The sequence below is a fragment of the Mesorhizobium monacense genome (assembly GCF_056781675.1).
Genome location: NZ_CM165567.1, coordinates 6192135 through 6248967 on the forward strand (window position 1 = coordinate 6192135; position 56833 = coordinate 6248967).

The window sequence follows — 56833 nt, forward strand, 5'->3', positions numbered from 1 at the left end:
TAGTTGCGCAGCATGAATGGATCGGCCAGCGCCTTGCCCTCAGGCGCATCCGCCGGTTTGCCAGCCAGGACGGCAAGTGCCGCGGCCGCATCGTTGCGCGCGCCCTCCCCGCGTTTGTCCGGAGAGAAATACAGGTGCCGGTAGCTGGCATGCGGGGGCAGCGCGAAGCGGTCAGAATGCTTCGAATACCAATCTGCCAATTGGGCGTCTGTAGGCTCTTCCAGGGCTGCCAGATCGGCCGCCAGGAAATCCATCTTCTGCGCAAGGCGCCGCTTGATGATCTGGTCATCCTGATCGAGGCCCAGGGCGACCGCTTCCCGGAATAGGATCTCCTCCGTAACCTTCTGTTCCACGAGGCTGCGCATTTCAACCAGGCTTGGCTTCGGCCGCCCTTGCGCAAGCCACGTCAGCGCCAGCTGGCGGATATCGTCGGCGGTCAATTCTATGCGCTGCGGGTCGGCTGCCTGTTCCGGTTCAGCAAAAAAGAAGCGGTAGCCTCCGAAGAGGAGAACCCCGACGACGAAAAAATGCAGCAGCGGCTCGCTAAGGATCTGCCGCAATCCATGTCTTGGCATGATGCTACCCGTCGTTCCCGTTGGAAGTGCTTTGTGCACCGACCTGTTGGTTGACTGCGTGGCCCATCGGAGTCATTCGGCAGGCAACAATGCCGCCTGGCCGGCGGTCAGGGGACTGCTCTTGAGATAGCTGAGGATCGCAAATTGCCCGGCAGGGTCTTTCACGGCTTTCGACCTGATGATGTCGACATAGTCCGCGGTTGCATCCCACGCTTCCCAATTTGCGAGCTCCATTGCCACGAAGCCGGCCATCGGCTTTCGCGCGTTGATGAAGGAGCGATAGGCTTCGATCACCTGTTCGCGCGGCACTGCGGCGTCCGCTTCGCCCTGTACGCTCAGCGCAAGCAGAGCCGCATCGATCTCCGGCAGCGTGCGCTGGCGATCTGCGAAAAACGTCGCGTGAAGCCAATCGAGGCGCGATGGCCCGCGCAATTCCAGATTTCTGCCGTAGGTCTCATCGACCGGAACGAGCAGCGAGCGCCACCTGCGGACTCTCATCGGTGTTCGGCCAAACTACCGCTTGCGGCCGGCAACCGGACCTTTGCTTGCAAATCGTTCGAAGAATTGCGCTTCTGGCGAGGACCCTCGTATTCAGGCGGTCCGCAGGCACCCGCACAAATGGATGCCCGCGCCTGACGCCGCCTAGAGCTGTGGCGGCCCGACCTTGACCGTCAGCTTGTCGAGCGTGCCGGTGAAGCGGAACGGCACCTGGTAGTCCTTGTCGTCAATGGGCGAACGAGTGTCGATGCCAACGTCGAAGGATTCGTCGATCGTCGCAATGAACGGCATGGTGTGCGGGATCGCCTGCTTGGCGACCTCGGCCCCATCGACGCTTAGGATGCCAGTGCCGCCCTTGGCGAAGCCGGGTCCGTCATAAGCGAAGTCGAAGACGATCGTGTGTTTGCCCGGCGTCAATGCATCCGTGCCTTCCCAGCGGAACCGCTCCAACGACAGCAGATTGTAGGTGAATACCGGCTTGCCCTTCAGCAGATAGAGGCCGTAACCGCCGAACCGGCCGCCGAGCGTGTTGATCACGCCTTCGCCGCCGCCCTCCGGGACCTCAATCTCGGCGGTGATCGTGTAAGATCGGGTCAGCAGGCTAGGCGCAGCAGATGGCGGCAGGCCTGACAATTCGCCGGTGTAGGTGAACGTGTCCCGGCCCGCGGTGGCGCTCGGCTGTTGGCCGAAGCGCGTGGCAACCCTATTGTCGAGCGGGAACACCTGATACTTCGCGGCCTCCACCAGGAAGAGATCCTGCAACTCCTTCAGCTTGGCTGGCTCCTTGGTGGCGAGATCGTCGAACTGCGAGAAGTCTTTGGTGAGATCGTAAAGCTCCCAATTATAGCCGTCGAGCACGTTGGGCAGCTTGCCGAGCCCGAGCAGCCACGGCCCGGCCGCCGGCGTTGTGGAGGCGATCCAGCCGTCATGATAGATCGCGCGGTTGCCGAACATCTCGAAATACTGGGTAGTGCGCGTCGACGGGACATTCGCGCTGCCCTTGGCCCATGTGTAGGCCATGCTGGTACCTTCGATCGGCTTCTGGGCTATGCCATTCACCGTCTGCGGCGCCTCAATGCCGGTGGCCTCCAGGATCGTCGGCACGATGTCGATGACGTGGTGGAACTGGCTGCGTACGCCGCCCACGTCGGTGATGTGGCCAGGCCAGGACATCGCTATTCCCTGACGGATGCCGCCGAAGTGCGAGGCGATCTGCTTGGTCCACTTGAATGGCGTATCGAAGGCCCATGACCAGGCGACCGACATATGCGGGGTGGTGACGTCCGAGCCCCAGACGTCGTAGTATTTCAGCTGGTCGGCGACGGGCATATTGATGCCCTGGATCGCTGCCAGGTCGAAAGCGGTGCCGATGGTCGAGCCCTCGGCGCTGGTGCCGTTGTCGCCCTCAATGTAGATGACCAGCGTATTGTCGAGCTTACCCTGATTGCGGACCTCATCGATGACCCGGCCTATCTCGTGGTCCGAGTAGGCCACGTAGGCAGCGAAAACCTCGGCCTGCCGCGCGAACATCTTCTTTTCATCCGCCGACAGCGTATCCCATTCCGGCAAGTCGTCAGGCCAGGGGGTGAGTTGGGTGTCCTGCGGTATCACTCCGAGGCGTTTCTGGTTGGCGAAGATCTCGTCGCGCATCGCATTCCAGCCCATGTCGAACTTGCCTTCGAACTTCTTGATCCACTCCTCCGTCGGATGGTGCGGCGCATGCGTGGCGCCCGGGGCGTAGTAGAGGAAGAAGGGCTTCTCCGGCGCCGCAGCATCGATCTGCCGAAGGTAGTTGATGGCGTCGTCGGCCATGTCAGTGATCAGGTTGTAGCCGGGCTTGTCGTTCCACGGAAAGATCTGTGTATGGTCCCGGAACAGCCACGGCGTCCACTGGTCGCTCTCGCCACCCATGAAGCCGTAGAAATAGTCAAAGCCCATCCCCGAGGGCCACTGATCGAACGGGCCAGAGGTCGCATAGTCGTAGGTGGGGGTATTGTGGTTCTTGCCGAACCACGAGGTGGCGTAGCCGTGGTTCTTCAGGATGTTTCCAATCGTGGCGTTGTCCGGACCGATGATCGAATCGTATCCCGGGAAGCCGGTGGCTTGCTCGGCAATCACCCCGAAGCCAGACGAATGGTGGTTACGCCCGGTTATCAGCGCCGCGCGTGTCGGCGAGCAGAGCGCGGTCGAGTTGAACTGGGTGTAACGAATGCCAGCCGCCGCGATCGAGTCGAGCGCAGGCGTCGGGATGACGCCGCCAAAGGTGCCAGAGACGCCGTAGCCTGCATCGTCGGTGATGATGAGGAGCACGTTCGGCGCACCCTTCGGCGGCACCGTCTTCGGGGGCCACCAAGCCTTCGAATCCTTGGCGTCGAGGTTGATGGTGCCGCCGAATTGCGGCGGCGCGGCCGGCAGCGACTGGCCGTCGATCGTCGAAGTGGCGCTGGGCGAACCCAGCTCACCAGTGACCTCCTGCGCCTGGACCGCGGTAATGCAGAATCCGGTTGAGATCAGAAATGAGGATAGCAGCAGTATGCGAGATTTCATGACGAGCCTCTTACGCTTCCGATGATGGTAGTTGGCACGGCCTGACCGATCCGCCGCGGTTGCGAGTGCGAAGGCGGCCAGCACAAAACTCAGTTCTGTTGTCATGTCGTTTCTTCCCATCGGCGAACGTCGTCGCCTCTGGGTAGGAGGTCAAGGGTTGCGCTCCATATGATCCTCACCAATCAGCCGTTGTGGGGCACCGACCAGAAGGCGTAGTCGGCACCAATTTGGCTACCGTTACGGCATCGCGCAAAAGGGCGGGAGGTAAATAACTGTAAACTACGCGGAAGTGTCGCCCGTTGCCGGGTTCAGTCCTGAACGTCCAAGCCAGCTTTTCTCAGCGAGGCCAGAAAGACTTCGGCGTCTTCGGGTTGTGCAAAACGTTCAAACGCCTCGCGCCGAAGATTCTGCGTCAACCGGCTTGAGCCTTCAGAAGGTCCGCGACTTTCATTCCTCCATCATAGCTTTAGGCCCAGATAACCGAGCCATCGGCGTTGCTTGTGAGCTTGAGCCTGAGCCGAAAGTCGTCGGGGGTGAGGTTGACACTTCCGGCAAGAACAAACCGCGGGCGCCGGGCTGAGGAGTTGGACGCCGCCGGGCTGGACTCCACGACCACGATATCCCTGAACCTTGAAAGCTGGCCTACAACCTCCTGCGTGAGCCCAATCACAAGCGCCGACGATGCTTCCGTTCCAGACAGATCTTCTAAGTTAGAGACTAACAGGCGGGGGGTGTCCGGTTTGGCTGGGCGGACGTTCTTTTTCTCTGACTCCAATGCCAGTATACCGAAAGTCAGAATGCCTAAAGCCATAACAACCGCGGAAAGCACCACCATTGGCCGGCGCAGCCTCCGCCAACGAGAGAGCTTGGCGGGTTCGGCGGTTGCGTTCACCTGTGTAGCCACCGCTTGCCCAGATTCGGTGTCCGGCCTTTGCAAGAATGTCGGGACATAACCGCCCTTTGGAATCGTGATCAGGATTGGATCGGATCTTCCCGCCGTGAAGTAGTAGCGTTCAAGAGAGCGACGCAGATGGCCGGCTTCGACACGGACGATCGGATCTGCTTGATGATCGAAGGATATGCCCCTGCCGATGGCGATCGAGTAGGCTTTTATCCTTTCGCTGCGCCCGGAGAGCGTTTCTTCGACCACATAATCAAGAAAGCGGTGCTCGCGATCGGTCGCCTCGAAGTCGGAGCTGCTGAGGATACGAGCGAGCTGAGCGCGACAAGCGTCGACGGGGAGAACTGCGCCCCCGTTTACGGGTGAGATCGCGTGCGTCACGGGCCCTCGCATGTCTGCGACTGCCCAAGTTCGTTTTGGAGCGGCGGCTTAACTAATAGTGTAGACGGGCAGCCGACGCTTCGCAATGCAAGTTGCGATGGCTTGATGGCGCTCCGTTCATGCGCGCCGTGTAGCAACGGCCCGGACCGGAAGAAGGAAGTGTCGATTTCGGGATCGTCCCTACGGTCCAGGCAACTATGTAAACCCATGTAAGTTACACCATGGCTTCTGGCGGCACCTGCATCCCGAACCTATTCTGTTTCATGGCAGCGAAGCGGACCCAGACTATCCAACAGCAGGCATTTTCGGCGGCAACACGCCGGTTTCCGCACGCCGAGTTAGCGATCCGCAGACTGATGAGCCGAAGCGAGGCGTTCTGTGACATGTGCGAGGAACTCGTGGATGCCGAGCAGGCACTGGCCGACGTTCCGAACACCACTGCCGAGCTACAGGAAGCCAGGAGGGCCGAGTGGCAAGAGCTGGTGGACAGATTGGTCGCCGACGTTGGAACTGCTTTGCGGCAGAGCAATTCGTCGAAAGATCAAGACGGCCGATCTTTTAGCTAGCGCGAAGGCGAACCGTAGTACGACAAGCCAAGCCCCGTTGACCGATAGCGCATCGACAAGGAGAACTTCCGAGATGACCCGGCTCAGACTTTCCGCTCTCGCAGCAGCGGGCCTTCTTTTGGCGGCAACGGCCCTTCCGGCTATGTCCGGAGATCCCCCCGGCATCCTGGAGGCCAAGGCCATTGCCGAGGAGGGATTCATCTTCGGCCTGCCCATCGTGATGAACTACGGCATCATGTACGAATACGCGGTCGACCGAAACTCCGGCCAGTTCAAGGCCCCTTTCAACGAGCTCAAGAACGAGTCCAACGTGTTCACGTACAAGGACACAGCGGTAGTAACACCGAACAGCGACACACCCTATTCGTTGATGTGGATGGACCTGCGGGCGGAACCGATGGTTCTCTCGGTCCCTGCGGTTGATCCGAAGCGGTACTACTCCATCCAGCTCTGTGACGGAAACACTTACAACTTCGGCTATATCGGTACCCGCGCCACGGGAAGCGAGGCAGGCGACTACATGATTGTCGCGCCGACCTGGAATGGCGCGACGCCTGCCGGGATCAAGAGAGTGTTTCGGTCGGGCACCGATCTCTCGCTGGCGATATATCGCACCCAGCTCTTCAACCCTGACGACCTCGAAGGAGTCAAGAAAGTCCAGGCCGGCTACAAGGTGCAGACGCTTTCGGCCTTCCTGAAGCAGCCGGCGCCGGCGGCCGCGCCAGCCATCGAGTTTCCGAAGATCGACAAGGAGCTCGTGAAGACGAACTTCCTCGAGTATCTCGATTTCGCCCTGCAGTTCGCCCCGCCGGTTTCAAACGAGGCAAACATCCGGGCCAAACTCGCCCGCATCGGCGTCGGACCTGGCAAGACCTTCAACTTCAAGGACCTCTCCATCGAGCACAAGCTCGAGATCGCTCTCGGCATGAAGGAGGGACAGCGGAAGGTCGATGAGGCTGCGGCGCATGTCGGCAAAGATATAAACGGCTGGAAGGTCAGCTCCCTGCCGGGCGACAGCGCCCACTACAATGGCGACTGGCTGGCGCGAGCCACGGCGGCGCAGGTGGGAATCTATGGCAATGACGCGGTCGAGGCGATGTATCCGCTGACGCGGACCGACGGCGATGGCAACACCCTCGACGGAAGCAAGCACGACTACACTTTGACTTTCCCCAAGGGCCAACTCCCGCCGGCGAACGCCTTCTGGTCGCTGACGATGTATGACGGCAAGACGCAGCTGCTGATCAAGAACCCCATCGACCGGTATCTTATCAACTCGCCGATGCTACCGCGGATGGAGACAAATCCGGATGGCTCGCTGACGCTCTACATTCAGAAGGAGTCGCCCGGCCCGGCCAAGGATGCCAATTGGCTGCCGGCGCCGGACGGACCTATCTACATGGTGATGCGACTGTACTGGCCGAAGACTGAAACGCCGTCGATCCTGCCGGCAGGCGAAGGCACGTGGAGGCCGGCCCCGATTGCGATGGTAAATTGATAGCATTGAGCGAAGGGGCCGCACGTCAAGGTCGACTGTTCGGGGCAGATCGACCCGTCCGCGATGCACAACCATCAAACCGCGAAAAGGATCATCAACAAGAGGACACACAGGCTTGGAATTTTTGGGGCGATGATCCTCCTGGTCACCCTAGCCATGACCGGGATCAGTCGAGCGCAAACGATCAGCTTTGCAGACGCCGTCACGGTTCTTGTCATCCGTTCCAGCTTTTTCGCGTTGGCCGGAGGCTTGAACGAAAACAGCTTGGCGTCGACCAAACGCGGACTCCGCTTCCGCTCTGGCGGGCTAAATGGGCGAACGTCCTTTCAGCATACCAACGAGAGCCGTCCCGTCCGTGTAATACGGATCACCACCGCCGTTGCGGCCGTCTTTGGTGGCACCGATGCCGGGGATCTCGTAGCTGGAGGAAAGCTGTCCGGCTGCCATCAGGTCGCTGATGACCAGATCGCGTTCCGCGTCGACATCGGGGCCTATGTGGTGGGTGATTTGGCCGGTGTCATGGCTAAGTCCGACGCCGCGATCGAAACTGGCCGAACCCAGCCAAAGCGGACGGCTATCGCTGCCCAATTTCTTGGTCAGCCAGAAACGGACATGATTGCGCTGGTCCGCGCTGTCTCCGACCGGTTTTTCGAAAGCCAGGTCTTGCTTCCTCCCCTCAAAAAGCAAAGCGCTGACAGGCGCATCCAGATCGGGTCGGTGGAGCACGACGCTGAGACCGATATCGATGGAAGAACGGAGCGTGATGGGGTCGGCAGGGTCCCAGTCGGCTGCCACGAATGCGCGAATGACCTCTTCTTTTGTTCCGACGAGCCCGATGTTGATCGGATCGCCCGGTATATCCTGCTCCGTATGCGTGAGCATGCTGCCAAAGTCCGACACGCGTGAGGCATCTCGAAACACCCAGATTTCCGGCACGACGAAATAGGCGATGAGCAAATAGACGATCGCCAGACCAAGTCCGACGGTGGTGGCAGTCCGTATTTTGGTTCGACGCCGCATGGGCAATTCCATCCTCTATTCGCTGCCGGGCTGCGGTGGCACGGCAGCACTTCGCCAATTCCCACGCTGCCGATCACGGAGAGGGCGGCGCTGCCGCCCATGACCCGCTGACCTGTAGTCATGGTTCGGGGTCAGCCCCTTCAGAAGGCCCGCCATCCCTCATTTCCCTGGCTCTCACTCTGTCGAGTTTGCCGAATTCGGTCATGATGTTTACCAGCACGCTCCCCGTCCAACCGAAGGTGAACAAGCCCGACATTGCGATGATTGGTCCGACCAGACGCCATCGATCAGGCAAACTAATGCTGCCCTCGCCGAGCGTCGTATAGCTCTCCAAGACGTAGTAGTAGCTGTCACGCATTGAAGGGATTAATCCGGCCAAAGATACAGGGATGGCCCAGAGGAGCGTTTCGGCGAAATGCAAGGCTGCCAGAGACGCTATCGTGATGGCGAGCAACAGGTTGAGGCGCCAATATGCCGTGGTGTCATTCACATGAACCCACGATTCGCTGAAGCGCTGATTGATTGTCCGAATTCCCGCGCCGTGCACGAAAATAATGACAATCATTATCAACGTGCCGAAAACAATTTCCAAAACCGGCTTCGGAGCTGACCCGTCGTCCATCGAGTTGTCTTTCTAGCCTAATGAATGCGAGTTCGATTGCATTAAGGAAGCACTCTCGTGAGGATTTGGCCGGTAGTCACAGTGCGGCCAACGCAATCGGGAGTGCGAGCCGGCTGCATCAGGCTCTGCCTCCTGTCTGCGATTGGAGTTTGGTTGCGTATCGGTCATCGAAGCGCCAGCCCCGCTTCAGTGAAAAGGCCTTGTTAGGGTCCGTCAGCTTGGATATTGCGGCGGAGATACTGCCGACTTGCTATCCGTCGACCTCACAGACTAAGCGCAGGTGTCGGGAGCCGGAACGTAACTTACGTGGGGTAAGGTGTAAGTGACCCTGGCGAATTGTGCGGCCGTCAGCCGCATCAAGCCCGGACACTGCAGCGGCGCAGCGGGTAGTGCCGGGGATTCGACCGAGGGAGAATAAGACGCGAAAAGTCAGTCCGCGATGGCGAAGCCGGCTTTCCTCAGCGAGCCGAGGACGAACTCGACGTCTTGCGAACGGGCCAACCCGTCCGAAACCACCTGGCGCATGTTCTTCATCAAATCCGGTTGATTTTTGTCCAGCCAGGCACGCTCGCGATCAGCCTCGATTTTGTATCCTCCTTCGCCGAAAACGGCAGCGGCAATTACATGGTAGATCGCATTCGACGGAGCCGGCGATTTCTTGATCCACATAGCTGCCAATGGATAGTCGCCGCTGAAATAGGCGCAAAGGGCCAGATCCGACTCGTAGTAGGCTGAAGAACCTGGATTGCGTTGGCGCGCATCCGCAATCAACGGGCATCCATCATGCCAATTTCCGGAGACCGCCAGGCGCTCTCCATATTCGCCCATGAACTCGGTGTCGTTCGGGTTGATGGTCAAAGTCTGCTTGCCCACTTTCAAAGCCGCATCGATCTCCTTGTGGAAGTAGAGCGCAAGCATTTCTCCCTGGCGTCCCCGGATGTTGACAGGGTCAATTTCCGTAGCGCGCCTTGCCGCGACCAAGGCGCGCTCGAGCGCTGCTGCCGACGAGGCGGGGTCGGCAGGAAACTTGAATCGATAGTCATCCGTGTAGACCAGCGAAAGAAGACCCCAGGCGGTGGCGTAGGTGGGGAAGCGGGCCACGGCTTTCTCAAGGCAAGCGCGTACCGAAGAACGGGTTTCTGGATCGACGTCGACCCGGTATGCATAGAAAGAAAGCGTGCAAGAGTAGGCGGCCCAATCATCGGGCGGATTGTCGACGTGGAGATTGGCGTCTGCCTGGAAAATGACACCATAGGTCTGGGCCAGGCTGGTCGCCACCTTGCTGGCAATATCGGCCTGGGCCTTTACGAGATCAGCGACCTTCAGTCCGCCATCATAGCTGTTCGCCCACAGAACCGAGGCGTCGGCCTTGCTGATCAACCTGACTCGGAGCTGGAAGGCATCGGCCGCCAGGTTGATGCTTCCGGCCAGGACAAATCGCGGCGGAGAGATCGACGGATCTTCCCCCTTTGCGGCCGACTCCATGACCACAATGTCCTTGAACTTGGAAAGGTGGCTGACAACTTCCTGCTTCAATCCGCTCGCGATCGCTGCTGCAGCGCGGGTGCCGGTTAGATTCTCAAAAGGCTCGACAAGCACGCGGGGTGTTTCCGGCGCGCCTGGCCTGGCAGAGGGCCACCACCACGCCAGTACAGATGCCCCGGCGGCGAGAAAGGCCACAAGGATGGCCGGAAGCAACAGCCGCGATGCCGTCCGGCGAACCGGAGCTTCCGCGACAGTTGGAGAAACAACCGGCGCTGTCGGCTGCGCCAGCGGCGGTTGCGATCGCTCCGAGAACGTTGGAACGTAACCGCCCTTTGGGATCGTGATGAGAATTGGGTCGGAGTGTCCGGCCGTCAAATAGTAACGCTCGAGCGCGCGCCGAAGGTGACCAGCCTCAATGCGGACGATCGGATCCGTCTGCGGGTCGAACAACTCACTGCGGCCGAACACTTCGACTGCGATCGAATAGGCCTTGATGCGATCGCCATGTCCCGACAATGCTTCCTCAACTACATGGCTGAGGAAGCGGTGCTCGCGACCGGTGGCCTCGAAGTCTGTACTATTGAGGATCAGGGTAAGCTGGGCGCGACAATCCTCTGGGGTGAGCGTATGCTCCCTCCCTCCGGCTGGTTCCGCCCGGATCACCTTGGTTCCCTCACCTGACGTTCTGGGGTGACTACTCCCAGTTATATTTCTTTTTTCGCCGGTTACCCGTCGCTGCGTAATTTATATGCGCGAGCCAATTCTTGCAATCCTCCTAGTAGTCTGAACGGATAACATTGGGATGACGGCGACGACTTGTGCAATGCAGCGGCGGATGACGACGGATCAATAGTTAGGCGGCCTCACGGGCAGCGCAGTTTGAATTCGCGATTTTATAGGCTTGGTGCCGACCGAGCTCGCTATGGATGTTCAGAAATTACCCTGTCGCCCACGTAACTTACTTTCCGCAGCCGCCTCCATGCGATAGGCTACGGTGGTTTCGGGAAAATACGAATTTGCGCCATGAGGATGGACGACGAACCGGCTGATAGACAAAGAGCGGTCTCGGCGGCGGTGCGTCGGTTCCCGCAATTTGAATTGGCGATCCATCGGCTGATGGACCGAAGTGAGGGCTTTCAGGATATGTGCGAGGAACTTGCTGAAGCGGAGCTCGCACTCTCAAGGATTGAAAAGGTTCCGCCGGCAGTGCGCGAGTCTAGACGAGCAGAATGGCAGGAACCGGTGGACCGGTTGGTTGGGTAAGTCGGAGCCGTGCTGGACACGGACGCTCCCTGGAAATCGCGTTTCAATCCCTGGCCGCCACGGTAAGCGACAGAGAGTGGCAGAACTGAACGGAGGCTAACTTGGAATTTCTGTCTGACAATCGGCGCTTACAAATTATGGCGACCCTGCTCCCGGCTCTGCTCGTCGGCACAGCCGCCTGGGCCGAGGACAGCACCCAGGATCTCGCCAAGAAGCTGTCCAACCCGATCGCCTCGCTGATCAGCGTGCCGTTCCAGTTCAACTACGACAGCGGCTACGGCCCGAACGACGGCGAGAAGGCCTACGTCAATATCCAGCCGGTCATCCCGTTCTCGCTCAACGACGACTGGAACCTGATATCGCGCACCATCGCACCGGTCGCCTGGCAGCACGACATTGCAGGACCATCAGGCGATCAGTTCGGGCTCGGCGACATAACGCAAAGCCTGTTCTTCTCGCCGTCGAAGCCCACCGCAAGCGGGATCATCTGGGGTGTCGGCCCGGTGTTCCTGTTGCCCACCGCGACCGACGAGCTGCTTGGCGGGCAGAAATGGGGAGCTGGTCCGACAGCCGTCGTGCTGACGCAAAAGGACGGATGGACGGTTGGCATGCTGGCCAACCATATCTGGTCATTTGCGGGCGACAGCGACCGCAGCGACATCAACTCCACCTTCCTGCAACCTTTCGTCTCCTACACGACGAAGGACGCCTGGACCTTCACGCTCAATACCGAGAGCACCTACAATTGGGAGGCGCATCAATGGTCGGTGCCGATCAACTTCCAGGTCGCAAAGCTGGTCGTCATCGACAAGCATCCGATCAGCCTATTCGCCGGTTTGCGCTACTGGGCTGTGAGCCCAGACAGCGGACCAGACGGTTTCGGCTTCCGCACGGGAATTACACTGCTGTTTCCAAAGAAATGAAACCTAGGAGAGAACGATGCCAAGGAAAATGAAGCGAACTGGTGCAGTCGTATTTGCTGCCCTGTCAATTGCCACTGCTTTCGTGTCCCCATCACAGGCTTGGTTTCGCGCGGGCGGTTGTTTTGCCTGCGGCGGGCGCGCCTTCGCTGCAGGGGCAATTGCTGGTGCTGCGATCGCTGGGCCGCTCTATTACCCGCCACGTTACGTATACCCGGTGCCAGCGTATTCCCGCTATCCCGTCTACCCACCTTACGCGACCTGCCCGCTGATCGCGCCCGTCCCCTATTACTGCCGCTGAATGCATCAGATATCAGATAGGAGAGTACCATGAAGCAAGCTTTGAGACTCGTTCTGCTGGTCGGCGTCATCGTTCCGATAGGCAGCGCCTTCGCCCAGACCTCGACAGCGCCACCTGCCGACGCCGCGCCGCCAATCCCGACGCTCCACTGCGACTTCAAGTCGATGAATTCCTGTCCGGCCGGCAAACCCTGCGTGGCTGACGAGAAAATTGAAGGCATGACCCTGCCGTTGAAAGTGACTGTGGACTTCGAAAACAGCACGGTCGGGTCTGTCGACGAGGAAGGTTACGCAAGGATCGACAAGTTTGACAGCGCTGCCAAGTCGGCGGATCAGATGATCATTCATGGCATCGATGGCGCATTCGGCTGGCAGCTGACAATCCACGACAACAGCGACGCAGCTTCACTCTCGCTGTCGACGGCAGATAACTCACTTATTGGCTTTGGAAGCTGCAGGAACAAGTAGGCTTGCGCCGCCTTTTGAACAGTTGGGGGTACGATGATCCATATGAAAAACGAACGGAATCCGATATTTATTAGCTGAGCAGCGCGAGTACATGCATGTTTGTCACTGTGGACGCAAGACGATCGCATCGGACATGAAGTAAAAGACGGAATTAGAGGGGACTTCGACATGGGAATCATCCGAGCTCTCGTGCTGGCCTCGGCGGGAACAGCGGCAGCGCTGGTTGCGGTGCCGGCGATCGCCGCGGACGCTGCGACGCAACTTCCTGAAGCCGCGCCCGCGCCAGTCTGGACCTTCACCGCAGAGCCCTATTTCTGGATGGCAGGTATGAAGGGCAGGGTCGGCGTCAGGGGCCTGTCGCCAGCGGATATCAATGTCGATTTCAGCCAGATTTTCGACCACATTGACTGGTCTCCCCCGCCGGTCATGCTTGCCGGTGAGGCGCGCAATGGCCGCTACGCTCTTTTTACAGATTTCATCTACCTGGGACTTGAGGCTGATGGCACGTCAGCCGGCCCGTTGGGTCTTTCGGCCGAAGCGAACATGAAGACGGTGGTGTGGACCTTCGGAGGCTCCTATCGGGTCGTCGACACTGGCACCGCGACCTTGGACGTTCTGGCCGGCGGCCGGCTCTGGTACCTGGATACGGATTTGACCGTTACCGGCCCTCTCGCCACGAATGAGGCCAGCGGCAGCAAGACCTGGGTCGATCCCCTGATTGGTGTGGCCGGCAATGTTGCTCTCGGCAACGGATTCGGGCTCCACGGCGAGGCGGATGTCGGTGGCTTCGGTGTCGGCGCCGACATCGATTGGCAAGTGCAGGGCACCCTTCAATACCGGTACAGTGATTCGGTCACGCTGGAAGCGGGCTATCGCTATCTTGCCGTTGACTACGACGACGACGGATTTGTGTTTGACATAGCAATGCAGGGGCCAATCATCGGCGCCAGATTTCGGTTCTGATCGGATCTGAGCCGGGGGTTCAAATGATCATGTCCGCGTGTCCGAGCAATCGCATCGCGAAGTTCGCGCTAGCAGTACAGTGCTGATCGTTCTCGCTCCCGGTTGCAGGGCGGCTTCGCGATCCGAGGACGCTTTGGGACGACTTCGAAACGGGAGGAGAGTTTGGGGAACTGTTTCGGGAGCCTGTCCAAAGTCAGGCGTATCAGCACCGTTTTGTTGGCGTCGGCGTTGGTTGGCCTGCTGTGGGGGTGCGACGAATGTGCTGCTGCCCGTGGCCGATACCTCCCCTTCCTCCAGCAAGGTGGAGATGCTGGTCGCAACGACACGCAGTCGTTCCTCCAATCCGGCACAAATGTATACGCCCCCGTCAACTAATCGGCTCGCCTACAAGCTTCGACACCGTAAAGTTTGAGGCGATAGGGTTCGAAAGTTCTTGGCTAGTTCCTGCCTGCCGCCATCATCGCGGCGACCGATTTTGGGATGCTTCAGCCTCCAGTAGAGCAGCTCCGACTTCAGCGACCAGCCGATCCACCAACTCCTCCCACTCGGCCCTTCTGGCTTCGTGAAGTTCAGGCGGCGTGCCGGGTACATTCGACAGAGCAATTTCGGCTTCTAAAAGTTCCTCGCAGATGTCGCGGAATGCCTCGCTACGGCCCATCAATTTGCGGATCGCAAATTCGGCATGCGGAAAGCGTCGCACTGCCGCCGAATATGCCTTCTCCCTGCCAGGAGGTTCGCTGTTTGCTGCCATAGCGCCATTCCCTATGCGCTAGACTGCGCATAGTCTTTTTGATGGTGCCAGTATCAGTATGTAAGTTACGTAGGCGGACTGTTGCTGGCGAAGCTGTATCTGCCCATGGCCGAGGATTGACACGCTTGTGGCAGGCGGTCCCCAAAGAACCCGCAACGTCTTCCCGAGCCAACCAAGGCTATTGCGCGATATCGCCACCGGGAGCTGGATCTCCCTACGGGTCATGTCAGACGATATCCGCTTGTACGATCTGGCTTGGCTCCTCCACCTGGCCGCTCGGCACAGGCCTCCAGGGTCGCGCTCTTACCCAGACTGTTGCGGCCGGCGGACCGCCGCCGGCCGGCACGCATCTCCTGCTGCTCGGCACGCGCGGCGCATCTGGCGTCGACCTCGCGCGCGGCCAAACCGCGAGCGCCGCGGTGGTCGATAGCGTGCCGTATCTCTTCGACTGCGGGTACGGAACGATGCGCGCGCTCATGGCATCGGGCGTCGGCCTTCAGCCAATCAGCACGCTGTTCCTATCGCACCTGCACGACGACCACACGTCCGACATCGTGGCGCTGCTGACGGAGCAATGGACGGGCGGCAAAGCGACACCGACAAACGTGGGCGGAGACGGCACGGCGGCGCTCGTGAAAGGCGCGCTCTCGTTCCTCCGCGCCACCGCCGAGATTCGCAAGGCGGGCGAAGGCAGAACAACGCCCCAGGGAATGTTCTTTGGCCACGACGTCGCCGCAACTGCCACGCCGACGAAGGTGTTGAAGGATGAAAGAGTCGCGGTGACAGCCATCGAAAACACCCACTTCTCCGAGAGTGTCAAGGCGATGGTGCCGTACCGCTCGCTGTCCTACCGTATCGACACCGCGGAACGCTCGATCGTGTTATCGGGCGACACCGGATACTCGAAGAACCTCATCGAACTCGCGCGCGGCGTGGATGTCTTTGTCTGCGAAATCATTGCGCAAGGCCTTGTCGATCAGTTGACAGCGGGCGCGGCTGCTGACGCGGCGGCCGGCAAATCGACAGCATGGCACAGGAGGTCCTGAAGACGCATTCGTCGCCGGCCGATGTCGGCCGCATGGCGCCAAGGCAGCGATCATCGGCACGGCCGGTGGTCGGAGCTTTGCCAATCTCCTGAGATTCTGGGCGGTAGCGGCGAGGAGGAATTCGTCGCGCGCGCCTGAGGGACCGCGCAGTCGCAGACGCCCAAGCCGCAAAATGCGTTTCAGATGCGCGAACAGCATCTCGACCTTCTTCCGTCGATGGCGGGACCGCTCATATTCCGGCGTCTCGGCAATTGCCCTGGCGACATCGCGGGCATCCTCATTCAGATCTCGGGGATCTTACGGAAGGGCATGTTCGGACAGCACTGCGGCTTCAGCTTGCAGACTTTGCAGTCGTGCTGGCTGGCGCGGTAAAGCCGCGTGCCCGCACTGGTGATGCCTGTGCGCGGCGTCTTGTAGCAAGGCATGACCCTTGTGCGCTCCGGTCCACTGCGCCGCCGGATCGGAGGGTGAGATGAACTTCGGCGTGACCTCACTGGCCGCCCCGAATGCGGCGTCATCCAGGGTTGCGAGATACTCTCGCACCGCTCGACCGGCCCCAGCGCCAAGATCGGCGCCGCGCCACTCGTCGCCCGGAATGGAGCGCTGTTTGTTGGCATCGGCCGCGATCAAGCTGGCGTCCACCCCAAACCCTTCGCCGCCCACCAAGCCTTCGCTCAGGCTCCGAGCATACGCTCTCCAGAGCGAGGAACTGGTCGATCCTTCGAGGGAGGTGGTCATCAGGGACATGATCATCGAGACAGAAATCGTAGAACAACTGCGCAGATGCCACCTGCAATCCCATCATCGTCCCATTCCCTCCGGAATCAACAGGTGGATGGAATCACGGCACAGCCAGTCGATCAACGCCGACTAAATCAACACAATCGATCAGGAGCCGTCGCTCAGGAGGATCAAGATGTGACTATCCTGAAGTAAGCAGGGGATGCGTACCGGACCGGATCGTAGTCCGCACAAGATCGTACACGCCTTGCAGATTGAGGCCTCAAAGATCTCGCGGACATCGAACTGACCGCCATCAAGACTGACTGTCTTGGTCCCGCCTGCAAATTCTATCTGTAGGATACAGTTAGTTACGTCCCCTAAAGTAAAGCAATCGGCCAAGGTGACGCGTTCCTGCATGGATCGGTGGTTGGACGAACCTAAAAGCAACCAGGAGAAATGACCATGAGTCTCAAGATGCTTTGCACGGGCGCGATGGCGCTTTCGATGATGACCGGCGCCGCACTTGCCGAGCACGGCGGCGCCCTCGACGAGCCGACGAAAATGGCGCCCTTCTACACCGCTGCCGACATGAAGACCTTAAAGTCGGAAGCCGACTTCAAGGCCGCGTGGACGGCGGCGAAAGACGAGGATCGCGCCGCGATAACGCAGGAATGCGGCGACATAGCCACTGCCCAGAAGCATGGCGACTTCTGCACGATGGTTGGCCACCAGTAAACGCTGCCGGTTTGGCGAAGTCGGAGATGGCGGGCAGCGTTGCCTGCCATTTTTCCGTGACCGGGCCTTTTCCCTCAGCGCTCATGAGACTACTGGCGGGGCGCGTTGACCGTGGTCAAGAATGATGGATGACCTTTTTCGCCGTATGCCTTTTGCCACAGGTTTTGTTAGCCACTGATGAGAGCAGCACGGAGACGGGATGGGGCCTTGGGGCGACGCCGCGCGGCGCTCAATCTGCTGGCCGAAAAGGGAGAGATCGGGAAGGATTTCCCCGTTGAATGCAGGAGCGCGCGGGCGAGGACGCGAAGGCGACTAGTCTTGCCGAAAACGTCTTGCGCGAGGATATGCACAAAGTAGCTGTGACGCGGCAAATCCAAACTACACGGCGATGTGGGACTGCATTCGGGGGAGGATTGCTGCGAATGAAGCGGGGATGATGAACAACTCGCCGGGCATGCGGTACATCGCCTATGGGAATTTGCTCGACGAGAGGGTGCGAGCGGGATCGCTGAGCAATGCAGAAGCAAAGTCCCTCCTTGCACAGGAACTTGTTCGGGGGGAGCAGGATTTTGAGGGCATGAAGCCGCGCCGGACAGTCTGTGTCCCAATTGGAAATACGGTCTCCTGTACGACCACCTGACCTGCGGCAAGGCGTTGCGGATTGAGGCTCGAAACCAGCATCTAGCGCGCGCCGAAGGTGCAAGGAAAGGTGCAAGTAGATCCGAAGGTAATCCGGAAACTATAATAGAAACAAAATCTTATAGGAAATCTATGGCGGAGAGGGAGGGATTCGAACCCCCGATGCCCTTGCGAGCATGCCGCATTTCGAGTGCGGTGCATTCGACCACTCTGCCACCTCTCCGCGGTCATGGTCCGCCGTTGCCGGCGCGGCGCACTAGATAACGGCTGGGCGGGCAGGTTACAAGGCCCTATCTGCCTGATTTCCGGCTTCTGCGAACCGCTGCGGGATCGCTATGGCGCGAACCGTTCGGGGCAAGATGTTTCACGGGTGTCCTCGTCACCTTGCCGGCAGCAATATCGTGGCGACCGATGATGGTTTGCCGGGCGCGTCAGAGATACAGCCGTTTGCCTTGACTTCAGCCCAACCTTCGGTTAGGGACAGCGCGCAATCGGCGTGGAGGGTTCTTCCGCGCCGCTTGTTTTTTGAACCCGCAGACTGACAAAAAGACGGCCGAACCGCCTGAAGCGGTTCATCAAGGCCGACCGAACAGCGAAAGGCAAAAAATGTTCGCAGTCATCAAAACGGGCGGCAAGCAGTATCGCGTTGCCGCCAACGATCTCCTGAAGATCGAGAAACTCGAAGCCCAGGTCGGTGATATCGTCGAGATCGGCAATGTACTGGCGCATGGCGAAGGCGAGAACGTCACGTTCGGCGCGCCGTTCGTCGACGGCGCCATGGTCACCGCTGAAGTCGTCGAGCAGGGCAAGAACCGCACGGTCATCGCTTTCAAGAAGCGCCGCCGGCAGAATTCGCGCCGCAAGATCGGCCACCGCCAGCTTTTGACCACCGTCCGGATCGCCGAGATCCTGCTGGGTGGCGCCAAGCCGGCGAAGAAGGCCGCCGCCAAGCCGGAAGCCAAGGCAGAGGCTGCCGTCGAGGCGAAGGCCGAGGCCGCGCCGAAGGAAGCCAAGGCCAAGAAGGAAGCCAAGGTAGAGGCTGCTCCGAAGGAAGCCAAAGCCAAGAAGGAAGCCAAGGTAGAGGCTGCTCCGAAGGAAGAAGCCAAGGCCGAGACCGCCGCCGCGGCGCCGCTGTTCAAGGCGCCGAAGGGTGAGCCGGACGACCTGACCGTGATCAAGGGCATCGGCCCGGTCGCCGCCAAGGACCTCGCCGAGCAGGGCATCATCACCTTCGCGCAGCTCGCCAAGCTGACCGACAAGGATGTGGCCAAGATCGACGAGCACATGCCGTTCAGCGCCGACCAGATCAAGGACTGGCGCGAGCAGGCCAAGGAGCTGGCGAAGAAGTAAGGCGAACCGGCGAAACGATCGCCGGATCGGACTTGAAACGGAACGCGAACGCGTTCATAAGACCATTCAAGCGCCCCCAGGGCGCATCGGAGTTAGTTAGATGGCACACAAGAAAGCTGGCGGTTCGTCGCGCAATGGTCGCGACTCGCATTCCAAGCGTCTCGGCGTGAAGAAGTTCGGCGGCGAAGCCGTGATTCCGGGCAACATCATCATTCGTCAACGCGGCACCTCGTGGCATCCCGGCGTCAATGTCGGCATGGGCACGGACCACACCCTGTTTGCGCTGGAAGCTGGCGCAGTCACCTTCAACAAGAAAGCCAACGGCCGAACCTACGTATCGGTGAACCCGATTTCCAAAGCAGCGGAGTAGCCGGTTCCGCACCACAACACCGGCGCCCATCTCGGGAACCGGTGTCTGGCCAGGCCAGGAAAAGGATCAGGGGAGATGGGTTTCCATCTCCCCTTTTTTCTTGCGCCTGGAGGACTTTGACATGGTTGCCGAAGCGGACGACACGGACGACGAAAGTTACGCGATAGATTGCCCGGTCCTGGCCACCGAGCGGCTGGTCATGCGGCGCCCGCGTGACAGCGATATCGGGCAATTGGTGGCGCTCGCCGACAACCGCCATATCGCTGAAATGCTGGCCCGCATGCCGCACCCCTATGGCGAGGCCGAGGCCCGCGCCTTCCTCGCCATGACGGCATCGCGCCGCGCCGGCATCGTCTATGCGCTGACGCTGGCGGGAACCGACACTTTCGTCGGTTGCGCCGGGCTCAACACCACCGATCGCGGGCTGGAGCTCGGCTACTGGATCGGCGAACCCCACTGGAAGCGCGGCTATGCGACCGAGGCCGCGCACGCGCTGGTCGACCTCGCCTTCCAGAGAACCACGGTTCAGGTGCTGCAAGCCTCGACGCGGGTCATCAATCCGGCCTCGCGCCGGGTCATCCACAAATGCGGGTTCCAGTATGCCGGCCAGGGCATGCTGAACTCGATCGTCGCCGGCCAGGTGCCGGTCGAGCGCTATCGGCTCGACCGCAAGACCTGGACCAGCCTCAGGAACTGGGTGCACTTCTAGGTGTGTCGATATTCAGGTGAGGCCGGCCTGCGAATGGCGGTTTCCTGCGCTTCCGGTGCTCACGTACTTTAGTACGCTCCGCTCCGGTTCTCGGAAGCCACCATTCTCGGCGCGGCCTGACTTTGAATCTCGACACACCACGGCGCAAAGGTTGGGACCAGGCTCGAGGTCAAGCCGTCTCGAGCCAGACCGGCAGATGGTCCGAGCCGACCGCCTGGCGGTCGACCCACAGGCGCTTCAGCGCTCCGGCGAGCGAGGCTGAGGTGAAGACATAGTCGATGCGTTTGTGGCGGCTCGCATCGTCGGGTCGTTTGGGGTCGACCCAGGTGACGAGATCGGGCGTGTCGAGGCGCTGGGCGGCGTCGATGGCGAGATCGGCTGTCAGCGGCATGCCGAACTCATGATCCGGGCGGCCGACCAGTTCGACATATTCGGGCGATCCGGTCAGCATGTTGAAGTCGCCCATGACGATGAAGGCTTCCGGGTAGGGCAGGTCGGGCAGACCGATCTCGGGAATGCCGGACAGTCCGCCGCCCTCAAGCGCATAGTTCAGCAGGCGCTGGCGCAGGAAGCGGATCTGGCTCTGGCGTTCGACCGGGCTGCGATGGTCGAGATGGGTGGAATAGAAGCGGATGAAGCCGAGCGGCGTCTCGATCAGCGCCTCCAGCGCGCCGCGCTGGAAGTTCATCGCTTCCAGGCTGCGGCTGCGCGGCAACAGGAGATTGCGCGACAGATGAATGGGCGTTTTCGACAGCACCATGTTGCCGAGCTGGAACGTCGTGGTGATGGCGCGGCCGGCTTCCAGGCGCGAGCCGACATTGACCTCGAAATTGCTGCCATAGGCGGCAAAGTAGTCGGGGAGCGCGTCGCCGAGCTCGGCCACCATGTCGTGGTTGCCGTTCCTGGGGTTGTTGCGGGTAACCTCCTGCAGCGCGATCACGTCGGCGCCGCGCACGGCGTCGGCAATGCGGCCGACATCGTAGCGGCCGTCGAGCCCGATGCCGTACTGGATGTTGTAGGTCACAAGCTTCATGCCAGCATTCCCCAGCCCGGCGTTCTGCCCCCGAAAGCCGAAATCGATCTTCGCTCACAGTGCTACCGCGTCCCGCGCCTCGGCAAAAGCCGGCGTCGGCGCAATCCTTCGCAAAACGGCCTCGCCCTTCGCCTCGCCTTGGTTTAGAGCAATCGCGCAAGCCCACTAGCAGAAACCCGAAAATCCGATGAAATTTCTCGATCAGGCCAAGGTTTACATCCGCTCCGGCGACGGCGGCGCCGGTTCGGTGTCGTTCCGGCGCGAAAAATTCATCGAGTTTGGCGGGCCGGATGGCGGCGATGGCGGCCGCGGCGGCGATGTCTGGCTGGAGGCGGTCAACGGGCTGAACACGCTGATCGATTATCGCTACCAGCAGCATTTCAAGGCCAAGACCGGTACGCATGGCATGGGCCGCAACATGACCGGTGCCAAGGGCGCCGACGTGACGCTGAAGGTTCCGGCCGGAACCCAGGTCTTCGAGGAAGACAACGAGACGCTGATCTGCGACCTCACCGTGGTCGGCCAGCGCTTCCTGCTGGCCAAGGGCGGAAATGGCGGCTTCGGCAACCAGCATTTCAAGACATCGACCAACCAGGCACCGCGCCGCGCCAATCCCGGCCTGCCGGGCGAGGAGATGAACATCTGGCTCAGGCTGAAGCTGATTGCCGACGCCGGCCTGGTCGGGCTGCCCAATGCCGGCAAGTCGACATTTCTCGCGGCGGTCACAGCCGCCAAGCCGAAGATCGCCGACTATCCCTTCACCACGCTGCATCCCGGCCTCGGCGTCGCCCGCATTGACGGCCGCGAATTCGTCATCGCCGACATTCCCGGCCTGATCGAAGGCGCGCATGAAGGCGTCGGTATCGGCGATCGCTTTTTGGGCCATGTCGAGCGCACGCGGGTGCTGCTGCATCTGGTCTCGGCGCAGGAGGAAAACCCCGGCAAGGCCTACAAGACCGTGCGCGCCGAACTCGACGCCTATGGCAATGGCTTGATCGAGAAGGTCGAGATCGTGGCGCTGTCGCAGGTCGACATCCTCGATGCCGATGAGCGCAAGAAGAAGGCGGCTTCGCTGAAACGCGCCGCCGGCCGCGCGCCGATGCTTTTGTCGGCCGTCACCGGCGAGGGCGTCGAAGCGGTGCAGCGGGCGCTGATGGCCATCGTGGCCGAGGCGCGCGACAAGGTCGCCGCGCCGGTCGACACGCGCTGGCAATGACCATGCAGTCGCTGAAGAAATACCGGCGCATCACCGTCAAGATCGGCTCGGCGCTGCTCGTCGACCGCGCCAGCGGCCTGAAGCGCGACTGGCTGGATTCGCTGGCCGACGACATCGCGGTGCTCGCCAATGGCGGCGCCGAAGTTCTGGTCGTGTCGTCCGGCGCCATCGCGCTTGGCCGCTCCATCCTTGGCCTCGGAAAAAGGGCGCTGAAGCTCGAAGAGAGCCAGGCGGCGGCCGCCGTCGGCCAGATTGCGCTGGCCGGCGCCTGGTCGGACGCGCTCGGCAAGGGCGGCCTGAAATCGGGCCAGATCCTGCTGACGCTGGGCGACACCGAAGAGCGCCGCCGCTACCTCAACGCGCGGGCGACGATCTCGACGCTTCTCAAGATGAAGGCGGTGCCGGTCATCAACGAGAACGACACGGTGGCGACCTCCGAGATCCGCTATGGCGACAACGACCGGCTGGCCGCGCGGGTGGCGACGATGATGGGCGCTGATCTTTTGGTGCTGCTCTCTGACATTGACGGGCTCTACACCGCGCCGCCGGCGCGCGACCCCGCAGCAAAATTCATTCCGGTGGTCGATCGCATCACGCCCGATATCGAAGCCATGGCGGGAGCCGCTGCTTCCGAGCTGTCGCGCGGCGGCATGCGGACAAAACTCGACGCCGGTAAGATCGCCACCGCCGCCGGCACCGCCATGGTCATCACTGCCGGTACGCGGCTGTCGCCGCTGATGGCTATCGAACGCGGCGAGCGGGCCACCTTCTTCCGACCGAGCGCCAATCCGGTCAAGGGTTACAAGACCTGGATCGCCGGCCAGCTCGAACCAGCGGGACGGCTGACCGTCGATGCCGGCGCCATCGGTGCACTCTTGTCGGGCAAGTCGCTGCTGCCGGCCGGCGTCAAGCTGGTCAGCGGCAATTTCTCGCGCGGCGACACGGTGGCGATCCTGTCGCCGGAGGGCCGCGAGATCGCGCGTGGGCTGGTTGCCTATGATGCCGCCGATGCCGTAAGGATCGCAGGCCTGAAGACGACCGAGATCGAAACCGTGCTCGGCTACGAGGCGCGTTCGGCGATGGTCCACCGCGACGACCTTGTGGTGAGCCACTCTAGCGACCAAGTATTGGCCGGTGACCAAGTATCCAGCGGAGGATGAGCCATGCTGAAGCTGCATGAAAAATCCGGGGATGACACTGTCGCGCTGATGGCCGATATCGGCCATCGCGCCCGTGCCGCCGCCCGACCGCTGGCCATTGCCACCACCGCGTCCAAGAAAGCCGCTCTCGTCGCCATGGCCGACGCGATCCTGCGCGGCGAGCAGGAAATACTCGACGCCAACGCCATCGACATCTCGAACGGCCACGAGTCCGGGCTTTCCGCTTCCTTCATGGACCGGCTGAAGCTCGATCCGGCGCGCATCCGCACTATCGCCGAGGGCATCCGCGAAATCGCCGAATTGCGTGATCCGGTCGGCGATGTCATCGCGGAATGGGACCGGCCGAACGGCCTGCATATCGAACGGGTGCGGACACCGCTCGGCGTCGTCGGCGTCATCTATGAGAGCCGTCCGAATGTGACGGCCGATGCCGGCGCGCTCTGCGTCAAGGCCGGCAATCCGGTCGTGCTGCGCGGTGGTTCGGATTCGCTGAATTCGTCGGCCGCCATCCATGCCTGCCTGGTTGAAGGGCTGAAGGCGGGCAAATTGCCCGAGGATGCCATCCAGCTGGTACCGACCACCGATCGCGCCGCCGTCGGCGAGATGCTGAAGGGCCTTTCCGGCAATCTCGACGTCATCATTCCACGCGGCGGCAAAAGCCTGGTCGGGCGGGTGCAGAGCGAGGCCCGGGTGCCGGTCTTCGCGCACCTCGAGGGCATCTGCCATCTCTACATCGACCGCTCGGCGGACCTCGACATGGCGGTCAGGATCGCGGTCAATGCCAAGATGCGGCGCACCGGCGTCTGCGGCGCCGCCGAGACGCTGCTGGTCGACCGTGCCGTCGCTTCCACCCATCTGGTGCCGACCCTCGACGCGTTGCGCGCGGCGGGCTGCGAGATCCATGCCGATGCCGAGGTGATGAAGCTGTTCTTCGACGCCAAGCCGGCGACCGAAGCCGACTGGGTTACCGAGTATCTCGATGCCATCCTTGCGGTAAAACTGGTCGACGGCATCGCCGGCGCGATCGAGCATATCGAGACGTTTTCCTCGCATCACACCGAAGCAATCATCGCCGAGGATGCGCAGGTGGTGGAACGCTTCTTCAACGAGATCGATTCGGCGATCCTCCTGCACAACGCCTCGACCCAGTTCGCCGATGGCGGCGAGTTCGGCATGGGTGCCGAGATCGGCATCGCCACCGGCAAGATGCACGCGCGCGGCCCGGTCGGCGTCGAGCAGCTGACCTCGTTCAAATACCGCGTGCGCGGGTCTGGCCAGATACGGCCTTGAGCGATATTTCCAAGTCCTGGCCAGGCGTCGGACATTCGCATCTCAAGATGCCACATGCCGGCAGGGGCGTGGCGGTCGGCCTGTTCGGCGGCTCGTTCAACCCGCCGCACGCCGGCCATGCGCTGGTCGCCGAGATCGCACTGAGACGGCTGGCGCTCGACCAGCTGTGGTGGATGGTGACCCCCGGCAATCCCCTGAAGAGCGCGCGCGAGCTGGCGCCGCTCAACGAGCGCCTGCAACAGTCCGAACAGATCGCCAAGAACCCGAAGATCAAGGTCACCGCCTTCGAGGCCGCGCATCATGTGCGCTTCACCGCCGATACGCTGGCACTGGTCAAGGCGCGCAATCCCGGCGTCGACTTCGTCTGGATCATGGGCGCCGATAGCTTGCGCAACTTCCACCGCTGGCAGCGCTGGCGCCAGATCGTCATGACCTTCCCGATCGCCGTCATCGATCGGCCAGGTGCCACGCTCTCCTTCCTGTCGTCGGTCGTCGCCAAGACCTTCGACTATGCCCGCGTCGACGAGGGTGACGCGCCACGTCTCGCCCGCATGAAGGCGCCGGCCTGGACCTTCATCCACGGTCCGCGCTCGTCGCTGTCGTCGAGCGCCATCCGCAAGGCTGCGAAAGACTGAGCCAGGCCGCCCGGCCATGTCGCATTTGCGGCTGCGTTTGTCCGTCTGGTAGGCGATCCTGACCGGACATGGCGATTTCAAAGAAAAATCAATTCGAAACCGGTCCGGAAGATGGCAACCCGCCGGCGCCGCTGATCGCCATTACCAGCGTCGTGCTGTCGATGGCGCTGATCGCGGTCGGCAATGGGTTGATGTTCGCCTATATCCCGGTTCGCCTTGGCGCCGGCGGCTTCGATCCGACCTGGGCCGGGCTGATCATCACCGGGCTTTCGGCCGGCGGCCTCGCCGGCTGCATCCTGACCGGGCCGTTGGTGCGAAGGGTGGGACATGCGCGCGCCTTCATGGTGCTGTCGGCGCTGATCGCGCTCTCCAACGCGGCGATCGGTGCCGGGACCTACCCGCTGCTTTGGATCGCGGCGCGTGCGCTTTACGGCTTTGCCATTTGCGGCCTGTTCATCGTCGCCCAGAGCTGGCTGAACGATGCCGTCGCCAACAGCATTCGAGGTCGCGTGATGGCGGTGTTCTATGTCGCCTATGTCGCCGGGCTCGGCGTCGGCTATGCCACGCTGGCGGCCGTCGACATCGCGACTGCGGAAGCGCCGCTGATCGGCATCGCCTTCACCGCGCTGTCGATCCTGCCGGTCGGCATGACGCGGCTTGCCCAGCCGCCGCCGCCACAGGCCGCGTCGGTGGCGCTCGCCCGTGCCTGGCGGATCTCGCCGGTCGGCGTCGCCGGCATGCTGGCTGTCGGCGGCCTGTCGATGGCGATCGCGGGCTTTGCGCCGATCCATGCCACGGCCAAGGGCTACAGCCAGGCCGACGTGGCCTTGCTCCTGGCGGCGATGCCGATCGGGACGCTGATCCTGCAGGTTCCACTCGGTTGGATCTCAGACCGCACCGACCGGCGCTATGTGCTGATCGCCGCTGCCGCGCTCGCGGTGGCGGCGGGCGTGCTTGCCATCGGCTTCGATGGCGGCGCGCTGGCGGCGCTGGTGGTGATCTACATCGTGTGGGACGGCGCTTCGGAATCGATCTATTCGCTGGCCAGCGCGCATGCCGCCGATCGCGCCAGCAAGAACGACATGGTGGCGTTGTCGAGTTCGCTTTTGTTTGCCTGGTCGCTGTCGGGTTTTCTCGTGCCGGGCATCGTGACCGGGCTTTCCGCCTTCTATGGGACACAGGCCTTCATCTATGTGGCGATCGTCATAGCGTCGGTCTTCTGCCTGTTCGTGCTTTGGCGGGTGGTGACGACGCAGCCGGTGCCGACGACCGAAACCGGCAGCTTCGCGCCGATGAGCGCGCAGGCGCCGTTGCCGGTGGAGCTTGCCTTCGCGCCGGATCAGCAGCGCGACAGCTGAAGGTGCCTCGCTATTGCCGGGTGCTGGAGGGTTCCGGCCGCTGCGCGTCCGGCGGCGGCGCGGGAACCGAAAGCCCTTCGGCATCGAAGGCCTGCTTGATGCGCTTGGTGAGATCGATCTGGGTGGCGAAGAAATCCGCCGCCGATGTCCAATAGCGCAGGGCAACGGCGACGCCGGTGTCGTCGACGGTCGAGACGAAGGCGATCGGCGCCGGCTCCCGCCTGACACGCCGCTCGGCGGCCGCGACACCGAGCATCGTCTTTTGCGCGAAATCGATGTCGTTCCAGGAGCCGATGGTCAGCGTGATGTCGGCGCGGCGGACGCCGTTGCGGGTAAAGTTGCGGACAGGCTGGTTCCAGAGGGTCGAATTGGGCGCCAGCACGTAGACGCCGTCGACCGTCCGCAGCCTGGTGGCGAACAGGCCGACTTCCTCGACGGTTCCGGAAATGGGGCCGACCTCGACATACTCGCCGATTCGGAACGGCCTGAGCGCCAGCAGCATGATGCCGGCGGCGATGTTCTGCAGCGTGCCTTGCAGCGCCAGGCCGATGGCGAGGCCGATGGCGCCGACGGCGGCGATGATCGACGCTGTCTGCACGCCGAACTGGCCGAGCACCATGATGACGACGAGGATCAGGATGGCGTAGCGGACGATTTTCGAGAAGAAATGGCGCAGCGTCGCGTCGAAGCCATGGATGTGTTTCAGGCCGGCGAAGATCGAGCGCTCCGCGAGGCCGGCCACGATATAGCCGACGGCGAGCAGGATAACGGCGCCGATGGCCGAGAAGGAGTAGGAGACGATCAGGGTGCTGAGTTGGGCAAGGCCCGCCTGCATAGTGAGGAGGGTGTTCTGGGGGTCGATAGGCATGTTGGGAAATCCGGTTGGGAGGGCGAGTCGATAACCCGCACAAGTCGCCAAAAGTTCCGATTTTTATCGGTGCGAGGAACCAGTCGAAGGGAACCGCGTTGGCGACGGCAGCGACCCCCGTCTTGAAACTGCAACGGAACTCTGCCTATCTAGGGGGTGTCACCTGATTTGGCGGGTGATTTGGTTGTTCTTGCTGCGAAAGGAAATACACTGAGAACAGCACTGCGGAAGAAGGCCGACATCGTGCCTTCGCCGGCCGGGATCAGCGTAAACGACGCCGTGTCCCGCGCCATCAAGACAGTCCTTGCCAGTCTGGAAGACTCCAAGGCCGAAAACATCGTCTCAATCGACATTCAGGGGAAATCGAGCCTCGGCGACTATATGGTCGTCGCATCGGGCCGATCGCACCGTCATGTCTCGGCTGTCGCCGATCACCTGCTCAAGGCGCTCAAGGATGCCGGTCTCGGCATGGCGCGCGTCGAGGGGCTGGCCGGTGCCGACTGGGTCCTGATCGATTCGGGCGACATCATCGTCCATGTCTTCCGTCCCGAAGTCCGCGAATTCTACAATCTCGAAAAGATGTGGCAGGCGCCGGACCTCGAGGAAGAGACGCTCCACTGAGCCGCATCTGTTTCGATGCATGCCGTTGTGCATGCATCGACGGCTCTTCGAGGCAGGGATGAAGATTGCGGTTCATGCCGTGGGTCGGATGAAAGCCGGCCCCGAGAAGCTGCTCGCCGACCGTTATTTCGAGCGCTTCGCCAAGAGCGGCCCTCCGATCGGGCTCGAATTCTCAGGCGTTGTCGAGATTGCCGAAGGCCGCGCCCAGACCGCCAATGAGCGGCGGCGCGAAGAAGGCCAGAGACTGCAGACGCAGCTGCAGCAAGGCACCGCGCTGATCCTGCTCGACGAACGCGGCAAAAGTTTTTCCTCCGAGGATTTCGCCGGCCGCATCGGGCTGCTGCGCGACGGCGGCCGCAAGGCGCTGGTCATCGCCATCGGTGGCGCCGATGGCCACGACCAGTCGCTGCGCGACCAGGCCGATCTGGTGGTGTCGTTCGGCGCGCTGACCTGGCCGCACCAACTGGTGCGGGTGATGCTGGGCGAACAGCTCTACCGGATCGTCACCATCCTTTCGGGGCATCCATATCATCGCTCATAGACCAGGCCGAATCCTGTGCATCGGCGCCTCCGCCCGGAATTCCGCCCCAATGCAGCGGCAGATTGTGCGCCATTGGCAAACCTATCGAACATGGTTGATTGTTCGTTAACGAAGCCACGCATAGAGTCGGGCTTCAATGTCTGAAATTGGACGAACCAGAGCAAGCATTCTGCGCGGCTGCGGTATTGCGGCGGCGACGTTCGTGCTGTCGCTCGGTGCCGCCAGGGCCGAGAACACGCTCGACCTGGCGCCAGATCCGGACAAGAGCCGCGCCGAGTACGAACAGGTCTCGAAGGAGATCACGCTGTCTTCCGAGCGGCTGGCCAGGCTCGCGGCCGACATAGCGGCGGTCAAGAAGGATCATGCCTCGATCACCGCGGCGCTGATCCAGTCGGCGATGACCGAGCAGAAGCTCGGCCAGGACATCGAGGACATCGGCGCCAAGCTGGAAGGGCTGAAGGGCGAGGAACAGAAAATCCGCGCCTCGCTCAACGGGCGGCGCGACGTGCTGGCCGAAGTGCTGGGCGCGCTGCAGCGCATGGGGCTCAATCCGCCGCCGGCAATCCTGGTCAAGCCGGAGGACGCGCTGTCGTCGGTGCGCAGCGCCATCCTCTTGGGCGCCGTGGTGCCGGAACTGCGCCAGCAGACCGACATATTGCTGGCCGACCTCAAGGAACAGACGCGGGTGACGGCCTCGATCGAGGCCGAACGTGCCAGGCTGACGGCTGCAGTCGGGGAGCAGACGGCGGAAAAGAAACGGCTCACCATGCTGCTCGAAGCCAAGCAGAAGCTGGAAGCCGACACGCAAACGGCGTTGGCGGCCGAAAAGCAGCGCTCCGAGACACTGGCGGCCAAGGCCGGTAGCCTGAAGGAGCTGATCGCCTCGCTCGAGGCCGACAAGGCGCGCAAGGCGGCGGACCAGGCCAAGGCGGGCGAGCAGAAATCGGCTGACGGCGACACGGCTCCGGTTCAAGGCGTTCCCGCACAAGCAGGGGCTCCGGCGCAGACGGAACTGGCTGCGCTGCCAGTGCCGGAAGGCAATCGGCTGACCGCTTCGGCGCCGTTTTCGGCGCTGCAGGGGCAGATCGCGCTGCCGGTCATCGGCAGGATAAAACAGCGTTTCGGCACCGATGACGGTAACGGCGCGGTGATGCTTGGTGACATGGTTGCGACACAATCGGGCGCCATCGTCACTGCACCGGCGGATGGAAATGTGCTTTATGCGGGGCCTTTTCGCTCCTATGGTCAACTCTTGATCCTGAACGCAGGCGACGGCTATCATGTCGTTCTGGCGGGGATGAGCAGAATCAGCGTCGCGACTGGCCAGCCGGTGCTCGCAGGAGAGCCGGTCGGCGCGATGGGGGAGGCCCGGGTTGCGAGCACCTCGGCCTCGAAGAATGGAAATGCCACGCCGGAACTCTATGTCGAGTTCCGCAAGGATGGAAAACCCGTCGATCCAGCCCCATGGTGGGCGGACCGTTTTTCTGGAAGGACGTGAAATGATGCGGAAACTGTCGCTTCTGTTTGCCGGTGCGCTGATGGGCGCATCAGCGATGAGCCTGGTCTACGGCGCACCCGGCTCAACGGCGAACGCTGCGGGCTCCGAGACCTACAAGCAGCTGGCAATCTTCGGCGACATCTTCGAGCGCGTCCGGGCACAGTATGTGACGCCGCCGGATGACAAGTCGCTGGTCGAAAACGCCATCAACGGCATGCTGACCTCGCTTGATCCGCACTCCTCCTACATGAATGCGGAGCAGGCGCAGGACATGCGCGTGCAGACCAAGGGCGAATTCGGTGGCCTCGGCATTGAAGTCACCATGGAAAACGACCTGGTCAAGGTGATCACCCCGATCGACGACACGCCGGCCGCCAAGGCAGGCGTGCTTGCCGGCGACTACATCGCCAAGATCGACGGCGATGAGGTGCGCGGCCTGACCCTCAACGACGCGGTCGAGAAGATGCGCGGGCCGGTCAACACGCCGATCAAGCTCACCATCCTGCGCCAAGGCGCCGACAAGCCGATCGAGCTGACCGTCGTGCGCGACATCATCAAGGTCAAGGCGGTCAAGTTCCGGGTCGAGAACGACATCGGTTACATGAAGATCACGTCGTTCACCGAGAAGACCTATGACGACCTCGAGAACGCCATCGACAGCATCAAGAAGCAGGTGCCGAACGACAAGCTCAAGGGCTACGTGCTCGATCTGCGCCTCAATCCGGGCGGCCTGCTCGACCAGGCGGTGAGCGTGTCCGACGCCTTCCTCGACCGTGGCGAGATCGTCTCGACGCGCGGCCGCGATCCGAAGGACGTCACCCGCTTTGACGCCCGTCCGGGCGACGACATCAAGGGCAAGCCGCTGATCGTGCTGGTCAATGGCGGTTCGGCGAGCGCCTCGGAAATCGTCGCCGGCGCGCTGCAGGACCTGCGCCGCGCCACGGTGGTCGGCACCCAGTCCTTCGGCAAGGGCTCGGTGCAGACCATCATCCCGCTCGGCGAGAACGGCGCGCTACGCCTGACGACGGCGCTCTATTACACGCCGTCCGGCAAGTCGATCCAGGGCAAGGGCATCACGCCCGACATCAAGGTCGAGCAGCCGCTGCCGCCGGATCTGCAAGGCAGGGACTTGACGCGCGGCGAATCGGACCTCAAGGGCCATATCAAGGGTGCCGACGAGGGTTCGACCGGCTCCGGGTCGGCCGCCTATGTGCCGCCGGAACCGAAGGACGACCTGCAGCTGATCTATGCCGAAGAGCTGCTGCGTGGCCAGAAGACCGATCCGGCGTTCCCGCCGAATCCGGACAAGGCCGTGCTGAACCAGTAAGGCTTGGAGCGGCCGGCTAAACAGCTCTGGTCGCCTGAACGAAGCAATGCGATGCTGCCGGAGCCGCGAGGCTCCGGCAGTTTGATTCGGGGGGCCGCGGTTGGAGCGCCACGCGTCTGGGTTAACGTGCCGGCGATTGCGAATTTTTGCGCAGCATGTCTCGAAAAAAGTGACTTTCACTTAAGAGTCGTGCTTCCGGGGACACAACTTGGCTGACATCGGCAAGGACATCGAACGCCCGCTCGGACAGACGATCCGGCCGCCGCGCACTGCGTCGCGCGGGTTCAGCGCCGGCGCGGTCGGGGCCACGCTCGCCGTGCTGGCCGTTGTCGGTATCTCCGGCGCGATCGCGCTGCGCGAAAAGCCGTTCCGCAAGCCGGAAGAGGTCGCGGTTTCGACGCCGAAGGTGACGGCCACAGCGCCGGTTGCCGAGGCGACACCGGCGGCACCGAAAACGGAAGCCCCGCCCAAGACTGGCGGGCCGCAGATCATCCATGTGCAGACGGAAGAAGGCGACGGTCCGCCGAAGGCAGTGATCGTCATTCGCGACCCCTCGACGGTCGGCCAGAACCTGAAGATCGCGCATATTCCCGACAGGGCGCTGATCGAGACCAGCGAAACCGGGCCGCTGCCGATGCGCGCCGCCGACGGCAGGCGTCCGTTCGACGTCTATGCGCGGCCGTGGTCGGGATCGCGCGGTGCCCGCGTGGCGATCGTCATCGGCGGGCTCGCCGTGTCACAGACCGGTACCCAGGCGGCCATCGCCAAGCTGCCGGCCGAGGTGACGCTGGCCTTTGCGCCGCAAGGCAACAGCATCGGCCGCTGGATGCAGGCAGCCAGACAGAGCGGGCACGAGATCGTCATGCAGGTACCGCTCGAACCGTTCGACTATCCCAACGTCAATCCCGGCCGCAACACGCTGACGGTGGCGGCGAGCCCGGACGAGAATTTGAAGAGCCTGCACTGGGCGCTGTCGCGGACGACCAACTATACCGGTGTCATGAACTATATGGGCGCCCGCTTCTCGGCCGATTCCGCGGCGATGGGGCCGTTCATGGCCGAGCTTGGCAAGCGCGGCCTCGCCTATGTCGATGACGGTTCGTCGGCGCGCAGCCTGGCACCCGATTTGGCGCTCAAGGACGGCGTGCCGTTCGTCGCCGGCGACATGTCGATCGATGCGGTGCAGGATCGCGGCGCCATCCTGAAGAAGCTGGACGAGCTCGAGGCCACAGCGCGGGCAAAGGGCTCCGCCGTCGGCATCGGCTCGGCTTTCGATCTGACGGTCGACACGGTGTCGTCCTGGGTGACGGAAGCCAAGAAGCGCGGCATCGAGATCGTGCCGATTTCAGCGGTGGCCATCGATCCGCAAAAAGGCTAGCAGCCGTTCTCAAAACCGCTCGCCGCTGCCTCGCCGGAGCGAACTCTCAAAACGGCTGGAAATCCGACTGATGTCAAAGAAGAAAATCGATCCCGAGACACTGCCTTATCGTCCCTGCGTTGGGTTGATGATCCTCAATGGCGAGGGGCTGGTCTGGGTCGGTCATCGCATCGCCGAGCCCGACAGCGAGTTCGCCGGCACCACGCAGCTCTGGCAGATGCCGCAGGGCGGCATCGACAAGGGCGAGGACCCGCTCGCGGCGGCCGAACGGGAGCTCTACGAGGAGACGGGCATGCGCAGCGTCTCGCTGCTGGCCGAGGCGCCGCACTGGATCAATTACGACCTGCCGGCGCATCTGGTCGGCATCGCCTTCAAGGGCCGCTATCGCGGCCAGACTCAGAAATGGTTCGCCTATCGTTTTCACGGCGACGAGAGCGAGATCCAGATCAACCCGCCACCGGGCGGCCACACGGCCGAGTTCGACCAATGGGCGTGGCGGCCGATGCGGGATTTGCCCGACCTGATCGTGCCGTTCAAGCGCAAGGTCTATGAGGACGTGGTGGCGGCGTTCCGGCATCTGGTGGCGTAAGAAGCGCTGTCATCGCGATCGCGCATGGTCGCTGCGTCGGTTTCGTGGTCTTATGGATGCTGAGCTGCTTCACACAGGGTCGGCATGAACGACGCCTCCAAAAACCTTCCCGAGAGCATCGCCGCACCAGGCGAACCTGTTAGCGAAGCGGTGGCCGGCGCCATCCTGACAATCGATCTCGGCGCCATCCGTGAAAACTACCGGCGGCTGAAGGCACAACTGGGCGGCGTGCCGTGCGCCGGCGTCGTCAAGGCCGACGGTTATGGCCTGGGGGCGGCCCCCGTGGCGAGGGCGCTGTCGGCCGAGGGCTGCACCATTTTCTTCGTCGCGCTGCTCGCCGAAGGCCTGGCGCTGCGCGGGGCACTCGGACCCCGACCGGCGATCCATGTCCTCAACGGCCTGCCGCCAGGCTCCGAAGCAGAGGCGGTTGCGGCGGACCTCGTTCCCGTCATCAACAGCGCCGGCCAGCTGAAGGCTTGGAGCAACGCCGGCCAGCAGGCCGGATGCAAGCTGCCGGCCGCCATCCAGGTCGACAGCGGCATGTCGCGGCTCGGCCTGCAGCCGGCGGAGGTGGAGGTGATCAGCCAGGATCCGCGCGCTTTCGACGGCGTCAACGTCGTCCTGGTGATGAGCCATCTCGCCTGCGCCGACGAGCCGCAGCATCCGGCCAATGAGCGGCAGTGGCTGGCCTTCGAACGGCTGCGCAAGATGCTGCCCGAGGCCCCTGCCTCGCTTGCCAATTCCTCCGGCATCTTCCTGGGGTCGGCCTTTCATTTCGACCTTGCCCGCCCGGGGGCGGCGCTCTACGGCATCAACCCGACGCCGGGCGAACCGAACCCGATGCTGCCTGTGGTGAGGCTGCAGGCGAAGGTCGTCCAGACGCGCAGCCTCGAAAAGGGTGCCGGCGTCGGCTATGGCCACACATTTCGCGCAACCGGCCCGTTGAGAGCTGCGACGATCTCACTCGGCTATGCCGACGGCTGGCATCGCCGCGCCGCTTCCGCCGCCTGGTTCGACGCTGTCCGGCTGCCCTTTCTCGGACGGGTGTCGATGGATTCGATCATCCTCGACATTTCCGCGCTGCCGGCCGGCACGCTCGGCGATGGCGACCTTGTCGAACTGCTCGGCCCGTCGCAGAGCGTCGATGAGGCGGCCGGCCATGCCGACACGATCGGTTATGAGATCCTGACCAGCCTCGGGCCTCGCTTTTACCGGCGCTATGTGAACGGGTAGCAACGCGGTACTTGGCGGGCGCTCGAAAATCCGGCAGACAGAGCATGACGACCCGGCCTGACGAGACGTCGTCGTGGAGAGCTATGCGATGAAGATCTTCGTGTTGGGCGGCGGTGTGATCGGGGTCACCACCGCTTATTATCTCGCCGAGGCCGGCCACGAGGTGACGGTGTTCGACCGGCAGAAGGGGCCGGCGCTGGAGACCAGTTTTGCCAATGCCGGCGAGGTCTCGCCCGGCTATGCCTCGCCATGGGCGGGGCCTGGCATTCCGCTGAAGGCGATCAAGTGGCTTCTGATGAAGCATGGCCCGCTGGTGGTGCGGCCCGCCTTCGATCCGCATATGTGGACATGGCTGCTCAAGATGCTGCGCAATTGCACGGCCGAGCGCTACGCGCTGAACAAGTCGCGCATGGTGCCTTTAGCCGAATACAGCCGCGATACGCTGAAGGCGCTTCGCGAGACGACGAGCATCGCCTATGACGAGCGGACCAAAGGCACGCTGCAGCTGTTTCGCACGCAAAAGCAGCTCGACGGCACCGGCGGCGACGTCGAGGTGCTGAAGAAATACGGCGTCCCTTATGAACTCCTCGATCCCGAAGGCTGCATCGGAGCCGAGCCGGCATTAGCCGGCGTGCGCGGGAAATTCGTCGGCGGCCTCAGGCTGCCCGGCGACGAAACCGGCGATTGCAAGATGTTCACCGACCGGATGGCCGAGCTCTGCGTGGCGCGCGGCGTCACCTTCGAATACGGGACGACGATCTCGTACATCGTCAGGACCCGCAATCGCATCAAACACATCAACACCGACAAGGGTGGACGATCGGCCGACGCCTATGTGATGGCGATGGGCAGCTATTCGGCCCAGTTCATGCGCAAGCTGAAGCGGCCGATCCCGGTGTATCCGGTCAAGGGCTATTCGATCACGGTGCCGGTCAAGGATGCCGCCGCCGCACCCGTCTCGACGGTGATGGACGAGACCTACAAGGTGGCGATCACCAGGCTTGGCGACCGTATTCGCGTCGGCGGCACGGCCGAGATTTCAGGCTTCGATCTCAGGCTGCACGAAACGCGCCGGCGCACGCTGGAGCATTCGGTCGGCGATCTGTTTCCGTGCGGCGGTGACCTCAAGGCGGCGAGCTTCTGGTGCGGCCTGCGGCCGATGACGCCGGACGGGCCGCCGCTGATCGGCCAAAGCGAACTGTCCAACCTCTACCTCAATACCGGCCATGGCACGCTGGGCTGGACCATGGCCTGCGGCTCGGCCAGGGTGCTGGCCGACATCATCTCCAACCGGGTGCCGGAGATCAACGCACGCGACCTCAGCCCGGACCGGTATCTGAAATAGAGGCGCGGCGAGTCTGTCGAGGCTGGAGGGACAGCAGGATCGCTACAGAGCGCTTCTTCTGCTCCGCTGATGTTCAAAACGCCTGCTTCACCCAGCCCTCTGAGAACAGCAGCCGGTGGGCCCAGGGGATCGTCACCTTGGTGGATACCGGGTTCGAATGGGCGAGATAGTCGTCATAGACCGGCTTCATGCGGCGACAGAAGGCGGGATCGAGCACCATCATGCCGTTTTCCGAGTCGTGGAAGAAGCTGCGGTTGTTGAGGTTGACCGACGAGATCATCACCAGCCTTTCGTCGATCATCATGATCTTGGAATGCAGCACGACGTCCGGCGCCTTGAATTCGCGGATGTCGATGCGGTCGCCATATTTCTCGACGAACAGCTTGTTGAGCGCGGTGAGGAACTTGCCGCCGATGTCGCCCTTGAGGTCGATGCGGCCGACGATATCGATCTTCACCCCGCGCGCCAGCGCCCGGTCGAAGGCCAGAGCGAGCTTTGGCGTCAAATTGAGATAGGGATTGACGATCTGGATGTGGTGCTCGGCGGTGTCGACCAGCTCGACGAAGTAATTCTCCAGCGCATGCCCGTCCTCATAGGGTACGGAAATGAAATGCCGCGCCACGCCTGACGGTTGTCGGCTGCCTGAGCGGACGGAGATGGAGAACGGCCGGGAGATGTTGGTGTCGGCATCGTCCAGCCACAGGGTCGAAAGATGCGCGGCGAGCGTTTCGACTGTTGCCGGGTCGGCGATCTCGATGTCGAAGTCGCTCCAGTTCGAATAGTAGTTCAGCGAGAAACCGTCGGTCTTGCCGTATTGCTGCAGGTAGGGGTAGCGCGACAGGTCGACCGGTCTGTGGAACAGGAAGCCGTCATGGATGTTGCGGCCGCCGATGATGACGCGCGAGCGGCCGGGGTCTTCGGCCAGCGTCGCCAGCATCTTGACGTGGTGGGTCTTGTGCAGCTGCGACAGCTGCTCGTCGATCGGTGCGCCGCGGTCGGCCTGCCAGCGGTATTCCTGCAGTTCGACATTGGGGAACTCCGCCGCCAGCCGGTGCAGCATGGCGTCGTCCTTCTCGCGCTCCAGCACGTCGGTCACCATGATGCGCACCTTGGTGCCCAGGGCGGCGTGGTGGCGGATCAGCCGTTCGATGATGCGGCCGGAAAAATCCGCCTTGAATTCCAGCGACGACAGATAGATCAGCTCGAGTTTTGGCGCGCGCGAGAAATCGAGCGGCAGTTCGGGATCGCCCTTGTCGAAGGCGCTGTCCGGCAGCCTTGCGCCCAGCAAGGCTTCGACCTTGGCGTTGAAACCATCACGCGACTTGCGCAGCAGGCGCGGCTCAGCGAGCGGCATCGCGCAGGTCTGCGAGAGCCAGCGGCTGGCGTAGAAGACGCGGTCGAGTTCCCCCAGCCCGGCCGGAGCGGGCTCCGGGCAACGCTGGTAAAGGCTGTCGAGTGCCGCAAGCGGCGGATCGGCGGTCTCTTCGCGGAGGATGGTGAGCGGTGCGCCGGCCAGCGCCAGGATGGAGCGGATTTTCAAGTCGCAGCGGTTCAGCGTCTCGTCCGGAAACAGGCTGATGGACGTGTCGCTCGCCGGCAGGCGGAAGCTGAATGCCGAACCCCGCTCCATGGTGCGGGAGCGGCCACCGGCGCGGATCGCCAGCGCTCCGTCGCAGTAGCCGCCGATGTCTACGGGCTGGCTGCCGGCCTGGCGCAGCACGATCTCGACCGAGCGCGCCTGCAGGCCGGAAAAGCCGAACGTCTTGGGCTCGGAAGGCCGGGCCGCGGCGTCGACATAGAGCGTCTGCCGCGACACCCGCCAGCGCGCCGTGAAGTGGCTTTCACCGGGCTTGCCGTCCGTCGGCGGCACCTGTGTGGTGGCAACCGGCTTCGCCAGCCGCTCAAGCGTCCGGTATGTCGCCTGGAAATCGCTGTTGGCGATGTCGTGGCGGTCGTGGCCGAAGGGGCCTGTGCCGTTCGCCCGGTCCATGGCACCGATCTCGTTGTGGGCGAGCAGCGCCAGGAACTGCTTCTCGTAATCGCTCTCGCCAGACTCGCCGAAATACTGGGCAGCCGCGTTTTCCGGTCCAGGCGCCTTGGCCGACAGGGACGGGCGCGCGCAGGCGGTTTCGCCGGGAAAGAAGTCGCATGTGCGATGATGCGGGCTGGCGCAACCGGCCAGCGCTGCCAGCGCCAGCCAGGCCAGCACCAGGCATCCGATATTGCGCTGATTCACCCTGTCGCCCCGTTCATCGCCTTGAGCTGGGCGGGATCGCGTGGCGGCATGAAGCCTTGCGGAAACACCTTGCAGACGGGGGCAGCGAACGTGGCGATCAAAAGCTCAGCCTCGTTGCGCATGGTCCTCGGCGCGGTCTTGTCGTCACGGATCGTCCGTGCCGAGGCGACAAGCGCGCCGTCGCAATCGCAATGATTGTGGCGGGCGATGTAGCAGGCGTCATGGCTCTGGCAAGCCGCATCGAGGCGGGAGACCGGCCGCAACGACAGGTCGCCGCTGCGCGTGCCCGGTCCGCAATAATTGCCGAAGACGAAAGGCGAGGGGCGGGCCAGGGCATAGCGGATCGGCTTCGGCAATTCCGCTTCGGGTACCTTGGTCCAGGGGTTGGCGCAGCTCGAAAGGAGAACCAGCGGCAGGATGGCAAGAACGGCTCGCATTGTTTCCGCGCCAGCTTTCGAAAATGTGCCACCCGGCGCTTTGCCGCTCGGTGGCTGATGCCACACTGGCCGATTTTGTGGCAAGGGCAAGGCGCTCAGACGAACAGCGTTCGCTCGCGCTCCACTGCCTTGGTGATGAAATTGGCGACCACCTGGACGCGGCGCAGCGGCCTCACCGATTCGTGATAGACCAGCCAGTAGGCGCGGCGGATCGGGGCCACGATGTCGACGGGCACCAGCTCCGGCATCGAGCGTGCGACGAAGGTGTGCAGGATGCCAATGCCGGCACCGGAGCGCACGGCTTCGGCCTGGCCGAGCGCCGAGGAAATGGCGAAGCTGGTGCGCCAGTCGGCGCTGAACTCGGCCGCATAGTCGAGCGAGGGGCTGACGATGAGGTCGGGCACATAGCCGATCAGGTTGTGTGAGCCAAGCTCGGCGGCCGTTTGCGGCAGGCCATGCGCCTCGGCATAGGCGCGGGAGGCGAACAGACCGAGTGTGTAGTCGACCAGTTTTCCCGCCACCAGCCGTCCCTCGGTCGGCCGCTCGACGGTGATGGCGATGTCGGCCTCGCGCCTGGACAGCGAGAAGGAGCGCGGCACCGGCACCAGCTGGATGGTGAGCTCGCGGTGAAGTGTCGTCAGCTGGCCGAGGTGCTTGGCCAGGAAGGCGACGCCGAAGCCGTCGGGCGCGCCGATGCGCACCGTGCCCGAGATGTCGTCGCCTTCGCCGGCCACCGTCGAACGCGCGGCGATCATGTCGCTCTCCATGCGCTCGGCGATGTCGAGGAAGCGTTCGCCGGCCGGCGTCAGTTCGCTGCCGGTGGTCAGCCGGCGAAAGAGTTTTGTCCTGAGCGCATCCTCGAGTGATGCAATGCGCCGCGAGACGGTGGCGTGGTTGAGCTCCAGCCGCCTGGCGGCGCCGAGGATTTGCCCGGCGCGCGCCACGGCGAGGAAGATGCGGACGTCATCCCAGTTCATGGGGGGCCGCCTTGGCAACGAGCGCCGCGTTCCTGCCCACTCCGCTCTGTCCTGCCGGACACCTCCCCGGCAAGGGAGATTGGATGTCATCCCGGCTTTCGCCAATCTCCATCGTGGCAAGAATGAGCGGTGCGCTGAAGCTGCCGATCTCTCCCCTTGCGGGGGAGATGGCCGGCAGGCCGGAGGGGGGTGTGAAGGAACGCAACCGTTCAGTCCTTACAGCAATCGAACAACACTTATCATTTGCGGGATTTGATGCACAGCCGTCGAGCGCACTCTATTTTCCGCACAACGGTTGCGTTCTGGCTCGCGTTGCCATCACCCCGGCAAAGGCGGACAATGCCTCATCCAAACAAAGGGAGAGAGATCATGATCGAGTACGGTCATTACATCGGCGGCAAGCATGTCGCCGGAACCAGCGGCCGCAAGCAGGATGTCATGCAGCCGATGGACGGCTCCGTGCGTGGCACGGTGGCGCTGGCTTCGCAGGCGGAACTGCGCGCGGCGGTCGAGAACGCCAAGGCGGCACAGCCGAAATGGGCCGCCACCAACCCGCAGCGCCGCGTTCGCGTCCTGATGAAATTCCTCGAACTGGTGGCCAGGGACTATGACCAGCTGGCCGATATCCTGGCGCGCGAGCATGGCAAGACCATTGCCGACGCCAAGGGCGACATTCAGCGCGGCCTTGAAGTGGTCGAAGTCTGCATCGGCGCGCCGCATATGATGAAGGGCGAATTCACCGACGGCGCCGGCCCCGGCATCGATGTCTATTCGATGCGCCAGCCGCTCGGCGTCGTCGCCGGCATCACCCCGTTCAACTTCCCTGCGATGATCCCGCTGTGGAAGATCGCCCCGGCGATCGCCTGCGGCAACGCCTTCATCTTGAAGCCGTCCGAGCGTGACCCGGGCGTGCCGATCCGCATCGCCGAACTGTTTCTCGAGGCCGGCCTGCCGGCTGGCATCCTCAATGTCGTCAATGGCGACAAGGAAGTGGTCGACGCCATCCTCGACGATCCCGACATCAAGGCCGTCGGCTTCGTCGGCTCGACGCCGATCGCCCACTACATCTATTCGCGCGGCACCGCGGCCGGCAAGCGCGTGCAGTGCTTCGGCGGCGCCAAGAACCACATGATCATCATGCCCGACGCCGACATGGACCAGACCGTCGATGCGCTGATCGGCGCCGGCTACGGCTCGGCCGGCGAGCGCTGCATGGCGATCTCGGTGGCTGTGCCGGTCGGCAACGACACCGCCAACCGGCTGATGGAAAAGCTGATCCCGCGCGTCGAAAGCCTGAAGGTCGGCCCGTCGACGGACTCTTCCGCCGATTTCGGCCCGCTGGTGACGGCGCAGGCGCTGGAGCGGGTCAAGGGCTATGTCGACATCGGCGTCAAGGAAGGCGCCAGCCTGGTCGTCGACGGCCGTGGCTTCTCCATGCAGGGTTACGAGAACGGCTACTACATGGGCGGCTGCCTGTTCGACAACGTCACCGCCGACATGCGCATCTACAAGGAAGAGATCTTTGGGCCGGTGCTCTCGGTGGTGCGCGCGCCGACCTACGAGAACGCGATCAAGCTCGCCAACGACCACGAGATGGGTAATGGCGTCGCCATCTTCACCCGTGACGGCGATGCCGCGCGCGACTTCGCCTCGCGGGTCCAGGTCGGCATGGTCGGCGTCAACGTGCCGATCCCGGTGCCGATCGCCTATTACACCTTCGGCGGCTGGAAAGCATCGTCCTTCGGCGACCTCAACCAGCACGGCCCGGACGCGTTCCGCTTCTACACCAAGACCAAGACGGTCACTTCGCGCTGGCCGTCCGGCATCAAGGACGGTGCGGAGTTCGTCATCCCGACGATGAACTGACCGGACGCTTCTTCGCTTGCGCGTCCTTGCCTTCGGCTGCGGGCGCGCGGGCCGGAATCAAGGATGGTGCGGAGTTCGTCATCCCGACGATGAACTGATCCAGTTTCGACCGACCGAAAATAAAGGCCCGGCCCCAGCGCCGGGCCTTTTGCTTTGGATCGCGGCCGATATCCGCCAGAACGCTAATGTGATGGAACCGGGCGGGTGGACAACAGCCTTACACCACAATCCCGCCGCGCAGGAGCGCGGGCGGATCAATTGATGGCGGTGGCGAATGTCTAGGGGCGCCACCCTGGTGTGAGGAGGTGTGAGATGACACGTCTCACGGCAATGATATCTTGCGTGGCAGCGTCCGTGTCCATTGCTGCCCCGGCAACGGCGGCCGAGCAATGCGCGGCGCGCGCCGACATGGTCAAGGCGCTTGGCGATAGATTCCACGAAAGCGAAACAGCGCGCGGCCTGGTCAATCCAAGCGTGATCCTTGAGGTCTTCGTTTCCGAGCAGGGCACTTGGACGATCCTTGCCACCGACACGCAAGGTCAGAGTTGCGTCATCATGGCGGGCGAAGGTTGGGACGGTGCGACGATGGTGGCTGCCCTGCCGGGCACCTGAAGGTTTTCCAAGGCTGTTGCGGCATGGCCAGACCGCGACTGTCTTTCGGATCCAAAAGGGAACAAGCGGGCGTCCTCGCGCGGCGCCCGCTTGTTATTTTCCTTGGTCAACACCATATATGGAACATAGCGGGAACATCCGCTGGACGGCAGACCGGAACACAGAAAGGAGCGACGCGATGAAGACGTCGGAACCGGCCTGGATCGTCCCGGCAAAATGAGGCCGTCAAATCACTTCCTCTTGCCGGGACGCGATGGCAAAGGAGGTGCTTTATGGCACGCAAATCTCTGTCAGCTTGGGTGAAAACCCTGGTTCTTGCCGGCGCGCTGGCGATGGGCACGAGTGCCGCCAGCGCCCAGTACCAGTTCTGCGTCGAGCACGGCGTTCTCGTCGCGCATCTGAGCGAGAATTTCCAGGAAAGGCAGTTTGCGTTCGGGCTGATCGGCCAGACCGCGATCATGGAAGTCTTCGTCGGTGAGAGCGGAACCTGGACGATCGTCGTCACCGATGTCGCCGGCACAAGCTGCATCATCGCGGCCGGCAACAATTGGGAAAACGTGATGGCCCAGTCCGGCCACGATGCATGACGGAACGGGCGCTGTGCCTTGCGTCACCACCGCCGTCGAAAGCCGATGAACGATGGCCTCGCCGGCGGCATGGTCACGCGCCGATCTCCAGGGTCGTGATCCGGTCGCCGTCCAGCGTGAAGTTGTAATGGAGTGTCGCCGGACTGCCGGGGAAATTGCCCGACACGATGCCGGCGACCCGCCACGCATGGCCGTTGACCGTCGCGTCGGCGACCTCGACGGTCACCCGGTATTTGCGTGTGGTTGCTTCCATCCAGTTGCGGATGGCGGCTGGCCCCTGATGGGTTTCGCCTTCGTCCCGGACCGTTGCGTTCGGCGAGAAGGGGACGAGCATCCCGTCGATGTCGTGCCTGTTTTTGGCGGCAAAATAGTCCACCAGCGGCTGGGGAAGTTTTATGGTCATGGGCTCGTCTCCGGTTCCGATTACCGCTGTCGACCTGACGTGCGCGGCGCTTGTTCGGTCCCTAAAATGAGATAAGCTGCCGAAATGACAAGAACGGACGAAAAAGTAAGGTACTTACCCGAAAGTAAGGTGAAACCTGCAAGCAAGGTCGAGGCATTGACGCCGTTGTCAGCGGCGAACGGCGTGGAGAATGTGCTGCGCATCCTCGAAGGTCGCTGGAAGCTGGTGATCCTGTTTCACCTGTTCGGCGGCAAGGTGCTGCGCTTTTCCGATCTCGAACGGGCGATCCCGGCGATCTCGCAGAAGATGCTGATCCAGCAGCTGCGGCAGATGGAGGCCGACGGCATCGTGCGCCGCATCGTGCACCACCAGGTGCCGCCGAAGGTCGAGTACTGCCTGACCGACTGGGGTCAGGCGCTGTGCCCGGCTCTCGACGCCTTGTTGAAATGGGCGGCGCACAAGGGCCCGGCCGAAGGCTGACTTGGATTACCGCGTCGCCGCCGTCTCGGCATGGCCGCGCAGCAGCGCCATCAGCCGCTTGGCGTCCTTGGCTGCTCCTTCCTCGTCGCCATCGAGGATCGAGCGGATCAGCGCGACATGGTGCTCGGCCGATTCGGCCAGCCCGGTGTCGGCCTTGTAGCGGAACCAGAAGCGGCGGCTGTGGGTCTGCAGGGGCGCGGCCAGCCGCGCCGCGAACGGATTGTCGGCAGCCAGCGCCAGCGCCTCGTCGAGCGCCTTGTCGGCCTGGATGAAGGCAAGCACATTGCCCGAGATCACCGCCTTCTGCATGGCAAGGGCGGCTTCGTGAAACAGGTCGGCGGCCTCGCGGGTGACGAAGCGGGCGGCCGAGCGGGCCAGCACCACCTCGACGCCGCGACGCGCGTCGAGGACGCGCAGCCAGTCGCCGGGATGGAGCGGAGCAATCGCGATGCCGGCGCGCGGCCGGACATCCAGCAGGCCTTCCCAGGCCAGGCGCTGAATCGCCTCGCGTACCGGCGTGCGGCCGAGGCCGAGGCGCTCGATCAGCGCGCCTTCGGTGACGAAGCTGGCCGGCGCCAGTTCGAGCGTTACGATCATGTGCTCAAGCATGCGATAGGCCTTCGCCGCCGCTGGCTCGGAGCCAGATATATCATCCCACAATGCCATCGTGCCCTCTGATATATGCTAGATATATCATAACAGATTCCGCATTGACAGCGGGTTTCCTATCAAATATATCACTGATATATCAGATGGAGAGATAGACATGTGGACCGGAGTATTCCCCGCCGTCACGACCAAATTCACCGAGGACGACCGCCTCGACCATGCCGAGATGGAGCGCTGCTTTGCGCTGCAGATGGAGGCCGGTTGCGACGGCATCATCGTTTGCGGCTCGCTCGGCGAAGGGCCGATGCTGTCGCATGACGAGAAGATCGAGGTGCTGAAGACCGCGCAGAAGGTTGCTGGCAAGAAGCCGGTGCTGTTGACGGTCAACGAGGCCGGCACACGCGAAGCCGCCAACATCGCACGCCGCGCCGCCAAGGAAGGCGCCAACGGATTGATGGTCGTGCCGAGCCCGATCTACCACACCAATCCGGAAGAGACGGTTGCGGCGCTGCGCGCCGTCGCCGAGGCCGGCGACCTGCCTGTCATGATCTACTCCAATCGACTCGCCTACCGCGTCGACGTCACCGTCGACCAGATGGAGGAGCTGGCGGCCGACAAGCGCTTTGTCGCCATCAAGGAATCCTCCGACGACATCCGCCGCTCGACCGAGATCATCAATCGCCTCGGCACACGCTACGATCTGTTCACCGGCGTCGACAATCTCGCCTTCGAGGCGCTGTCGGTCGGCGCCATCGGCTGGGTGGCTGGGCTGGTCACCGCCTTCCCGCGCGAGACCGTCGCCATCTACCAGCTGATGAAGCAGGGTCGCTGCGAGGAGGCTCTCTCCATCTATCGCTGGTTCCGGCCGCTGCTCGACCTCGACGTGTCGACCTATCTGGTGCAGAACATCAAGCTTGCGGAAGTGTTTGCGATCAACACCAACGACCGCGTGCGCATGCCGCGCCAGCCACTGTCGGGCGAGCGCCGCAAGGCGGTCGAGAAGATCGTCAAGGACGCGCTGACGGTGCGGCCGAAGCTGCCGCAGTTCTAGGTCTCTTCTCCCCGTTCACGGGGGCGAGGCGTGGTCCGCGTAGCGGACGAAAAGCCAATTGCTTGGCGTTTCGAACAGTGAACGCCCGGAGCGATAGCGAAGGGCAATGGCGGCAGCCAGATGAAGGGCAGCACCGACGTGCAAGGAAATTCCGAACCGGCAAACGAAGGGCGCCGCCCCTCATCAGCCCTTCGGGCACCTTCTCCCCGTGAACGGGGAGAAGGTGAAGACATCGCCATTGTCGGGGGTGGCATCATCGGCATCTGTGCCGCGGCCTATCTGGCCGAGGCGGGACGAAAGGTCACGATCTTCGACCGGACCGGCATTTGCGAGGAGACAAGCTCCGGCAATGCCGCCGCCTTCGCCTTTTCCGATGTGCTGCCGCTCGCGCACAAGGGCATGATCAGGCAATTGCCGAAATGGCTTGCCGATCCGCTGGGGCCGCTCAGCATTCCGCCCGCCTATCTGCCGAAACTCCTGCCCTGGCTGTTTCGTTTCTGGCGCGCCGGGCGCAGCGATCGCTATGAGGCGAGCCTCGCAGCGCAGGCCGGCATGATGAAGCTTGCCGAGGCAGAATGGATGGCCTTGCTCGATCGCTCCGGCACGCGGCCGATGCTGCGCGAGGACGGCTCGCTGGAGTTTTACGAGTGCGAGGCCGAGTTTCGCGCTTCGCTGCCGAGCTGGGCAGCGCGCGAGCGTTTCGGCATCAGCTTCCGCCATGTAGAGGGTGAGGAGCTGGCGGGTTTGCAGCCGGGGCTTTCGCCGCGTTTCATCAAGGCCACGTTCGTGCCGGGATGGAAAACCGTGGCTGATCCCAAATTGCTCGGCAAGGCGGTCTGGGCCTATGCCGAGAGGTTAGGCGCCCGTTTTGAAAAGGTGCGGGTCGAGCGGGTCGACGTGAGGCAAGATGGCGCGACGCTGACGCTTGCCGATGGCGCCACCAGAATGGCAAGGCAGCTCGTCGTCGCCGCCGGGGCATGGTCGCATCTGTTGGCCAAGGATCTCGGCGAGCGCATCCCGCTGGAGACCGAGCGCGGCTACAACACGACGCTGCCGAAGACCGCCTTCGACGTGAAGCGGCAGCTGATCTTCTCCGGCCATGGCTTCGTCATCACGCCGCTCGAAACGGGCTTGCGCGTCGGTGGCGCGGTCGAACTCGGCGGCATCGATCGCCCGCCGAATTTCGCGCGCTCGAAGGCCATGCTGGAAAAGGCGAAAGCCTTCCTGCCGGGGCTCGATCCGGCCGGCGGTCGCGAATGGATGGGGTTCCGGCCGTCGCTGCCGGATTCGCTGCCGGTCATCGGCAGTGCCCGGAAGAGCCCGTCGGTCCTCTATGCCTTCGGCCACGGCCATCTCGGCCTGACCCAGTCGGCGGCCACCGGCCGCTTGATCCGCGATCTCGTTCTCGGGCAGACTCCGCCGATCGATCTCGCGCCTTTCAGTCCACAACGGTTTTGAGTTCCAGGAGACGTCATGGCCAAGCAATCCTTCTTCTGCATCGACGGCCATACCTGCGGCAATCCGGTGCGGCTGGTCGCCGGCGGCGGGCCGCTGCTCCAGGGTTCGACGATGATGGAGCGGCGCGCGCATTTCCTTGCCGAATATGACTGGATCCGCACCGGGCTGATGTTCGAGCCGCGCGGCCACGACGTGATGTCCGGCTCGATCCTCTACCCGCCGACGCGCGAGGACTGCGACATCGCCATCCTGTTCATCGAGACCTCGGGCTGCCTGCCGATGTGCGGCCATGGCACCATCGGCACAGTGACGATGGCGATCGAGCACGGGTTGATCAAGCCGAAGACGCCGGGCGTGCTGAGGCTCGACACGCCGGCCGGCCTGGTCATCGCCGAGTACAAGCAGGTCGGCGAGTATGTCGAGGAGGTGCGCATCACCAATGTGCCGTCCTTCCTCTATGCCGAGGGCCTGACGGTGGAATGTCCGCAGCTCGGCGAGATCAAGGTCGACGTCGCCTATGGCGGCAATTTCTACGCCATCGTCGAGCCTCAGGAGAATTATCGCGACATGGCCGACCATTCCGCCGGCGATCTCATCGCCTGGAGCCCGGTGGTGCGGCAGCGGCTGAACGAGAAGTACACATTCGAACATCCCGAGAATCCCGGCATCAACCGGCTGTCGCACATGCTGTGGACCGGCAAGCCGACGCATCCTGAAGCGGATGCGCGCAATGCCGTCTTCTACGGCGACAAGGCGATCGACCGCTCACCTTGCGGCACCGGCACCTCGGCGCGGATGGCGCAGCTGCATGCCAAGGGCAAACTCAAGGCGGGCGACAGCTTCGTGCATGAATCGATCATCGGCTCGCTGTTCAAGGGCCGGGTCGAAAAGGAAGTCAGCGTCGCGGGCAAGCAGGCGATCATCCCCTCGATCGGCGGCTGGGCGCGAATGACCGGACTGAACACCATCTTCATCGACGACCGCGATCCGTTCGCGCATGGGTTCATCGTCAAGTGACGTCGATTGGGCCGACCTGAGATTCTTTGTCGGCGGAAACCTCCTGGCGAAACCAGTCAGCGAATTTGAGCGCTGCCGGTGATGCTTGCGCCGACATTGTCAGGAAGTAGCCCTTGTCGCGGTTCGTCGCCACCTCCGACAGAACGATCAGGTCGCCACGCCTTAACTCGTCGCGAAAAACCTCGACCGGACAGAGCGCCACGCCGTGACCGGCGATGACCGCCGTGGCAAGAATGTTGAAGTCGGCGAAGACCGGTCCGTTGCCTACATCGACCTCGGGTAGTCCGGCCTCCAGAAACCATTCACGCCAGCCGTGTCGGCTCTCGTCGTGCAGAAGGTCGGCGGCGGCGATGCCGGCCGGCGTGCGCAGATGCTCCCTGCGTGCAAGATAGTGCGGGCTGCACACCGGCCGATTGAAGCGGGAAAACAGTTTTAGGCTGGTGACGTCGGGAGATGGATCGGCGCCGAGCGTGATCAGCACGTCGTTCTGGCCGTCGCCGAGCCTTTCGTCGGCCTTGGCGTAGGCGACCCTCATGCCGATACCCGGATGACGGGCGGTAAAGTCTGCCAGACGCGGCACCAGCCAGCGGCTGGCAATGGAAGGGATACAGCCAACGGACAAGGTCTCCAGCGCGGCATTGCGCCGTATTCGGCGGCACGTGGCGCCGAGTTCGGCAAGCGCGCTGCTCGCCGAGGCCTGCAGGATCACCCCCGCTTCCGTCAGGCGAACCTTGCGGGCATCCCGATGAAAGAGCGAAACGCCCAGCCATTCCTCCAGCCGCCTGATCTGGTGGCTGATGGCGGGATGGGTGACGTGAAGCTCTTCGCCGGCAGCCGAAAAGCTCAGATGGCGAGCAGCCGCCTCGAAAGCGCGAACGGCATTCAGTGGGAAGTAGTCCATCTGTAAAATTTACTAACATCTCGCGTGAGAAGCAATCATTTGAAAGCGTGCCTTCGCTGCGGCATTCCTGCGGTCGGTGTAGCCTTCGAGAGAGCGATCATGTTTACAAGACAACTGACTGATGTAGAAAAATCTGACTTCTTCGTCGATTGGGGCAATGGCACGAGCCATCGCCTGCTGACGCAGCAGGACGGCATGGGCTTCACCGTCTGCCATACCGTCGTGCGTGCAGGCAGCGAATCACGCCTGCATTACCGGCGGCATTTCGAGGCTTGCTACTGTATCACCGGCGCAGGCGAGGTCGAGGACATGGCCGGTCGGGTGCATCGGATCGAGCCGGGCACGATCTATGTGCTCGACGAGCATGACGAGCATTATCTGCGTGCGGACGCGGCCAGCGACATGGTCCTGGTCAGCGTCTTCAACCCGCCGCTGAACGGCACCGAGCGGCACGTTCTTGGTCAGGATGGCGGATCGGCCTACTGAGTTCTGGCGAGGCGATCATCGATCGGCGGCTGGGCGCGGATGACCGGACTGAACACCATCTTCATCGACGACCGCGATCCGTTCGCGCACGGGTTCGTCGGCAAATAGGGAGAATCCTGACCCCGCGGAAACAGGAGGAGCGCAAACGGGGCGATCTCGGCCGGCGCAACGATCCCGCTCATCACCTAATCTTGACGGCGATTTCTTCGAAACAGGGTGCATGATACGGCCGAATCGTCAAAGACATTGCGTTATGCCAATGGTAGGGTCCGCGGTAGTCCAGAGGTCGGGTAGCAAAAAACGGGCAATCGGAAGGCGTGCCGGCAAAAGACGCGCGACGATTGAAAAAATCACGTTGCAATCCGGGCTCGAAACTTTACGACTAGGGGAAATACGAAAAGGAATGCGTCCGCAAAGGCGACATTCCAGGGGAGCCACGGCAGTATGCAGTACTTCGTCCAGCAGCTTATCAATGGGCTGACGCTGGGATCGATCTATGGGCTGATCGCAATCGGCTATACGATGGTCTACGGCATCATAGGCATGATCAATTTCGCCCATGGCGACATTTTCATGGTCGGGGCCTTCGCCGCCCTCATCGTCTTCCTCATCCTCGGCGCCCTGTTCTATTCGGTGCCGATCGTCATCGCGCTGCTGATCATGATGATCGTGGCGATGCTTCTGACCAGCCTCTACAACTGGACGATCGAGAAGGTGGCCTACCGGCCGCTGCGCGGTTCGTTCCGGCTGGCGCCGCTGATCACCGCGATCGGCATGTCGATCGCACTCTCCAATTTCGTCCAGGTGACGCAAGGGCCACGCAACAAGCCGATCCCGCCGCTGGTGTCAAAGGTCTACACGATCGAGGGCGTCAGCGTGTCGCTGAAGCAGATCATCATCGTTCTGGTCACGGCAATCCTGCTGGCGATCTTCTGGTATCTCGTCAACAAGACCTCGCTCGGCCGGGCGCAGCGCGCCTGCGAGCAGGACCGCAAGATGGCGGCGCTGCTTGGGATCGATGTCGACCGCACGATCTCGATCACCTTCATCATGGGTGCTGCCCTTGCCGCCGTCGCCGGCACGCTGTTCCTGATGTATTACGGCGTGGTGGTGTTTTCCGACGGCTTCACGCCCGGCGTGAAGGCCTTTACCGCGGCAGTGCTCGGCGGCATCGGCTCGCTGCCCGGCGCCGTGCTCGGCGGGCTGTTGATCGGCTTCATCGAAAGCATGTGGTCGGCTTATTTCTCGATCGACTACAAGGACGTCGCCGCGTTCTCGATCCTGGCGATCGTGCTGATCTTCCTGCCTTCCGGCATTCTGGGCCGGCCAGAAGTCGAAAAGGTCTGAGCTCATGGCAGTCACCGTTTCCCCGGAGCGCGACGTCGTCGCCACTCCAGTGCAGCGCGCTTTGCGCGAGGCACTCTATGCCGGCGCCATCGCGCTCGGCCTGTTCGTGCTGTTCATCGGTCTCAAGACCGACCAGAACATCTCCAACGAACTGATTCTGGTGCAGCGCTGGGGCTTGCTCGCCCTGGTGGTGATCCTCACCGCAGTCGGGCGCTTCCTTTATGTCGGCTTCGGACAGCCGGCGCTGGAGCGCGCCAAGGCGCGAAAGGCCCAGGCGCCCGCAGTGGTGGCAGCGCCCGGCTTCGTGCGCCGCAACTTCAATACGATCGGCATTACCGTGCTGTTCGTGTATCCGATCGTGATCGTTTTGCTGGTCGGCTTTCAAGGTTCGCTGAAGTGGGTCGATAATTTTGGCATCCAGATCCTGATTTACGTGATGCTGGCCTGGGGGTTGAACATCGTCGTCGGCCTCGCCGGCCTGCTCGACCTCGGCTATGTCGCCTTCTACGCCGTCGGCGCCTACGCCTATGCGCTGCTTGGCACGCATTTCGGCCTGTCATTCTGGATCCTGCTGCCTGCCGCCGGCCTGATGGCCGCCTTCTGGGGCGTCATGCTCGGCTTTCCAGTGCTGCGCCTGCGCGGCGACTATTTGGCGATCGTGACGCTGGCCTTCGGCGAGATCATCCGGCTGGTGATCATCAACTGGCGCGAGGTGACCAACGGCTCGGCCGGTATCTCTGGCATTCCCAAGGTCAGCTTCTTCGGCCTGATGTCGTTCAACGTCTCGGACCCGAACTACATCGCCAAGGTACTGGGCATCGCCCAGTCGGGCGCCTATTACAAGATATTCCTTTACTATCTGATCCTGGGGCTTTGCCTGCTGACCGCATTCGTCACCATCCGACTGCGCCGTCTGCCGGTCGGCCGCGCCTGGGAGGCATTGCGCGAGGACGAGATTGCTTGTCGCTCGCTCGGCATCAACACCACCACCACTAAGCTCACCGCCTTTGCCACCGGCGCCATGTTCGGCGGCTTTGCCGGCTCGTTCTTCGCCGCACGGCAAGGCTTCGTCAGTCCGGAATCCTTCGTCTTCCTGGAATCGGCGATCATCCTCGCCATCGTCGTGCTCGGCGGCATGGGCTCGTTGGGCGGTATCGCGGTGGCGGCGCTGGTGATGATCGGCGGCACGGAAATCCTGCGCGAACTCGATTTCCTGAAGCGCATCTTCGGTCCCGACTTCACACCCGAACTCTACCGCATGCTGCTGTTCGGCATGGCCATGGTCATCGTCATGCTGTGGAAGCCGCGTGGCTTCGTCGGCAGCCGTGAACCGACAGCCTTCCTGAAGGAGCGAAGGTCGGTATCGGGATCCTTCACCAAGGAAGGGCACGGCTGATGAATGCGGACCCTATTCAGAAAGCCAACCCGGGCATGAACGACGCCATCCTGCAGGTCGAGCATCTGTCGATGAAGTTCGGCGGTCTGGTTGCCATCGGCGACCTGTCCTTCCAGGCCAGACGTGGCGAGATCACGGCGCTGATCGGGCCGAATGGCGCCGGCAAGACCACCGTGTTCAACTGCATCACCGGCTTCTACAAGCCGTCGGAAGGCATGATCACGCTCAACCGGAGTGACGGCTCGAGCTACCTGCTTGAGCGCTTGCCGAACCACGAGATCCCGGCGCGCGCCAAGGTGGCGCGTACCTTCCAGAACATCCGCCTGTTCTCGGGCATGACGCTGCTGGAGAACCTTCTGGTCGCCCAGCACAACAAGCTGATGAAGGCGTCGGGCTATACGATGCTTGGCCTGTTCGGCTTCTCGAGCTACCGCAAGGCATCGGCCGAATCGATCGATCTGGCCAAGCACTGGCTGGAGAAGGCCAACCTCGTCGATCGCGCCGACGATCCGGCCGGCGATTTGCCCTATGGCGCGCAGCGGCGCCTGGAAATCGCCCGCGCCATGTGCACGGGGCCGGAGCTTCTGTGCCTCGACGAACCTGCCGCCGGCCTCAACCCGAGGGAATCGGCGGCGCTCAATGCGCTGCTGATGGACATCAAGAACAGCACCTCGATCCTTTTGATCGAGCACGACATGTCGGTGGTCATGCAGATTTCCGACCATGTCGTGGTGCTCGAATACGGGCGCAAGATCTCCGACGGCAGTCCGCAATCGGTGCGCACCGATCCGCGCGTCATCGCCGCCTATCTCGGCGTCGACGACGAGGAGGTCGAGACGGTGCTGACCGAAGTCGGCGACGAGGACGTCATCGAGCAGCTGGACATCGGTCCCGACGCCGCGCACGGCCCGGGCACGTCGTCTTCCTTTCTCGCCGGACCGGTGACCGACACGATCGGCCATAGCGAGGGCGAGCGCGTCACGGTGTCGAAGGGCGCCTCGAAGGCCGAGCAGGTCGATGCAAAGGCCAATGCCGCGCCAAGAAAGCCTGCCGAGCGGGCCACGGCCAAGCCCGCTGGGAAATCCTCGACAGCCAAGCCGCGCGGAGGGCGTAAGTAATGGCCGGTACAACGCTGCTCGATATCAAGGGCGTCGAGACCTACTACGGCAACATCAGGGCGCTGAACGGCGTCGACGTCAGCGTCAAAGAGGGTGAGATCGTGGCGCTGATCGGTGCCAACGGCGCTGGCAAGTCGACGCTGATGATGACCATCTTCGGCGCGCCACGGGCTCGCGCCGGCACCATCACCTTTTCCGGCACCGACATCACGCAGATGCCGACGCACGAAATCGCGCGCATGCGCATCGCCCAGTCGCCGGAGGGTCGCCGCATCTTCCCGCGCATGACGGTGATGGAAAACCTGCAGATGGGCGCCAGCCTCGACAACCTCAAATATTACAATGAGGACGTCGAGAAGGTATTCACGCTGTTCCCGCGCCTGAAGGAGCGCATCGCCCAGCGCGGCGGCACTCTGTCGGGCGGCGAGCAGCAGATGCTGTCGATCGGACGCGCGCTGATGGCGCGGCCGAAGCTGCTTCTGCTCGACGAGCCGTCGCTGGGTCTCGCGCCGCTGATCGTCAAACAGATCTTCGACGCCATCCGCGAATTGAACCGCACCCAGGGGCTGACCGTGTTCCTGGTCGAGCAGAACGCCTTCGGCGCGCTGAAGCTCGCCACCCGGGGCTACGTCATGGTCAACGGCAATGTGACGATGAGCGGCACCGGCAAGGAGCTGCTCGCCAATCCGGAAGTGCGCGCCGCCTATCTCGAAGGCGGACACCACTGAGTTCGGAGCGGAATGTGTGCATTCGTTATTCCGCTCCAAATTGTTTGTTTGTCGCATGATCTTTGTCCGAAAAGTCTGCAACTTTTCGGGATCATGCTAAGGAGACATCAATCATGCAGGGCATTCTCTACGAGGAACCCTCGATCTGGCAGTTCTTCTTCGTCACCTGCCTGCTCGGCGGCTGGGCCGCATGGATGACGGGCAAGGCGAGCGCGCAGACCTGGCGCAGCTTCTTCCAGCTGTTCCTCTTCATGCTGGGCCTCGGCATCGGCATCAGGTTCATCCATCACGCGCTGTTCAATGGCACGATGTTTTCGCTGCATTACTACATCGTCGATACAATCGTGCTGATGATACTGGGCTTCATCGGCTACCAGTACACGCGCACCAACCAGATGGTGACGCAGTATAATTGGCTCTACGAAAGAGCATCGCTTTTGAGCTGGAAACCGAAGGGTTGACGTTCATGATTAACGCCGCTTCGGGGATGAATCGGCGTGACAAGTGCCTGAAAATCGGCAAACTGAGCTTTCTGCGATAAGGGTGGGCATCGCATGAAAGTGTCATCCACGCCCACTCCGTAAATGGGAGCGTTTATATGAAAAAGTCACTCTTGTCCGCCGTGGCCCTGACCGCGTTCATCGCGTTCAGCGGCAGCGCGTGGGCTGACATCCTGATCGGCGTCGCCGGTCCGATCACCGGCCCGAACGCCGCTTTCGGCGCGCAGCTGCAGAAGGGCGCAGAGCAGGCCGTCGCTGACATCAACGCGGCCGGCGGAGTCCTCGGCCAGCAACTCAAGCTGAGCGTCGGTGACGACGTGTCGGATCCGAAGCAGGGCATCTCGGTCGCCAACAAGTTTGTCGCCGACGGCATCAAGTTCGTCGATGGCCACTTCAATTCGGGCGTCTCAATTCCTGCGTCGGAAGTCTATGCCGAGAATGGCATCCTCGAGATCACGCCTGCCGCGACCAATCCGAAGTTCACCGAACGCGGCATGTGGAACACGTTCCGCACCTGCGGACGCGACGACCAGCAGGGCAAGGTTGCTGGCGACTATGTCGCCAAGAACTTCAAGGACGCCAAGATCGCGCTCATCCATGATAAGACACCTTATGGCCAGGGCCTTGCCGACGAAACCAAGAAGGCGCTCAACGGCAATGGCGTCACCGAAGCCATGTATGAAGGCATCAATGTCGGCGACAAGGACTTCTCGGCGCTCATCGCCAAGATGAAGGAAGCCGGCGTCTCCATCGTCTATTATGGCGGCCTGCACACCGAGGCCGGCCTGATCATCCGCCAACTCGCCGACCAGGGCCTCAAGGCCCAGTTCATGTCCGGCGACGGCATCGTCTCGAACGAACTGGCGTCGATCGCCGGCGACGCCGTCGAAGGCACGCTGATGACGTTCGCTCCCGATCCGCGCAAGAACCCGAACGCCAAGGAGCTTGTTGAGAAGTTCCGCGCCGCCGGTTTCGAGCCGGAGGCTTATACGCTCTACTCCTACGCCACGGTACAGATCATCGCAGCGGCTATCACCAAGACCGGCTCCGCCGACGATGCCCAGAAAGTCGCCGAGACGATCAAGTCGAGCGGCCCCTGGACGACGGCCATCGGCGACATCGGCTATGACGCCAAGGGCGACATCACCCGCCCGGACTACGTCATGTACACCTGGAAGAAGGGTGACGACGGCAAGTACTCCTACTTCGAGCAATAAGCCGGCAAACGTCTGAAATCGAGAATGCCCGGCGCACCCGCGCCGGGCATTTTTCGTTGTTGGCGCGAACAAACGATTTAAATCGGTTTAGATGTCGCGCGAATCCGTTTGCACTGCAGCATTTTCACGCTAATCATTGCGGTAGCCCCCATCCTCTCCGCCTTTGGAGCGCAGTCCTTGGCCATCACGAAAATCCTCGTCGCCAACCGGTCCGAAATCGCCATCCGCGTCTTCCGTGCGGCCAACGAGCTTGGCCTCAAAACCGTGGCGATCTGGGCCGAGGAGGACAAATATTCGCTGCACCGCTTCAAAGCCGACGAAAGCTACCAGGTCGGGCGCGGGCCGCATCTCAGCAAGGACATGGGGCCGATCGAAAGCTATCTGTCGATCGAAGAGGTGATCCGCGTCGCCAGGCTTTCGGGCGCCGACGCCATCCACCCCGGTTACGGGCTGCTGTCGGAGAGCCCCGAATTCGCCGAGGCCTGTGCGGTGGCCGGGATCACCTTCATCGGCCCCAAGCCGGAGACGATGCGCCGGCTCGGCAACAAGGTCGCGGCGCGCAATCTGGCAATCGAGGTCGGCGTGCCGGTCGTGCCCGCCACCGAGCCGCTGCCGGACGACATCGAGGCGGTCAAGGCGCTGGCCAAGACCATCGGCTACCCGGTGATGCTGAAGGCATCGTGGGGCGGCGGCGGCCGCGGCATGCGCGCCATCCGCTCCGAGGCCGATCTCGCCCGCGAGGTCATGGAAGGCAAGCGCGAGGCCAAGGCCGCGTTCGGCAAGGACGAGGTCTATCTCGAAAAGCTGATCGAGCGCGCCCGCCATGTCGAGGTGCAGGTGCTGGGCGACACGCATGGCAACGCCGTGCATCTGTTCGAGCGCGACTGTTCGATCCAGCGCCGCAACCAGAAGGTCGTCGAGCGCGCGCCGGCGCCCTATCTCAGCGAGGCGCTGCGCCAGGAACTGTGCGGCTATGCGCTGAAGA

53 protein-coding genes, 1 tRNA gene and 3 pseudogenes (2 of these 57 only partly in view) are annotated in these 56833 nt (G+C 62.6%); 38 read left to right on the forward strand and 19 right to left on the reverse strand.

The features are described from left to right. From AC1RUK_RS29730 to AC1RUK_RS29745, 4 genes are all read right to left on the reverse strand, one after another. Nucleotides 1-575 carry the 5' portion of a peptidyl-prolyl cis-trans isomerase gene (locus tag AC1RUK_RS29730; protein WP_436169694.1) on the reverse strand. Its footprint begins 352 nt before the window's first position, so only the first 575 of its 927 coding nucleotides appear in the window; its start codon is at nt 573-575; its stop codon lies off the left edge, out of view. A gap of 72 nt (nt 576-647) precedes the next feature. Beyond that, on the reverse strand, nt 648-1073 hold the full coding sequence (locus AC1RUK_RS29735; protein WP_481837774.1) for a hypothetical protein: 426 nt from the start codon (nt 1071-1073) through the stop codon (nt 648-650). Nucleotides 1074-1217: 144 nt separating this feature from the next. Beyond that, the gene (locus tag AC1RUK_RS29740) at nt 1218-3620 is read right to left on the reverse strand and encodes an arylsulfatase (protein ID WP_481837773.1); all 2403 of its coding nucleotides are present in this window, start codon (nt 3618-3620) and stop codon (nt 1218-1220) included. A gap of 466 nt (nt 3621-4086) precedes the next feature. Then, the gene (locus tag AC1RUK_RS29745; protein ID WP_481837772.1) at nt 4087-4902 is read right to left on the reverse strand and encodes a hypothetical protein; all 816 of its coding nucleotides are present in this window, start codon (nt 4900-4902) and stop codon (nt 4087-4089) included. A gap of 639 nt (nt 4903-5541) precedes the next feature. On the opposite strand from AC1RUK_RS29745, the gene AC1RUK_RS29750 reads away from it, so the two are divergent. After that, nucleotides 5542-6966 (forward strand): DUF1254 domain-containing protein, encoded by a 1425-nt coding sequence (locus AC1RUK_RS29750; protein WP_481839361.1) that lies wholly within the window; start codon nt 5542-5544, stop codon nt 6964-6966. Nucleotides 6967-7040: 74 nt separating this feature from the next. On the opposite strand, the gene AC1RUK_RS29755 is transcribed toward AC1RUK_RS29750, so the two are convergent. The 4 genes from AC1RUK_RS29755 to AC1RUK_RS29770 all read right to left on the reverse strand — a co-directional run bounded on the left by AC1RUK_RS29755 (nt 7041) and on the right by AC1RUK_RS29770 (nt 10756). Next, a complete protein-coding gene (locus AC1RUK_RS29755; RefSeq protein ID WP_481837771.1) occupies nt 7041-7244 on the reverse strand; it encodes a hypothetical protein in 204 nt (67 codons plus the stop codon). A 28-nt stretch (nt 7245-7272) separates the two neighbouring features. Beyond that, on the reverse strand, nt 7273-7986 hold the full coding sequence (locus tag AC1RUK_RS29760) for an LssY C-terminal domain-containing protein (protein ID WP_436169689.1): 714 nt from the start codon (nt 7984-7986) through the stop codon (nt 7273-7275). Nucleotides 7987-8104: 118 nt separating this feature from the next. After that, nucleotides 8105-8608 carry an ion channel gene (locus tag AC1RUK_RS29765; RefSeq protein WP_481837770.1) on the reverse strand — a complete coding sequence of 168 codons (504 nt, stop codon included), beginning with the start codon at nt 8606-8608 and terminating at the stop codon, nt 8105-8107. 429 nt (nt 8609-9037) lie between these two features. Continuing rightward, complete coding sequence (locus AC1RUK_RS29770) at nt 9038-10756, reverse strand: hypothetical protein (protein WP_481840151.1); 1719 nt, start codon at nt 10754-10756, stop codon at nt 9038-9040. A gap of 737 nt (nt 10757-11493) precedes the next feature. On the opposite strand from AC1RUK_RS29770, the gene AC1RUK_RS29775 reads away from it, so the two are divergent. From AC1RUK_RS29775 to AC1RUK_RS29785, 3 genes are all read left to right on the forward strand, one after another. Next, nucleotides 11494-12279 (forward strand): transporter, encoded by a 786-nt coding sequence (locus AC1RUK_RS29775; protein ID WP_481837768.1) that lies wholly within the window; start codon nt 11494-11496, stop codon nt 12277-12279. A 327-nt stretch (nt 12280-12606) separates the two neighbouring features. Continuing rightward, nucleotides 12607-13044: a hypothetical protein gene (locus AC1RUK_RS29780; RefSeq protein WP_481837767.1), complete on the forward strand. Its 438-nt coding sequence runs from the start codon at nt 12607-12609 to the stop codon at nt 13042-13044. Between the two features lie 168 nt (nt 13045-13212). Further along, the gene (locus tag AC1RUK_RS29785) at nt 13213-14007 is read left to right on the forward strand and encodes a porin family protein (protein WP_481837766.1); all 795 of its coding nucleotides are present in this window, start codon (nt 13213-13215) and stop codon (nt 14005-14007) included. Between the two features lie 457 nt (nt 14008-14464). Here the strand turns inward: AC1RUK_RS29785 and AC1RUK_RS29790 are convergent, their stop codons facing one another. Further along, entirely contained in the window at nt 14465-14758 is a 294-nt protein-coding gene (locus AC1RUK_RS29790; RefSeq protein WP_436169683.1) for a hypothetical protein, read from the reverse strand. Nucleotides 14759-15177: 419 nt separating this feature from the next. Here AC1RUK_RS29790 and AC1RUK_RS29795 point away from each other — a divergent pair, with 419 nt between their 5' ends. After that, entirely contained in the window at nt 15178-15804 is a 627-nt protein-coding gene (locus AC1RUK_RS29795) for an MBL fold metallo-hydrolase (protein ID WP_481839360.1), read from the forward strand. 51 nt (nt 15805-15855) lie between these two features. Here AC1RUK_RS29795 and AC1RUK_RS29800 read toward each other — a convergent pair. Further along, nucleotides 15856-16488: pseudogene (locus AC1RUK_RS29800) on the reverse strand (transposase); the annotation flags it as partial. Between the two features lie 501 nt (nt 16489-16989). Between AC1RUK_RS29800 and AC1RUK_RS29805 the strand changes: the two are divergent. Continuing rightward, a complete protein-coding gene (locus AC1RUK_RS29805) occupies nt 16990-17262 on the forward strand; it encodes a hypothetical protein (protein WP_481837765.1) in 273 nt (90 codons plus the stop codon). 772 nt (nt 17263-18034) lie between these two features. On the opposite strand, the gene AC1RUK_RS29810 is transcribed toward AC1RUK_RS29805, so the two are convergent. Continuing rightward, a tRNA-Ser gene (locus AC1RUK_RS29810) sits at nt 18035-18124 on the reverse strand. 383 nt (nt 18125-18507) lie between these two features. Between AC1RUK_RS29810 and rplU the strand changes: the two genes are divergently transcribed. From rplU to AC1RUK_RS29825, 3 genes are all read left to right on the forward strand, one after another. Continuing rightward, nucleotides 18508-19251, forward strand: coding sequence for a 50S ribosomal protein L21 (gene rplU / locus AC1RUK_RS29815; RefSeq protein ID WP_481837764.1), 744 nt, complete (start codon nt 18508-18510; stop codon nt 19249-19251). Nucleotides 19252-19351: 100 nt separating this feature from the next. Then, nucleotides 19352-19621 carry a 50S ribosomal protein L27 gene (rpmA, locus tag AC1RUK_RS29820; RefSeq protein ID WP_006206376.1) on the forward strand — a complete coding sequence of 90 codons (270 nt, stop codon included), beginning with the start codon at nt 19352-19354 and terminating at the stop codon, nt 19619-19621. A gap of 121 nt (nt 19622-19742) precedes the next feature. Further along, nucleotides 19743-20330 (forward strand): GNAT family N-acetyltransferase, encoded by a 588-nt coding sequence (locus AC1RUK_RS29825; RefSeq protein WP_436169674.1) that lies wholly within the window; start codon nt 19743-19745, stop codon nt 20328-20330. Between the two features lie 169 nt (nt 20331-20499). On the opposite strand, the gene AC1RUK_RS29830 is transcribed toward AC1RUK_RS29825, so the two are convergent. Continuing rightward, nucleotides 20500-21363 carry an endonuclease/exonuclease/phosphatase family protein gene (locus tag AC1RUK_RS29830; protein ID WP_481837763.1) on the reverse strand — a complete coding sequence of 288 codons (864 nt, stop codon included), beginning with the start codon at nt 21361-21363 and terminating at the stop codon, nt 20500-20502. A gap of 187 nt (nt 21364-21550) precedes the next feature. On the opposite strand from AC1RUK_RS29830, the gene obgE reads away from it, so the two are divergent. The 5 genes from obgE to AC1RUK_RS29855 all read left to right on the forward strand — a co-directional run bounded on the left by obgE (nt 21551) and on the right by AC1RUK_RS29855 (nt 27022). Then, entirely contained in the window at nt 21551-22579 is a 1029-nt protein-coding gene (gene obgE / locus AC1RUK_RS29835; RefSeq protein WP_481837762.1) for a GTPase ObgE, read from the forward strand. 2 nt (nt 22580-22581) lie between these two features. Next, complete coding sequence (gene proB, locus AC1RUK_RS29840; protein WP_481839359.1) at nt 22582-23739, forward strand: glutamate 5-kinase; 1158 nt, start codon at nt 22582-22584, stop codon at nt 23737-23739. Nucleotides 23740-23787: 48 nt separating this feature from the next. Beyond that, nucleotides 23788-25029 carry a glutamate-5-semialdehyde dehydrogenase gene (locus tag AC1RUK_RS29845; RefSeq protein ID WP_481839358.1) on the forward strand — a complete coding sequence of 414 codons (1242 nt, stop codon included), beginning with the start codon at nt 23788-23790 and terminating at the stop codon, nt 25027-25029. Between the two features lie 47 nt (nt 25030-25076). Next, nucleotides 25077-25664: a nicotinate-nucleotide adenylyltransferase gene (locus AC1RUK_RS29850; protein WP_481839357.1), complete on the forward strand. Its 588-nt coding sequence runs from the start codon at nt 25077-25079 to the stop codon at nt 25662-25664. 68 nt (nt 25665-25732) lie between these two features. After that, nucleotides 25733-27022, forward strand: a complete 1290-nt coding sequence (locus tag AC1RUK_RS29855) for an MFS transporter (protein WP_481837761.1) — start codon at nt 25733-25735, stop codon at nt 27020-27022. A 10-nt stretch (nt 27023-27032) separates the two neighbouring features. On the opposite strand, the gene AC1RUK_RS29860 is transcribed toward AC1RUK_RS29855, so the two are convergent. Next, on the reverse strand, nt 27033-27890 hold the full coding sequence (locus AC1RUK_RS29860; RefSeq protein WP_481837760.1) for a mechanosensitive ion channel family protein: 858 nt from the start codon (nt 27888-27890) through the stop codon (nt 27033-27035). Between the two features lie 180 nt (nt 27891-28070). On the opposite strand from AC1RUK_RS29860, the gene rsfS reads away from it, so the two are divergent. The 8 genes from rsfS (at nt 28071) to AC1RUK_RS29900 (ending at nt 36422) form a co-directional block, all read left to right on the forward strand. Further along, a complete protein-coding gene (rsfS, locus tag AC1RUK_RS29865; protein ID WP_425277683.1) occupies nt 28071-28511 on the forward strand; it encodes a ribosome silencing factor in 441 nt (146 codons plus the stop codon). 58 nt (nt 28512-28569) lie between these two features. Beyond that, nucleotides 28570-29052, forward strand: coding sequence for a 23S rRNA (pseudouridine(1915)-N(3))-methyltransferase RlmH (gene rlmH / locus AC1RUK_RS29870; RefSeq protein ID WP_481837759.1), 483 nt, complete (start codon nt 28570-28572; stop codon nt 29050-29052). A gap of 136 nt (nt 29053-29188) precedes the next feature. Then, the gene (locus tag AC1RUK_RS29875; RefSeq protein WP_481837758.1) at nt 29189-30550 is read left to right on the forward strand and encodes a murein hydrolase activator EnvC family protein; all 1362 of its coding nucleotides are present in this window, start codon (nt 29189-29191) and stop codon (nt 30548-30550) included. Nucleotide 30551: 1 nt separating this feature from the next. Beyond that, a complete protein-coding gene (locus AC1RUK_RS29880; protein WP_481837757.1) occupies nt 30552-31877 on the forward strand; it encodes a S41 family peptidase in 1326 nt (441 codons plus the stop codon). A 208-nt stretch (nt 31878-32085) separates the two neighbouring features. After that, on the forward strand, nt 32086-33255 hold the full coding sequence (locus AC1RUK_RS29885) for a divergent polysaccharide deacetylase family protein (RefSeq protein ID WP_481837756.1): 1170 nt from the start codon (nt 32086-32088) through the stop codon (nt 33253-33255). A 70-nt stretch (nt 33256-33325) separates the two neighbouring features. After that, nucleotides 33326-33844, forward strand: coding sequence for an RNA pyrophosphohydrolase (locus AC1RUK_RS29890; protein ID WP_481837755.1), 519 nt, complete (start codon nt 33326-33328; stop codon nt 33842-33844). Nucleotides 33845-33928: 84 nt separating this feature from the next. Next, nucleotides 33929-35077: an alanine racemase gene (alr, locus tag AC1RUK_RS29895; protein ID WP_481837754.1), complete on the forward strand. Its 1149-nt coding sequence runs from the start codon at nt 33929-33931 to the stop codon at nt 35075-35077. 88 nt (nt 35078-35165) lie between these two features. Further along, nucleotides 35166-36422 (forward strand): D-amino acid dehydrogenase, encoded by a 1257-nt coding sequence (locus AC1RUK_RS29900; protein ID WP_481837753.1) that lies wholly within the window; start codon nt 35166-35168, stop codon nt 36420-36422. Nucleotides 36423-36495: 73 nt separating this feature from the next. Here the strand turns inward: AC1RUK_RS29900 and AC1RUK_RS29905 are convergent, their stop codons facing one another. The 3 genes from AC1RUK_RS29905 to AC1RUK_RS29915 all read right to left on the reverse strand — a co-directional run bounded on the left by AC1RUK_RS29905 (nt 36496) and on the right by AC1RUK_RS29915 (nt 40072). Then, nucleotides 36496-38658, reverse strand: coding sequence for a phospholipase D-like domain-containing protein (locus AC1RUK_RS29905; RefSeq protein WP_481837752.1), 2163 nt, complete (start codon nt 38656-38658; stop codon nt 36496-36498). Then, complete coding sequence (locus tag AC1RUK_RS29910) at nt 38655-39095, reverse strand: phospholipase A2 family protein (protein WP_481837751.1); 441 nt, start codon at nt 39093-39095, stop codon at nt 38655-38657. The genes AC1RUK_RS29905 and AC1RUK_RS29910 overlap by 4 nt, the downstream gene beginning before the upstream one ends. 95 nt (nt 39096-39190) lie before the next feature. Further along, nucleotides 39191-40072 (reverse strand): LysR family transcriptional regulator, encoded by an 882-nt coding sequence (locus AC1RUK_RS29915; RefSeq protein ID WP_481837750.1) that lies wholly within the window; start codon nt 40070-40072, stop codon nt 39191-39193. Nucleotides 40073-40441: 369 nt separating this feature from the next. Here AC1RUK_RS29915 and AC1RUK_RS29920 point away from each other — a divergent pair, with 369 nt between their 5' ends. The 3 genes from AC1RUK_RS29920 (at nt 40442) to AC1RUK_RS29930 (ending at nt 43137) form a co-directional block, all read left to right on the forward strand. Continuing rightward, the gene (locus AC1RUK_RS29920; RefSeq protein ID WP_436169658.1) at nt 40442-41938 is read left to right on the forward strand and encodes a CoA-acylating methylmalonate-semialdehyde dehydrogenase; all 1497 of its coding nucleotides are present in this window, start codon (nt 40442-40444) and stop codon (nt 41936-41938) included. A 354-nt stretch (nt 41939-42292) separates the two neighbouring features. Further along, nucleotides 42293-42550 carry a hypothetical protein gene (locus AC1RUK_RS29925; protein ID WP_481837749.1) on the forward strand — a complete coding sequence of 86 codons (258 nt, stop codon included), beginning with the start codon at nt 42293-42295 and terminating at the stop codon, nt 42548-42550. A gap of 272 nt (nt 42551-42822) precedes the next feature. Beyond that, nucleotides 42823-43137 (forward strand): hypothetical protein, encoded by a 315-nt coding sequence (locus AC1RUK_RS29930; RefSeq protein ID WP_481837748.1) that lies wholly within the window; start codon nt 42823-42825, stop codon nt 43135-43137. Between the two features lie 73 nt (nt 43138-43210). On the opposite strand, the gene AC1RUK_RS29935 is transcribed toward AC1RUK_RS29930, so the two are convergent. Then, on the reverse strand, nt 43211-43540 hold the full coding sequence (locus AC1RUK_RS29935) for a nuclear transport factor 2 family protein (protein WP_481837747.1): 330 nt from the start codon (nt 43538-43540) through the stop codon (nt 43211-43213). A gap of 156 nt (nt 43541-43696) precedes the next feature. On the opposite strand from AC1RUK_RS29935, the gene AC1RUK_RS29940 reads away from it, so the two are divergent. Further along, nucleotides 43697-44020, forward strand: coding sequence for a winged helix-turn-helix transcriptional regulator (locus tag AC1RUK_RS29940; RefSeq protein WP_436171811.1), 324 nt, complete (start codon nt 43697-43699; stop codon nt 44018-44020). A gap of 6 nt (nt 44021-44026) precedes the next feature. On the opposite strand, the gene AC1RUK_RS29945 is transcribed toward AC1RUK_RS29940, so the two are convergent. Then, complete coding sequence (locus tag AC1RUK_RS29945) at nt 44027-44686, reverse strand: GntR family transcriptional regulator (RefSeq protein ID WP_436246930.1); 660 nt, start codon at nt 44684-44686, stop codon at nt 44027-44029. A gap of 100 nt (nt 44687-44786) precedes the next feature. Between AC1RUK_RS29945 and AC1RUK_RS29950 the strand changes: the two genes are divergently transcribed. The 3 genes from AC1RUK_RS29950 (at nt 44787) to AC1RUK_RS29960 (ending at nt 48155) form a co-directional block, all read left to right on the forward strand. Then, entirely contained in the window at nt 44787-45680 is an 894-nt protein-coding gene (locus AC1RUK_RS29950) for a dihydrodipicolinate synthase family protein (RefSeq protein ID WP_481840152.1), read from the forward strand. A 120-nt stretch (nt 45681-45800) separates the two neighbouring features. After that, complete coding sequence (locus AC1RUK_RS29955) at nt 45801-47138, forward strand: NAD(P)/FAD-dependent oxidoreductase (protein WP_481837745.1); 1338 nt, start codon at nt 45801-45803, stop codon at nt 47136-47138. Nucleotides 47139-47153: 15 nt separating this feature from the next. Next, nucleotides 47154-48155: a 4-hydroxyproline epimerase gene (locus AC1RUK_RS29960; protein ID WP_481837744.1), complete on the forward strand. Its 1002-nt coding sequence runs from the start codon at nt 47154-47156 to the stop codon at nt 48153-48155. Here the strand turns inward: AC1RUK_RS29960 and AC1RUK_RS29965 are convergent. Beyond that, a complete protein-coding gene (locus tag AC1RUK_RS29965; protein ID WP_481837743.1) occupies nt 48148-49056 on the reverse strand; it encodes a LysR substrate-binding domain-containing protein in 909 nt (302 codons plus the stop codon). The two genes, AC1RUK_RS29960 and AC1RUK_RS29965, sit on opposite strands and share 8 nt — an antisense overlap. 99 nt (nt 49057-49155) lie before the next feature. On the opposite strand from AC1RUK_RS29965, the gene AC1RUK_RS29970 reads away from it, so the two are divergent. The 9 genes and pseudogenes from AC1RUK_RS29970 to pyc form a co-directional block, all read left to right on the forward strand. Beyond that, a complete protein-coding gene (locus AC1RUK_RS29970; protein WP_481837742.1) occupies nt 49156-49542 on the forward strand; it encodes an ectoine synthase in 387 nt (128 codons plus the stop codon). A gap of 18 nt (nt 49543-49560) precedes the next feature. Continuing rightward, nucleotides 49561-49650, forward strand: a pseudogene (locus AC1RUK_RS29975) (proline racemase family protein); the annotation flags it as partial. A gap of 336 nt (nt 49651-49986) precedes the next feature. Continuing rightward, nucleotides 49987-50889 (forward strand): branched-chain amino acid ABC transporter permease, encoded by a 903-nt coding sequence (locus tag AC1RUK_RS29980; RefSeq protein WP_481837741.1) that lies wholly within the window; start codon nt 49987-49989, stop codon nt 50887-50889. Nucleotides 50890-50893: 4 nt separating this feature from the next. After that, complete coding sequence (gene livM, locus AC1RUK_RS29985) at nt 50894-52285, forward strand: high-affinity branched-chain amino acid ABC transporter permease LivM (RefSeq protein ID WP_481837740.1); 1392 nt, start codon at nt 50894-50896, stop codon at nt 52283-52285. Beyond that, nucleotides 52285-53391: pseudogene (locus AC1RUK_RS29990) on the forward strand (ABC transporter ATP-binding protein); the annotation flags it as partial. The gene livM and the pseudogene AC1RUK_RS29990, both read left to right, overlap by 1 nt. An 11-nt stretch (nt 53392-53402) precedes the next feature. Next, on the forward strand, nt 53403-54131 hold the full coding sequence (locus tag AC1RUK_RS29995; protein ID WP_481837739.1) for an ABC transporter ATP-binding protein: 729 nt from the start codon (nt 53403-53405) through the stop codon (nt 54129-54131). A 113-nt stretch (nt 54132-54244) separates the two neighbouring features. Beyond that, nucleotides 54245-54592, forward strand: a complete 348-nt coding sequence (locus AC1RUK_RS30000; RefSeq protein ID WP_481837738.1) for a DUF6867 family protein — start codon at nt 54245-54247, stop codon at nt 54590-54592. A gap of 137 nt (nt 54593-54729) precedes the next feature. After that, nucleotides 54730-55848, forward strand: coding sequence for a branched-chain amino acid ABC transporter substrate-binding protein (locus tag AC1RUK_RS30005; RefSeq protein ID WP_481837737.1), 1119 nt, complete (start codon nt 54730-54732; stop codon nt 55846-55848). A gap of 177 nt (nt 55849-56025) precedes the next feature. Then, a protein-coding gene (gene pyc, locus AC1RUK_RS30010; protein WP_481837736.1) for a pyruvate carboxylase crosses the window boundary here: on the forward strand, nt 56026-56833 show its beginning. Its footprint extends 2651 nt past the window's final position; the window shows 808 of its 3459 coding nt (coding positions 1-808); it begins with the start codon at nt 56026-56028; its stop codon lies beyond the right edge, outside the window.

Coding starts and splice junctions, on each gene's coding strand:
- AC1RUK_RS29850 (WP_481839357.1), top strand. CDS start 25,077: ATGCCACATGCCGGCAGGGGCGTGGCGGTCGGCCTGTTCGGCGGCTCG.
- AC1RUK_RS29875 (WP_481837758.1), top strand. CDS start 29,189: ATGTCTGAAATTGGACGAACCAGAGCAAGCATTCTGCGCGGCTGCGGT.
- AC1RUK_RS29830 (WP_481837763.1), bottom strand. CDS start 21,363: ATGAAGCTTGTGACCTACAACATCCAGTACGGCATCGGGCTCGACGGC.
- AC1RUK_RS29860 (WP_481837760.1), bottom strand. CDS start 27,890: ATGCCTATCGACCCCCAGAACACCCTCCTCACTATGCAGGCGGGCCTT.
- AC1RUK_RS29735 (WP_481837774.1), bottom strand. CDS start 1,073: ATGAGAGTCCGCAGGTGGCGCTCGCTGCTCGTTCCGGTCGATGAGACC.
- AC1RUK_RS29890 (WP_481837755.1), top strand. CDS start 33,326: ATGTCAAAGAAGAAAATCGATCCCGAGACACTGCCTTATCGTCCCTGC.
- AC1RUK_RS29805 (WP_481837765.1), top strand. CDS start 16,990: ATGAGTCTCAAGATGCTTTGCACGGGCGCGATGGCGCTTTCGATGATG.
- AC1RUK_RS29780 (WP_481837767.1), top strand. CDS start 12,607: ATGAAGCAAGCTTTGAGACTCGTTCTGCTGGTCGGCGTCATCGTTCCG.
- AC1RUK_RS29790 (WP_436169683.1), bottom strand. CDS start 14,758: ATGGCAGCAAACAGCGAACCTCCTGGCAGGGAGAAGGCATATTCGGCG.
- rplU (WP_481837764.1), top strand. CDS start 18,508: ATGTTCGCAGTCATCAAAACGGGCGGCAAGCAGTATCGCGTTGCCGCC.
- AC1RUK_RS29980 (WP_481837741.1), top strand. CDS start 49,987: ATGCAGTACTTCGTCCAGCAGCTTATCAATGGGCTGACGCTGGGATCG.
- AC1RUK_RS29760 (WP_436169689.1), bottom strand. CDS start 7,986: ATGCGGCGTCGAACCAAAATACGGACTGCCACCACCGTCGGACTTGGT.
- AC1RUK_RS29950 (WP_481840152.1), top strand. CDS start 44,787: ATGTGGACCGGAGTATTCCCCGCCGTCACGACCAAATTCACCGAGGAC.
- AC1RUK_RS29930 (WP_481837748.1), top strand. CDS start 42,823: ATGGCACGCAAATCTCTGTCAGCTTGGGTGAAAACCCTGGTTCTTGCC.
- AC1RUK_RS29920 (WP_436169658.1), top strand. CDS start 40,442: ATGATCGAGTACGGTCATTACATCGGCGGCAAGCATGTCGCCGGAACC.
- AC1RUK_RS29900 (WP_481837753.1), top strand. CDS start 35,166: ATGAAGATCTTCGTGTTGGGCGGCGGTGTGATCGGGGTCACCACCGCT.
- AC1RUK_RS29845 (WP_481839358.1), top strand. CDS start 23,788: ATGGCCGATATCGGCCATCGCGCCCGTGCCGCCGCCCGACCGCTGGCC.
- AC1RUK_RS29965 (WP_481837743.1), bottom strand. CDS start 49,056: ATGGACTACTTCCCACTGAATGCCGTTCGCGCTTTCGAGGCGGCTGCT.
- rlmH (WP_481837759.1), top strand. CDS start 28,570: ATGAAGATTGCGGTTCATGCCGTGGGTCGGATGAAAGCCGGCCCCGAG.
- AC1RUK_RS30005 (WP_481837737.1), top strand. CDS start 54,730: ATGAAAAAGTCACTCTTGTCCGCCGTGGCCCTGACCGCGTTCATCGCG.
- AC1RUK_RS29945 (WP_436246930.1), bottom strand. CDS start 44,686: ATGGCATTGTGGGATGATATATCTGGCTCCGAGCCAGCGGCGGCGAAG.
- obgE (WP_481837762.1), top strand. CDS start 21,551: ATGAAATTTCTCGATCAGGCCAAGGTTTACATCCGCTCCGGCGACGGC.
- AC1RUK_RS29915 (WP_481837750.1), bottom strand. CDS start 40,072: ATGAACTGGGATGACGTCCGCATCTTCCTCGCCGTGGCGCGCGCCGGG.
- AC1RUK_RS29960 (WP_481837744.1), top strand. CDS start 47,154: ATGGCCAAGCAATCCTTCTTCTGCATCGACGGCCATACCTGCGGCAAT.
- rpmA (WP_006206376.1), top strand. CDS start 19,352: ATGGCACACAAGAAAGCTGGCGGTTCGTCGCGCAATGGTCGCGACTCG.
- AC1RUK_RS29750 (WP_481839361.1), top strand. CDS start 5,542: ATGACCCGGCTCAGACTTTCCGCTCTCGCAGCAGCGGGCCTTCTTTTG.
- livM (WP_481837740.1), top strand. CDS start 50,894: ATGGCAGTCACCGTTTCCCCGGAGCGCGACGTCGTCGCCACTCCAGTG.
- AC1RUK_RS29740 (WP_481837773.1), bottom strand. CDS start 3,620: ATGAAATCTCGCATACTGCTGCTATCCTCATTTCTGATCTCAACCGGA.
- AC1RUK_RS29765 (WP_481837770.1), bottom strand. CDS start 8,608: ATGGACGACGGGTCAGCTCCGAAGCCGGTTTTGGAAATTGTTTTCGGC.
- proB (WP_481839359.1), top strand. CDS start 22,582: ATGCAGTCGCTGAAGAAATACCGGCGCATCACCGTCAAGATCGGCTCG.
- AC1RUK_RS29880 (WP_481837757.1), top strand. CDS start 30,552: ATGATGCGGAAACTGTCGCTTCTGTTTGCCGGTGCGCTGATGGGCGCA.
- AC1RUK_RS29995 (WP_481837739.1), top strand. CDS start 53,403: ATGGCCGGTACAACGCTGCTCGATATCAAGGGCGTCGAGACCTACTAC.
- AC1RUK_RS29935 (WP_481837747.1), bottom strand. CDS start 43,540: ATGACCATAAAACTTCCCCAGCCGCTGGTGGACTATTTTGCCGCCAAA.
- alr (WP_481837754.1), top strand. CDS start 33,929: ATGAACGACGCCTCCAAAAACCTTCCCGAGAGCATCGCCGCACCAGGC.
- AC1RUK_RS29825 (WP_436169674.1), top strand. CDS start 19,743: ATGGTTGCCGAAGCGGACGACACGGACGACGAAAGTTACGCGATAGAT.
- AC1RUK_RS30000 (WP_481837738.1), top strand. CDS start 54,245: ATGCAGGGCATTCTCTACGAGGAACCCTCGATCTGGCAGTTCTTCTTC.
- AC1RUK_RS29775 (WP_481837768.1), top strand. CDS start 11,494: ATGGCGACCCTGCTCCCGGCTCTGCTCGTCGGCACAGCCGCCTGGGCC.
- AC1RUK_RS29970 (WP_481837742.1), top strand. CDS start 49,156: ATGTTTACAAGACAACTGACTGATGTAGAAAAATCTGACTTCTTCGTC.
- AC1RUK_RS29785 (WP_481837766.1), top strand. CDS start 13,213: ATGGGAATCATCCGAGCTCTCGTGCTGGCCTCGGCGGGAACAGCGGCA.
- AC1RUK_RS29855 (WP_481837761.1), top strand. CDS start 25,733: ATGGCGATTTCAAAGAAAAATCAATTCGAAACCGGTCCGGAAGATGGC.
- AC1RUK_RS29955 (WP_481837745.1), top strand. CDS start 45,801: ATGAAGGGCAGCACCGACGTGCAAGGAAATTCCGAACCGGCAAACGAA.
- AC1RUK_RS29910 (WP_481837751.1), bottom strand. CDS start 39,095: ATGCGAGCCGTTCTTGCCATCCTGCCGCTGGTTCTCCTTTCGAGCTGC.